General features: G+C 72.4%; 53 protein-coding genes (2 of these 53 running past the window's edge). 19 read left to right on the top strand and 34 right to left on the bottom strand.

What is annotated here, in order from left to right:
• Both HUT12_RS30205 and HUT12_RS30210 read right to left on the bottom strand, forming a co-directional pair.
• Window positions 1-985, bottom strand: the 5' portion of a protein-coding gene (locus HUT12_RS30205) for an acyl-CoA dehydrogenase family protein (RefSeq protein ID WP_176095405.1). The gene continues 179 nt to the left of window position 1, outside the view; only the first 985 of its 1,164 coding nucleotides appear in the window; the start codon lies at window positions 983-985; its stop codon lies beyond the left edge, outside the window.
• A gap of 201 nt (window positions 986-1,186) precedes the next feature.
• Window positions 1,187-1,924 (bottom strand): bifunctional 2-polyprenyl-6-hydroxyphenol methylase/3-demethylubiquinol 3-O-methyltransferase UbiG, encoded by a 738-nt coding sequence (locus HUT12_RS30210; protein WP_176095406.1) that lies wholly within the window; start codon window positions 1,922-1,924, stop codon window positions 1,187-1,189.
• A 45-nt stretch (window positions 1,925-1,969) separates the two neighbouring features.
• On the opposite strand from HUT12_RS30210, the gene HUT12_RS30215 reads away from it, so the two are divergent.
• The 4 genes from HUT12_RS30215 (at window position 1,970) to disA (ending at window position 6,518) form a co-directional block, all read left to right on the top strand.
• Entirely contained in the window at window positions 1,970-2,809 is an 840-nt protein-coding gene (locus tag HUT12_RS30215) for a UbiA family prenyltransferase (RefSeq protein WP_176095407.1), read from the top strand.
• Between the two features lie 142 nt (window positions 2,810-2,951).
• Window positions 2,952-3,695: a hypothetical protein gene (locus HUT12_RS30220; RefSeq protein WP_176095408.1), complete on the top strand. Its 744-nt coding sequence runs from the start codon at window positions 2,952-2,954 to the stop codon at window positions 3,693-3,695.
• Window positions 3,696-3,786: 91 nt separating this feature from the next.
• Complete coding sequence (radA, locus tag HUT12_RS30225; protein ID WP_176095409.1) at window positions 3,787-5,238, top strand: DNA repair protein RadA; 1,452 nt, start codon at window positions 3,787-3,789, stop codon at window positions 5,236-5,238.
• Between the two features lie 101 nt (window positions 5,239-5,339).
• Complete coding sequence (disA, locus tag HUT12_RS30230; RefSeq protein ID WP_131056261.1) at window positions 5,340-6,518, top strand: DNA integrity scanning diadenylate cyclase DisA; 1,179 nt, start codon at window positions 5,340-5,342, stop codon at window positions 6,516-6,518.
• A 39-nt stretch (window positions 6,519-6,557) separates the two neighbouring features.
• Here the strand turns inward: disA and HUT12_RS30235 are convergent, their stop codons facing one another.
• The 3 genes from HUT12_RS30235 to HUT12_RS30245 form a co-directional block, all read right to left on the bottom strand.
• Window positions 6,558-7,289 carry a hypothetical protein gene (locus HUT12_RS30235; protein WP_176096041.1) on the bottom strand — a complete coding sequence of 244 codons (732 nt, stop codon included), beginning with the start codon at window positions 7,287-7,289 and terminating at the stop codon, window positions 6,558-6,560.
• A gap of 147 nt (window positions 7,290-7,436) precedes the next feature.
• Entirely contained in the window at window positions 7,437-7,997 is a 561-nt protein-coding gene (locus HUT12_RS30240) for a peptide deformylase (RefSeq protein WP_131056263.1), read from the bottom strand.
• 23 nt (window positions 7,998-8,020) lie between these two features.
• Complete coding sequence (locus tag HUT12_RS30245) at window positions 8,021-8,533, bottom strand: glycine cleavage system protein R (RefSeq protein ID WP_176095410.1); 513 nt, start codon at window positions 8,531-8,533, stop codon at window positions 8,021-8,023.
• A gap of 97 nt (window positions 8,534-8,630) precedes the next feature.
• Between HUT12_RS30245 and HUT12_RS30250 the strand changes: the two genes are divergently transcribed.
• A complete protein-coding gene (locus HUT12_RS30250; protein ID WP_176096042.1) occupies window positions 8,631-9,533 on the top strand; it encodes an A/G-specific adenine glycosylase in 903 nt (300 codons plus the stop codon).
• Between the two features lie 104 nt (window positions 9,534-9,637).
• Here the strand turns inward: HUT12_RS30250 and HUT12_RS30255 are convergent, their stop codons facing one another.
• The 4 genes from HUT12_RS30255 to lysS form a co-directional block, all read right to left on the bottom strand.
• Window positions 9,638-10,294 carry a C39 family peptidase gene (locus HUT12_RS30255; RefSeq protein WP_131053722.1) on the bottom strand — a complete coding sequence of 219 codons (657 nt, stop codon included), beginning with the start codon at window positions 10,292-10,294 and terminating at the stop codon, window positions 9,638-9,640.
• Window positions 10,295-10,712: 418 nt separating this feature from the next.
• Window positions 10,713-13,247: an ATP-dependent Clp protease ATP-binding subunit gene (locus HUT12_RS30260; protein WP_131053723.1), complete on the bottom strand. Its 2,535-nt coding sequence runs from the start codon at window positions 13,245-13,247 to the stop codon at window positions 10,713-10,715.
• A gap of 428 nt (window positions 13,248-13,675) precedes the next feature.
• Window positions 13,676-14,026, bottom strand: coding sequence for an Lsr2 family protein (locus HUT12_RS30265; protein ID WP_162854363.1), 351 nt, complete (start codon window positions 14,024-14,026; stop codon window positions 13,676-13,678).
• Window positions 14,027-14,144: 118 nt separating this feature from the next.
• Window positions 14,145-15,653 (bottom strand): lysine--tRNA ligase, encoded by a 1,509-nt coding sequence (gene lysS, locus HUT12_RS30270; protein ID WP_131053720.1) that lies wholly within the window; start codon window positions 15,651-15,653, stop codon window positions 14,145-14,147.
• 90 nt (window positions 15,654-15,743) lie between these two features.
• Between lysS and HUT12_RS30275 the strand changes: the two genes are divergently transcribed.
• On the top strand, window positions 15,744-16,136 hold the full coding sequence (locus tag HUT12_RS30275; protein ID WP_176095411.1) for a hypothetical protein: 393 nt from the start codon (window positions 15,744-15,746) through the stop codon (window positions 16,134-16,136).
• 315 nt (window positions 16,137-16,451) lie between these two features.
• Here HUT12_RS30275 and HUT12_RS30280 read toward each other — a convergent pair whose 3' ends face one another.
• From HUT12_RS30280 to HUT12_RS30310, 7 genes are all read right to left on the bottom strand, one after another.
• Window positions 16,452-17,210, bottom strand: a complete 759-nt coding sequence (locus tag HUT12_RS30280; RefSeq protein ID WP_176095412.1) for a type III pantothenate kinase — start codon at window positions 17,208-17,210, stop codon at window positions 16,452-16,454.
• 19 nt (window positions 17,211-17,229) lie between these two features.
• A complete protein-coding gene (gene nadC, locus HUT12_RS30285; protein WP_176095413.1) occupies window positions 17,230-18,123 on the bottom strand; it encodes a carboxylating nicotinate-nucleotide diphosphorylase in 894 nt (297 codons plus the stop codon).
• A complete protein-coding gene (locus tag HUT12_RS30290; RefSeq protein ID WP_176095414.1) occupies window positions 18,123-19,814 on the bottom strand; it encodes an L-aspartate oxidase in 1,692 nt (563 codons plus the stop codon). Before HUT12_RS30290 ends, nadC begins: the two co-directional genes overlap by 1 nt.
• Window positions 19,815-19,875: 61 nt before the next feature.
• Window positions 19,876-20,772, bottom strand: a complete 897-nt coding sequence (locus HUT12_RS30295) for a septum formation family protein (RefSeq protein WP_176095415.1) — start codon at window positions 20,770-20,772, stop codon at window positions 19,876-19,878.
• A 147-nt stretch (window positions 20,773-20,919) separates the two neighbouring features.
• On the bottom strand, window positions 20,920-21,339 hold the full coding sequence (panD, locus tag HUT12_RS30300) for an aspartate 1-decarboxylase (RefSeq protein ID WP_131053714.1): 420 nt from the start codon (window positions 21,337-21,339) through the stop codon (window positions 20,920-20,922).
• A gap of 27 nt (window positions 21,340-21,366) precedes the next feature.
• Window positions 21,367-22,215, bottom strand: coding sequence for a pantoate--beta-alanine ligase (panC, locus tag HUT12_RS30305; RefSeq protein ID WP_176096043.1), 849 nt, complete (start codon window positions 22,213-22,215; stop codon window positions 21,367-21,369).
• Between the two features lie 47 nt (window positions 22,216-22,262).
• Window positions 22,263-23,225: a Rossmann-like and DUF2520 domain-containing protein gene (locus tag HUT12_RS30310; protein ID WP_176095416.1), complete on the bottom strand. Its 963-nt coding sequence runs from the start codon at window positions 23,223-23,225 to the stop codon at window positions 22,263-22,265.
• 111 nt (window positions 23,226-23,336) lie between these two features.
• Between HUT12_RS30310 and HUT12_RS30315 the strand changes: the two genes are divergently transcribed.
• Both HUT12_RS30315 and HUT12_RS30320 read left to right on the top strand, forming a co-directional pair.
• The gene (locus HUT12_RS30315; protein WP_254876996.1) at window positions 23,337-24,707 is read left to right on the top strand and encodes an SAM-dependent methyltransferase; all 1,371 of its coding nucleotides are present in this window, start codon (window positions 23,337-23,339) and stop codon (window positions 24,705-24,707) included.
• Between the two features lie 13 nt (window positions 24,708-24,720).
• Window positions 24,721-25,902, top strand: a complete 1,182-nt coding sequence (locus tag HUT12_RS30320) for an NADH-quinone oxidoreductase subunit D (protein ID WP_176095417.1) — start codon at window positions 24,721-24,723, stop codon at window positions 25,900-25,902.
• A 12-nt stretch (window positions 25,903-25,914) separates the two neighbouring features.
• On the opposite strand, the gene HUT12_RS30325 is transcribed toward HUT12_RS30320, so the two are convergent.
• The 4 genes from HUT12_RS30325 to HUT12_RS30340 form a co-directional block, all read right to left on the bottom strand.
• Complete coding sequence (locus tag HUT12_RS30325) at window positions 25,915-27,582, bottom strand: hypothetical protein (protein WP_176095418.1); 1,668 nt, start codon at window positions 27,580-27,582, stop codon at window positions 25,915-25,917.
• 154 nt (window positions 27,583-27,736) lie between these two features.
• On the bottom strand, window positions 27,737-28,735 hold the full coding sequence (locus HUT12_RS30330) for a glycine betaine ABC transporter substrate-binding protein (RefSeq protein WP_131054217.1): 999 nt from the start codon (window positions 28,733-28,735) through the stop codon (window positions 27,737-27,739).
• Between the two features lie 200 nt (window positions 28,736-28,935).
• Complete coding sequence (locus HUT12_RS30335; RefSeq protein ID WP_131054218.1) at window positions 28,936-29,658, bottom strand: ABC transporter permease; 723 nt, start codon at window positions 29,656-29,658, stop codon at window positions 28,936-28,938.
• A gap of 37 nt (window positions 29,659-29,695) precedes the next feature.
• Entirely contained in the window at window positions 29,696-30,382 is a 687-nt protein-coding gene (locus HUT12_RS30340; protein ID WP_131054219.1) for an ABC transporter permease, read from the bottom strand.
• A 2-nt stretch (window positions 30,383-30,384) separates the two neighbouring features.
• Here HUT12_RS30340 and HUT12_RS30345 point away from each other — a divergent pair, with 2 nt between their 5' ends.
• On the top strand, window positions 30,385-31,380 hold the full coding sequence (locus HUT12_RS30345; protein WP_131054220.1) for an ABC transporter ATP-binding protein: 996 nt from the start codon (window positions 30,385-30,387) through the stop codon (window positions 31,378-31,380).
• 73 nt (window positions 31,381-31,453) lie between these two features.
• On the opposite strand, the gene HUT12_RS30350 is transcribed toward HUT12_RS30345, so the two are convergent.
• The 7 genes from HUT12_RS30350 to folP form a co-directional block, all read right to left on the bottom strand.
• Window positions 31,454-31,945, bottom strand: a complete 492-nt coding sequence (locus HUT12_RS30350) for a hypothetical protein (protein ID WP_131054221.1) — start codon at window positions 31,943-31,945, stop codon at window positions 31,454-31,456.
• A 94-nt stretch (window positions 31,946-32,039) separates the two neighbouring features.
• A complete protein-coding gene (locus HUT12_RS30355) occupies window positions 32,040-32,345 on the bottom strand; it encodes a hypothetical protein (RefSeq protein ID WP_131054222.1) in 306 nt (101 codons plus the stop codon).
• Window positions 32,346-32,406: 61 nt separating this feature from the next.
• Window positions 32,407-33,618: an ABC transporter permease gene (locus HUT12_RS30360; RefSeq protein ID WP_176095419.1), complete on the bottom strand. Its 1,212-nt coding sequence runs from the start codon at window positions 33,616-33,618 to the stop codon at window positions 32,407-32,409.
• Window positions 33,619-33,728: 110 nt separating this feature from the next.
• Window positions 33,729-34,250 carry a DUF3180 domain-containing protein gene (locus tag HUT12_RS30365; protein ID WP_131054224.1) on the bottom strand — a complete coding sequence of 174 codons (522 nt, stop codon included), beginning with the start codon at window positions 34,248-34,250 and terminating at the stop codon, window positions 33,729-33,731.
• A 97-nt stretch (window positions 34,251-34,347) separates the two neighbouring features.
• The gene (gene folK / locus HUT12_RS30370; protein WP_131054225.1) at window positions 34,348-34,875 is read right to left on the bottom strand and encodes a 2-amino-4-hydroxy-6-hydroxymethyldihydropteridine diphosphokinase; all 528 of its coding nucleotides are present in this window, start codon (window positions 34,873-34,875) and stop codon (window positions 34,348-34,350) included.
• Window positions 34,872-35,237, bottom strand: a complete 366-nt coding sequence (gene folB, locus HUT12_RS30375) for a dihydroneopterin aldolase (RefSeq protein WP_131054226.1) — start codon at window positions 35,235-35,237, stop codon at window positions 34,872-34,874. The genes folK and folB overlap by 4 nt, the downstream gene beginning before the upstream one ends.
• A complete protein-coding gene (gene folP / locus HUT12_RS30380; RefSeq protein ID WP_131054227.1) occupies window positions 35,234-36,130 on the bottom strand; it encodes a dihydropteroate synthase in 897 nt (298 codons plus the stop codon). The genes folB and folP overlap by 4 nt, the downstream gene beginning before the upstream one ends.
• 345 nt (window positions 36,131-36,475) lie before the next feature.
• On the opposite strand from folP, the gene HUT12_RS30385 reads away from it, so the two are divergent.
• The 7 genes from HUT12_RS30385 (at window position 36,476) to HUT12_RS30415 (ending at window position 45,103) form a co-directional block, all read left to right on the top strand.
• Window positions 36,476-36,793 (top strand): hypothetical protein, encoded by a 318-nt coding sequence (locus tag HUT12_RS30385; RefSeq protein WP_131054228.1) that lies wholly within the window; start codon window positions 36,476-36,478, stop codon window positions 36,791-36,793.
• A 13-nt stretch (window positions 36,794-36,806) separates the two neighbouring features.
• Complete coding sequence (locus tag HUT12_RS30390; protein ID WP_093409867.1) at window positions 36,807-37,169, top strand: hypothetical protein; 363 nt, start codon at window positions 36,807-36,809, stop codon at window positions 37,167-37,169.
• A gap of 109 nt (window positions 37,170-37,278) precedes the next feature.
• A complete protein-coding gene (locus HUT12_RS30395) occupies window positions 37,279-40,662 on the top strand; it encodes an ATP-binding protein (RefSeq protein WP_176095420.1) in 3,384 nt (1,127 codons plus the stop codon).
• Window position 40,663: 1 nt separating this feature from the next.
• Window positions 40,664-42,619, top strand: coding sequence for an MFS transporter (locus HUT12_RS30400; RefSeq protein WP_176095421.1), 1,956 nt, complete (start codon window positions 40,664-40,666; stop codon window positions 42,617-42,619).
• Complete coding sequence (locus HUT12_RS30405) at window positions 42,616-43,167, top strand: hypothetical protein (protein WP_176095422.1); 552 nt, start codon at window positions 42,616-42,618, stop codon at window positions 43,165-43,167. Before HUT12_RS30400 ends, HUT12_RS30405 begins: the two co-directional genes overlap by 4 nt.
• A 156-nt stretch (window positions 43,168-43,323) precedes the next feature.
• Window positions 43,324-44,493 carry a M23 family metallopeptidase gene (locus HUT12_RS30410; RefSeq protein ID WP_131053131.1) on the top strand — a complete coding sequence of 390 codons (1,170 nt, stop codon included), beginning with the start codon at window positions 43,324-43,326 and terminating at the stop codon, window positions 44,491-44,493.
• 13 nt (window positions 44,494-44,506) lie between these two features.
• On the top strand, window positions 44,507-45,103 hold the full coding sequence (locus HUT12_RS30415) for a hypothetical protein (protein ID WP_176095423.1): 597 nt from the start codon (window positions 44,507-44,509) through the stop codon (window positions 45,101-45,103).
• A 4-nt stretch (window positions 45,104-45,107) separates the two neighbouring features.
• Here HUT12_RS30415 and HUT12_RS30420 read toward each other — a convergent pair whose 3' ends face one another.
• Window positions 45,108-45,677: a hypothetical protein gene (locus HUT12_RS30420; RefSeq protein ID WP_176095424.1), complete on the bottom strand. Its 570-nt coding sequence runs from the start codon at window positions 45,675-45,677 to the stop codon at window positions 45,108-45,110.
• Between the two features lie 188 nt (window positions 45,678-45,865).
• Between HUT12_RS30420 and HUT12_RS30425 the strand changes: the two genes are divergently transcribed.
• Both HUT12_RS30425 and HUT12_RS30430 read left to right on the top strand, forming a co-directional pair.
• Entirely contained in the window at window positions 45,866-48,430 is a 2,565-nt protein-coding gene (locus HUT12_RS30425) for an FtsK/SpoIIIE domain-containing protein (protein WP_176095425.1), read from the top strand.
• A gap of 35 nt (window positions 48,431-48,465) precedes the next feature.
• A complete protein-coding gene (locus tag HUT12_RS30430; RefSeq protein ID WP_254877091.1) occupies window positions 48,466-49,149 on the top strand; it encodes a hypothetical protein in 684 nt (227 codons plus the stop codon).
• Window positions 49,150-49,200: 51 nt separating this feature from the next.
• Here the strand turns inward: HUT12_RS30430 and folE are convergent, their stop codons facing one another.
• The 4 genes from folE to HUT12_RS30450 form a co-directional block, all read right to left on the bottom strand.
• Window positions 49,201-49,818 (bottom strand): GTP cyclohydrolase I FolE, encoded by a 618-nt coding sequence (folE, locus tag HUT12_RS30435; RefSeq protein WP_131053128.1) that lies wholly within the window; start codon window positions 49,816-49,818, stop codon window positions 49,201-49,203.
• A gap of 92 nt (window positions 49,819-49,910) precedes the next feature.
• Window positions 49,911-51,929 (bottom strand): ATP-dependent zinc metalloprotease FtsH, encoded by a 2,019-nt coding sequence (gene ftsH, locus HUT12_RS30440; protein ID WP_131053127.1) that lies wholly within the window; start codon window positions 51,927-51,929, stop codon window positions 49,911-49,913.
• Between the two features lie 341 nt (window positions 51,930-52,270).
• Window positions 52,271-52,846, bottom strand: a complete 576-nt coding sequence (gene hpt / locus HUT12_RS30445; RefSeq protein WP_013736289.1) for a hypoxanthine phosphoribosyltransferase — start codon at window positions 52,844-52,846, stop codon at window positions 52,271-52,273.
• Window positions 52,847-52,945: 99 nt separating this feature from the next.
• Window positions 52,946-53,083, bottom strand: coding sequence for a hypothetical protein (locus tag HUT12_RS30450; RefSeq protein WP_176095427.1), 138 nt, complete (start codon window positions 53,081-53,083; stop codon window positions 52,946-52,948).
• Between the two features lie 148 nt (window positions 53,084-53,231).
• On the opposite strand from HUT12_RS30450, the gene HUT12_RS30455 reads away from it, so the two are divergent.
• Complete coding sequence (locus tag HUT12_RS30455; RefSeq protein WP_176095428.1) at window positions 53,232-54,191, top strand: GlxA family transcriptional regulator; 960 nt, start codon at window positions 53,232-53,234, stop codon at window positions 54,189-54,191.
• Here the strand turns inward: HUT12_RS30455 and HUT12_RS30460 are convergent.
• Both HUT12_RS30460 and tilS read right to left on the bottom strand, forming a co-directional pair.
• Window positions 54,188-55,822, bottom strand: coding sequence for a gamma-glutamyltransferase family protein (locus HUT12_RS30460; RefSeq protein WP_176095429.1), 1,635 nt, complete (start codon window positions 55,820-55,822; stop codon window positions 54,188-54,190). The two genes, HUT12_RS30455 and HUT12_RS30460, sit on opposite strands and share 4 nt — an antisense overlap.
• A protein-coding gene (gene tilS, locus HUT12_RS30465) for a tRNA lysidine(34) synthetase TilS (RefSeq protein ID WP_176095430.1) crosses the window boundary here: on the bottom strand, window positions 55,819-56,677 show its 3' portion. Its footprint extends 167 nt past the window's final position; 859 of the gene's 1,026 nt are visible here — the last part of the coding sequence; its start codon lies beyond the right edge, outside the window — the gene reads right to left on this strand; its stop codon occupies window positions 55,819-55,821. The genes HUT12_RS30460 and tilS overlap by 4 nt, the downstream gene beginning before the upstream one ends.

Below are 56,677 nucleotides of genomic sequence, written 5' to 3' on the forward strand. Positions count from 1 at the left end.
ACGCGGCAACCTCCGCCGCAGTCGTACCGGCCAGCAGCTTGGCCCGCCACACCCAGCGGTTCGTCTCGGCGTCACCCGGCGCCTCGTCCACCCGACGGGCCGCCTCGGTGACCGCGAGCTGCGCCGCCGCCACCGCCGCGTCGGCCCGCCCCAACCGGGCACGGACCGCCGGCAGATGCGTCAGACCCCGGGCGTGCAGGTGTTCCGCCGCCGCGTCGATCGACGCCTGCGCCACCCCGACGTAGACGGCGGCGTAGCTGGCCACCAGCCAGTGCGGCATCAGCTGGGCGACCACCAGGGCCAGGCCCTCCACCCCGCCGAGCAGCCGGTCGGCGGGCACGGTGACGTCCAGGTGCAGGTCGTGCGAGGCGGTCGCGCGCATGCCGAGCGCGTCCCAGGTCGGCTCGACGGTCAGACCGTCACCGGCCGGGACCAGGAACTGCGAGACCACCGACGGGTCGGCCGCGCTCCGGGCCGCCACCAGGTAACCGTCGGCGTGACCGGCACCCGAGCAGAAGGTCTTGCTGCCCTTGATCCGCCAGCCGCCGTCGACCGGCTCGTAGACCGTGGTGAGCTGGGACAACCGGGCACCGGCGCCGCGCTCGCTCATCGCGACCGCGTACCACGCGCCCTCGGCCGCCGCCCGCAGCAACCGGTCGCGGGCGGCGAGCGCCTCCTCCGGTACGCCCAACGCCTCGGCCAGTTCCTCGGTGACCGCGCCCAGGGCGCCGGTGACCGAGGCGTGCATGTTGAACACCAGCGCCGTGGCGCCGTTGCCCCGCGCCAGTTCGGTGGCGACGGCCGCGTACCCGGCGAACGTCGCCCCGATGCCGCCCAGCTCGGCGGGGACCATCAGCCCGAACAGCCCGGCCGCACCGAGATCGGCGAAGTCGTCGACCGGGAACGAACCGTCCCGGTCGTGCTCCGCCGCCCGGGCGGCCAGCCGGGGCGACAGCCTCCGCGCGGCGTCCCACGCTTCACTCATGCCGGCACTCCGCTGCGCTGCGTGCCGCCATGAGACACCCACGCACCGAGCCGACGACTCGCTCGCTGACGCTCGCTCATGCCGGCACTCCGCTACGCTCCGCGCCGCCATGAGACACCCACGCACCGAGCCGACGACTCGCTCGCTGACGCTCGCTCATGGAACCCCCTTCTCGGCTTCCCTTACCCCCGCCCGGACCGGCTACCCGCCGTACACCCCGCGTCCCTGGTAGAGCACGGCCGGCGAACCGGTCGGCACGATCCGCGGCGTCTGGCCGGGTGGGGTCGCCGCGCCGCGTACCTGCCGGAGCAGCCAGCGCAGCAGGCCCGGCACCGCCGGACGGACACCCCGGACCCGCAGGTCCACACCGTGCAGGGCGCACTCGGCCACCAGCTCACGATGGTCCACGAACAACCGTGGGTCGTGGATGCCGCGCGGCACGGTCGGCAGCCGTTCGGCGATGCGGACCGCGACCAGCCGACACAGCGCGGTGTCGTTGAGCGTGTCCAGCACCAGCAGCCCGCCGGGACGCAGCAGGCGACACGCCTGCGCCACCACGGCCCGCCAGTCGGGTACGTGTTCCAGCAGCTCACCGGCGGCCACCACGTCGGCGCAGCCGTCGACGAGGGGCACCCGGGTGGCGTCGCCGTTGACCACCGTCACGCCGTGCGCGGCGGCCTGGTTCAGCGCGGAGCGGGTCAGGTCCACCCCCACGTGCCGGTAGCCCTTGCCGACCAGGTGCGGGGCGAGCAGACCGGCGCCGCACCCGAGGTCGACCAGGAGCGCGTCGGGCCGCGTCGCCGGTGGGACCATCGCCGCCCGCGCCTCGGCCAGCCAGTGCAGCATGGCGAACGCGCCGTCCGGTCGCCACCATTCGCCGGCCAGGTCGTCGTACTGACGCGGGTCGTTGCGGGGCAGGCTCAGGCCGGCGTCACGCATTCACCGAGCGTGGCACGACTAGCCGGTAACGACCAGACTTCCGTTATGTCGTCCACGGTGTTAGGGCTGGTCAGAGCGAGCCATCCGGAACCGACGGCGGCCGTCACCACAGTGGCCGGTCTGCTCGCGGCCGGCGTCGGGCATCCGCCCGGCGGGATCGCCGTGGTGGCGCTGACCGTGGCGGCGAGCCAGTTCGCGGTGGGGTGGACGAACGACGCGCTCGACGCCGACCGGGACGCCGCGGTGGGGCGTACCGACAAGCCGGTGGCCGCCGGTGCGGTCAGCCGGCGGGTCGTCGCGGTGGCCGCCGTGCTGGCCGCCGCCACCACCGTGGCGCTGGCCCTGACCACGAACCCGGCCGCAGCCCTCTGCGCCGTCGTCGCGCTGGTCTCGGCCCTGCTGTACGACTGGCCGCTCAAGTGGACCCCGGTCTCGGTGCTGCCGTACGCGATCTCCTTCGGCGCGCTGCCCGCCTTCGTGGTGCTGGCGCTGCCCGGCGCGCCGACGCCGCCGGGGTGGCTGGTCACCGCAGCGGCCCTGCTCGGCGCCGGTGCGCACTTCGCCAACGTGCTGCCCGATTTCGCCGACGATGCCCGGACCGGGGTGCGCGGTCTGCCGCACCGGGTGGGTCCGGCGGGCAGCCGGGCGGCCGCCGTCGGGCTGCTCGTCGCGGCGACCGTCACGCTGGTGCTGGGTCCGCCCGGTCCGCCGTCCGGCCTGGGCCTCGCGGCGGTCGTCGCCGCCGTGGTCATCCTGGTTCTCGCCTGGTACGCCGGACGCACCGCCGACCGACCCGGCGCCCGCTCGGCGGCGGCCTTCCGGGCGGTCATGCTGGTCGCCCTGATCGATGTCGTCCTGCTGGTCACGAGCGGTCGACTGGTCTGACCACGTCCCCCGGCAGGTGGCAGCACCGGGTCGCCGTGCGGGCCACGATCAGCTCCAACTACGCTGGGAAGCGGTCTGTGCGGGGGCATGGCCAGCGGTTCCGGCGACGGCGCCGGGTGTGATCGTGACGAGGAGGACCGACGTGACGCGCTCGATCAGGGGTTCCCGGCGGGCTGCCGTACTGCTGCCCGGGATCGCGGCGGCAGCCGGGATGCTGCTGCTGTCGGGATGCGGCACCGGTCAGATCTCCGAGACGGCGAACAAGGTCCCGTCGATCCAGGGCGTCGACCTCCAGGCCGAGGACGGCCGGTACGGCGTCCGCAGCGTGCTGATCTCGTACCCCGGTGTCGAGGGCTACCAGGCCGGCGACGACGCGATCCTGAACGCGCTCTTCTACAACGACTCGCCCGACCCGGTCACCGTGACCGTCACCTCGTCGGACGCCCGCGAGGTCGTGCTCACCACGGTCCAGGCCGCGACCAGCCCCTCGCCCAGCGCCTCGCCCTCGCCGACCGGCTCCCCGTCGCCGGACCCGTCCCCGGAGGGCACCCCCTCCCCGGGCAGTTCCCCGTCGCCGGACGAGACGCCCTCCCCCGACGAGACGCCCTCCCCGGACGAGACCGAGTCGTCGGCCGGCGGCCCGGCCCGGATCGAGATCCCGCCGCTGAGCTACGTGCAGCTCAACACCGAGGGCGAGCAGGTGCTCCAGCTCCTCGGGCTCAACTCGGCACTGCTCGCCGGTCAGAACGTCACGATCAGCTTCGACTTCGGCGACGGCAACACGATCACCAGCCCGGCCCCGGTGGCCGTGCCGCTCAGCCCGGCTCCGCCGCCGTCGCCGATCATCGAGCGGCACACCGAGTTCGAGGGCGAAGGCGGGCACTGACCCGTCCTGCCGGAATGTCCGACGGCACCGTCGGCGTGGTGAACCCATGCCGGCGGTGCCGTCGTCGTACCGGGGGGTTAGCGTCGCTCGGGTGAGCATCTCCCGATCGACCCCGGCCCGGGGAGCGGGTGGCGGGCGCGGCAGGGCCGCCGCTCGCGAGCCCCGCCCCGCGTACGAGTGCGACGCCTGCGGGCACCAGCCACCCAAGTGGGTGGGCCGCTGCCCCGAGTGCGGCGAATGGGGCTCGGTGGTCGAGTGCACCGTCACCGGCCCGACCGTCTCCGGCCGTGTGGTCAGCTCCCGGATGCCCGCCGAGCCGGCCCGCCCCATCGCCACCATCAGCGCCGCACCGGCCCGCGCCCGCCCCACCGGCGTCAGCGAGCTGGACCGGGTGCTCGGCGGCGGGCTGGTGCCCGGGGCGGTGGTGCTGCTCGCCGGTGAGCCCGGGGTCGGCAAGTCCACCCTGCTGCTCGACGTCGCCCAGCAGTGGGCCGTCGGCGCGGGCAGCCCCTCGCTGGTGGTCAGCGGCGAGGAGTCGGTCAGCCAGGTGCGCCTGCGGGCCGAACGCATGGGCACCCTGCACGACCAGCTCTACCTCGCCGCCGAGAGCGACCTCGCGGCGGTGCTCGGCCACCTCGACGCGGTCAAGCCGGGCCTGCTGGTGCTCGACTCGGTCCAGACCATCTCCACCACCGGCACCGAGGGCGTGCCGGGCGGGGTGACCCAGGTGCGGGCGGTCACCGCCGCACTGGTGGCGGTCGCCAAGGAGCGCGGCATCGCGACCGTGCTGGTGGGGCACGTGACCAAGGACGGGCAGGTGGCGGGTCCCCGGGTGTTGGAGCACCTGGTCGACGTGGTGCTGCACTTCGAGGGCGACAAGCACTCCTCGCTGCGGATGGTGCGCGGCGTCAAGAACCGGTTCGGCGCCGCCGACGAGGTGGGCTGCTTCGAGATGCACGAGGGCGGCATCAGCAGCCTCGCCGACCCGTCCGGGCTGTTCCTTACCCGCTACAGCGAGCCGGTGCCGGGCACCTGCGTGACGGTGGCGATGGAGGGACGCCGGGCACTGGTGACGGAGGTGCAGGCGTTGATCGGTGCCGCCGTGGCCGGTTCGCCCCGGCGTACCGTCTCCGGGCTGGACTCGGCCCGGCTGGCGATGGTGCTGGCGGTGCTCCAGCGCCGCACCGAGCGGCTCACCCTGCACGACCGGGAGGTCTTCGCGGCCACCGTCGGCGGCATCCGGGTGGTGGAGCCGGCGGCGGACCTGGCGGTCGCGCTCGCGGTCGCCTCCGGCGGCCTGAACCTGGCGATCGCGCCGCACCTGGTGGCGATCGGCGAGGTCGGCCTGACCGGCGAGGTACGCCGGGTGGGAGCGGTGCCGCGCCGGCTGTCCGAGGCGGCCCGGCTCGGGTTCCGGCTGGCCCTGGTGCCGCCCGGTTGCGGCCCGGCGAGCACCGGCGCCGGCCCGGAGCAGATGCGGGTGGTGGAGGTGGGCGACGTCCGGGCGGCGTTGCAGGCCGCAGCCCGGGCCTCGGCGGAGTGAGCCGCGTCTCCGACGGACGGGACGGACGGCACGGGCCGAATCGTGACACATCCCAGTAACCACGGGAGCACCCACCGCAGGGCAGTCCGTAGACTGTGCCCGTGCCGATCGACCGCGAAGCCACCAAGCCTGCCGGCGCGACACCCCACGCCCGCACCGGTGCCGTGGGCTCGCCCGCTCGTCCGATCAGCGTCAGCGTGACCGGAGGCGGCAGCGTCGGCGACCCGCTGCGCGCGAATCTGGCGCTGATGGCACCGGGCACCGCGCTTCGCGACGGCCTGGAGCGCATCCTGCGCGGTCGCACCGGCGCACTGATCGTCCTCGGGTACGACAAGGTGGTCGAGGGTCTGTGCACCGGCGGTTTCCCGCTGGACGTCGAGTTCTCCGCGACCCGGGTCCGTGAGCTGTGCAAGATGGACGGCGCGGTGGTGCTCTCCAGCGACGGCACCCGCATCGTCCGGGCCGCGGTGCACCTGATGCCCGACCCGACGATCCCGACCGAGGAGTCGGGCACCCGGCACCGCACCGCCGAGCGGGTCGCCCGGCAGACGGGCTACCCGGTGATCTCGGTCAGCCAGTCGATGCGGATCATCAGCCTCTACGTCAACGGCCAGCGGCACGTGCTGGACGACTCGGCGGCCATCCTGTCCCGGGCCAACCAGGCGCTGGCCACCCTGGAGCGCTACAAGCTCCGGCTGGACGAGGTCTCCGGCACCCTCTCCGCGCTGGAGATCGAGGACCTGGTCACCGTCCGGGACGCGGTCGCCGTGGTGCAGCGGCTGGAGATGGTCCGCCGGATCGCCGACGAGATCGCCGGCTACGTGGTCGAGCTGGGCACCGACGGCCGACTGCTCGCCCTGCAACTCGACGAGCTGATGGCCGGCGTGGACGCCGACCGCACCCTGGTCATCCGGGACTACCTGCCCACCGGCCGTAAGCCCCGCACCCTCGACGAGGCCCTGGTCGAGCTGGACCTGCTCAGCGCCACCGAGCTGATCGACCTGGTCTCCGTCGCCAAGGCGATCGGTTACCCGGCCGCGTCCGACGCGCTGGAGGCAGCGGTCAGCCCGCGCGGCTTCCGGCTGCTGGCCAAGGTGCCCCGACTGCCGGTGGCGGTGGTGGACCGGCTGGTGCTGCACTTCGGCAGCCTCCAGCGGCTGCTCGGCGCGACGGTCGAGGACCTCCAGGCCGTCGAGGGCGTCGGCGACGCGCGGGCCCGGGGCGTACGCGAGGGGCTCTCCCGGCTCGCCGAGGCGTCCATCCTGGAACGCTACGTCTGACCCGGGCCGCGATCACCGGCCCGGCCCGGTCCCGCCCGGTCAGCCCGTCAGACGGATCTTGGCCGGCTGGCTCAGCCGGGTCCCCACCCGCGCGAAGACCTCGTACGTCCCGGCCTGCACGACCGGGCCGTTCGCCACTCCCTCGGCGCACCGGCTGCTGTCCTTGCCGTTCCAGCCGACCTGGTAGGAGCGCTCGAAGCCCGGCGTGAAGGACTGCGTGTCCGACCCGGAGGCGGCACCGCAGGTGTCCGAGGACCAGACCACCTCGGCGCCGGACTTGATGAAGATCTCCTGCGCGTCCGCGCCGACGTCCCGGCTGCACGTCCGCTCCGACCGGTTGCGGATCTTCAGATGCAGATCGACGGCGGCGCCGCGCACCACCTCGCCGGGCAGGGCCTGGGCGGTCACCACGATCTCACTGTCGGTGCAGGTTCCGTCATCGGTCGAGGTGTTGTTGACCGGCGGGTCGTTACTGAGCGACGGCTCGGTCGACGGACTGGAGGCCGGGTCACCGGAGGGCGTCGTCGGACCGGTCCCGGCGTCGCCCGACGGAGGCGAGCCGGTCTCCGGGGTCAACACCGACCCGGTCGGCTCCGGCGTACCGGTCGACACCCCGGGATCGGGCTGACCGTCGCCGGTCGCACCGGGCTCGCTGCTCTGCCCGTTACAGGAGTAGAGCACGACAACCAGCAGGAGCAGGACCGCGCCGAGCACGACGGCACGACGCCGCCAGTACACCGCGGGAGACAGGGGGCCGACCGTCAGACGCATGATGCCCCCACCGTAGCGGTGTCGCACGCGACGGACGGTAGCGACGCGCCGGGGTCGACCGGACCCATCGGAACCCACCCTCCATTCACGACGGTGCGGGGCGTCGGCAGCGCCGATTCGTCACTCACCGTATCGACCCGCCCTCGGTCAGAGATACACCTTGCGTTGGTAGATCGCGTGCGCGCCGGCCACCCGGTCCAGGAACAACAGCCCGGCGCAGTGGTCGATCTCGTGTTGCAGGGCCCGCGCCTCGAAACCGTCGGTGACCAGGCGAACCAGCTCGCCGCTGCCCGGCAGCGTCCCCTCGACCACGAGCCGGCTGGCACGCTTGACGTCACCGGTCAGGTCCGGCACCGACATGCACCCCTCCCGGCCCGCCTTCCACCGGGTCGCCTCGACCACCCGGGCGTTGCAGAGCGCGAACGTGCCGTGCACCGTGACCGCCTTGGAATGGCCCGTCACGTTGACCGCGAACACGTGTGCCCCCACCCCCACCTGCGGTGCGGCCAGGCCGACGCAGCCGGGCGAGACCCTCATGGTGGCGATCAGGTCGGCCGCCAGCCGGACGGTCTCCTCGGCGGTGGGGTCGACCTCCGCGCCGGCCCGGCTGAGCACCGTGTGCGGGGCGGAGACCACCGGCAGCACCGCTCCGGTGCCCAGGGACTCGGGCGTCCACTCCCCCAGCCCGGCGTACGCCTCGGCGGTCAGGTCCGGCGTACCCGCGTCGCCGCTCACAGCAGATCCGGTTCGGCGGGACGGAGAGTGACGTCGACACCGAGATTCGTGGCGGCCCCGGCCAGCCGGGCGGCGAGCGGCTCGGCCGCGCCCGGGGGCACCTCGACCTCCGCCACCACCACGTAGAGCGACCCCACCAACCGGGTACTCAGGTCGGTGACGTTACCGCCGGCCTCGGTCAGCACCCGGGTCATCGCGGCCACGATGCCCATCCGGTCCGCCCCGTGCACCGCCACCACGTACGGCTCCCCGGCCGGAGCCGTCTCCCCGTCGGGCGTCACCTCGCGTACGGTGGCCAGCAGTTGACCGTCGGCGGTCAGCGTGACCAACGCGGCCTCCACCTCGGCGGCGGCCGGGCCCACACAGATGAGGGTCATCGCGAAGTGTCCGCGCAGCCGGGTCATGGTGCTGTCGGTGAGGTTCGCCCCGAGTCGGGCCAGCACCTCGGCGACGTCGGCCACGATGCCGGGTCGGTCCCGGCCGATGACGGTGATCGCGAGCTCGTTCATCCGGGCATTCTCCCCGATCCACGTCCGCCGACGGTGGCGGCCCGCCCGGACCGTCCAGTCGGCGGAATCCGGCACCCGTGGCATGATCGGCGACGCGATGACAGAAACCACCTTCGCCGGCCAGGTGAGCCGGTGGTACGAGCGCAACGCGCGGGACCTGCCGTGGCGCCATCCCGACGTCAGCCCGTGGGCCATCCTGGTCAGCGAGGTCATGCTCCAGCAGACCCCGGTGGTCCGGGTACTGCCCGCATGGGAGGCGTGGCTGGCACGCTGGCCCACGCCGGCGGCACTGGCGCAGGACACCCCGGCCGAGGCGATCCGGATGTGGGGGCGGCTCGGCTACCCCCGCCGGGCGGTCCGGCTGCGGGAGTGCGCGGTCGCCGTCGTGGAGCGGCACGGCGGCCAGGTCCCTGATCAACTGGAGCAGTTGCTCGCCCTGCCCGGGGTCGGCACGTACACGGCGCGGGCGGTGGCGGCCTTCGCGTACGGGCAGCGGCATCCGGTGGTCGACACCAACGTGCGGCGGGTGGTCTGCCGCGCGATCGCCGGGGAGCCGGACGCCGGCCCGGCGACCCGACCGGCGGACCTGGTCGCCACCGAGGAACTGCTGCCGATCGAACCGGCGGCCGCCGCCCTGGCCAGCGCCGCCTTCATGGAGCTGGGCGCGGTGGTCTGCACCGCCCGCTCGCCTCGCTGCGGTGTCTGCCCGGTCGAGGCGACCTGTGCGTGGCGGGCGTCCGGCCAGGTCGCCCCGGACGGCCCGACGCGCCGTCCGCAGCGGTACGCCGGCACCGACCGCCAGGTACGCGGCCTCCTGCTCGGGGTGCTGCGCGAGGCGACCGGCCCGGTGCCGCACCAACGCCTGGACCAGGTCTGGTCGGACGACGTGCAGCGGGCGCGGGCACTGGCCGGTCTGGTGACCGACGGTCTGGTCGAGCCGGTCGGCGAAAGCGCGTTCCGCCTGGTCGGCGACGGTCCACCGGCCCCGGTCCCGACCTGATCGCAGTAGCGGGCCGGCTCCCGGGTAAGGAGCCGGCCCGCAGAGTTCTGCCTGGTGTGGCAACCGATCCGTCCCGGTATGCCGGCCCGGTCGGTGTCGCTCGGTCAGGCGGAGTAGCCGCGGCTGGCGATCCAGTCCGCCAGCACCTCGGTGTCCATCCAGTACTCGGCCTTGGCGGGATCCGCCGAGTCGGCGATCTTCACCTGGCTGCCGCCGTCCCGATAACCGGTCACCGAGATGTAGTGGCCGGACTCGAACGAGTGGCTGCCTCCGCCGAGGTCGACTGCGGTGCCGAAGACGTTGGCCACCACGCTCCGGTCGTCGTCGACGGTACGGACGATGTCCTCGCGCAACCGCTCGGTCTCGGCCTCGTCGGCGACCTGGCCGGGGATCTCCACGGTGCGGTAGACGTCCTTACCGGCCTTGTTGTTCAACGCCTTGGTGATCACGAACGCCGAGTCGGTGCCCCGCTCGGTGGTGCCCATCTCGCGGGCCAGGTCGTCCTGCGAGACGTCCTTGTCCATCACGCTGAGGGCGTTCCGCACCGCGGCCGGACCGCAGTAGTAGAAGTTCGGCTGGGCCTGGTAGCGGACCTTCAGCTGCCGCTCGCCCTTGCCGTGGCCGCGCTCCGTCACGGTGGCCAGGGCGTCGGTGCTGTTCGTCGCCCCCACCGCGGCCATCGGACCGCTGATCATCCCACCGGCACAGACGGCACCGGCGGCGGTCAGCGCGGCCTTACGCATCAATGTCGTCATGGTCATTCCTCCAGCTCGGGGGATCGACACGACACCCGGGACTGCGGAGAGGGTGGATGCCGCGTCGGAGGGAAGAAGCAGGTGACACCACGAACGGTGGGGTGCCCCGCCATGGGTGCAACGGCTCGGATAGGCCACACATTCCGGGCTTACCGGGCGTACGCCGATCCCGCTCTGCGGTGCGCCGCGACTACCTGGCCACCAGAGCCACCACGGCCACCCCCGGTGCAACCGCTCGGGGTGCCGACCCATGCCCGGCGGCCGGGTGACAGGGTCCTTCCGGCGCCCTCGTTGAGCGGAATGTAACCAGGTGCGCTGAAGCATCCGACTGTCCGGTTCGAGGATCCGCACCGAAGCGGCGACACACGACGGCGGCCCGGTGGCAGGTGCCACCGGGCCGCCGCTGGTCGAACCAGCCGACTACCTACTCGTCTGCGCCTGCCGCGGCGGTGCTGCCGCCGAGGTCGGCCGGGACCGCGTCCGGCACGGTAACCGGCCGGTCGGAGCCCTTGAAGACGAGCTTGGACTTGTCGATGTCGTTCGGGTCGCCCTCGCAGTCGACCACCACGATCTGACCGGGGGTCAGCTCGTTGAACAGGATCCGCTCGGACAGGTTGTCCTCGATGTCGCGCTGGATCGTGCGACGCAGCGGCCGAGCGCCGAGGACCGGGTCGAAGCCCTTCAGCGCCAGGTACTTCTTGGCGTTGTCGGTCAACTCGAGACCCATGTCCTTGTTGCGCAGCTGGGTCTCGATCCGGGCGATCATGATGTCCACGATCTGGAGGATCTCGTTCTGACGCAGCTGGTGGAAGACGATGGTGTCGTCGATGCGGTTGAGGAACTCGGGCCGGAAGTGCTGCTTGAGTTCGTCGTTGACCTTCTGCTTCATGCGGTCGTAGTTGGACTCGGAGTCCTCCGACTGCTGGAAGCCGAGCGAGACCGCCTTGGCCACGTCCCTCGTGCCGAGGTTGGTGGTCAGGATGATGACCGTGTTCTTGAAGTCCACGATCCGGCCCTGACCGTCGGTGAGCCGACCGTCCTCCAGGATCTGGAGCAGCGTGTTGAACACGTCCGGGTGGGCCTTCTCGATCTCGTCGAAGAGGACCACCGAGAACGGCCGACGCCGCACCTTCTCGGTCAGCTGCCCGCCCTCGTCGTAGCCGACGTAGCCGGGAGGCGCACCCACGAGCCGCGACACGGTGTACCGGTCGTGGAACTCGGACATGTCCAGCTGGATCAGGGCGTCCTCGCTGCCGAACAGGAACTCGGCGAGCGCCTTGGACAGCTCGGTCTTACCGACGCCCGACGGGCCGGCGAAGATGAACGAGCCCGACGGACGCTTCGGGTCCTTCAGGCCGGCGCGGGTACGCCGGATCGCCTTCGAGACCGCCTTGACCGCGTCCTCCTGCCCGATGACGCGCTTGTGAAGCTCGTCCTCCATGCGCAGCAGGCGCGAGGTCTCCTCCTCGGTCAGCTTGTAGACCGGGATGCCCGTCCAGTTGCCCAGCACCTCGGCGATCTGCTCGTCGTCGACCTCACTGACGACGTCGAGGTCGCCGGCCTTCCACTCCTTCTCCCGCTGCGCCTTCTGGCCCAGCAGCTGCTTCTCCTTGTCGCGCAGCTGAGCGGCGCGCTCGAAGTCCTGCGCGTCGATCGCGGACTCCTTGTCCCGGCGCACCTGGGCGATCCGCTCGTCGAAGTCACGCAGGTCCGGCGGCGCGGTCATCCGGCGGATCCGCATCCGGGCCCCGGCCTCGTCGATCAGGTCGATCGCCTTGTCCGGCAGGAACCGGTCGGAGATGTACCGGTCGGCCAGCGTCGCCGCCGCCACCAGCGCCGCGTCCGTGATGCTCACCCGGTGGTGCGCCTCGTACCGGTCCCGCAGGCCCTTGAGAATCTCGATGGTGTGGGCCAGCGAGGGCTCACCCACCTGGATCGGCTGGAAACGACGCTCCAACGCGGCGTCCTTCTCCAGGTGCTTGCGGTACTCGTCCAGCGTCGTCGCGCCGATGGTCTGCAGCTCACCACGGGCCAGCATCGGCTTGAGGATGCTCGCCGCGTCGATCGCGCCCTCGGCGGCGCCCGCACCGACCAGGGTGTGGATCTCGTCGATGAACAGGATGATGTCGCCCCGGGTGCGGATCTCCTTGAGCACCTTCTTCAGGCGCTCCTCGAAGTCACCCCTGTAGCGGGAGCCCGCCACCAGCGCACCCAGGTCGAGCGTGTAGAGCTGCTTGTCCTTCAGCGTCTCGGGCACCTCGCCCTTGATGATCTTCTGGGACAGGCCCTCCACCACGGCGGTCTTGCCGACGCCGGGCTCACCGATCAGGACCGGGTTGTTCTTGGTCCGGCGGGAGAGCACCTGCATCACCCGCTCGATCTCCTTCTCGCGCCCGATCACCGGGTCGAGCTTGCCCTCCCGGGCCGCCTGGGTCAGGTTCCGCCCGAACTGGTCGAGCACCAGGCTGGTCGACGGGGCCGCCTCGCCCGGGGCGGTGCCGGCGGCGGCCGGCTCCTTGCCCTGGTAGCCGGAGAGCAGCTGGATCACCTGCTGGCGGACCCGGTTCAGGTCGGCGCCCAGCTTCACCAGCACCTGCGCGGCCACGCCCTCGCCCTCGCGGATGAGACCGAGCAGGATGTGCTCCGTGCCGATGTAGTTGTGGCCGAGTTGCAGAGCCTCGCGCAGCGACAGCTCCAACACCTTCTTGGCCCGCGGCGTGAACGGGATGTGCCCGCTCGGCGCCTGCTGGCCCTGGCCGATGATCTCCTCCACCTGCTGGCGGACGCCCTCCAGCGAGATCCCCAGGCTCTCCAGGGCCTTCGCCGCGACGCCCTCGCCCTCGTGGATCAGGCCCAACAGGATGTGTTCCGTACCGATGTAGTTGTGGTTGAGCATCCGGGCCTCTTCTTGGGCCAGGACGACAACCCGTCGCGCTCGGTCGGTGAACCGCTCGAACATGCCCTCGTGCTCCTCACGTGCCGTGCGCACTCGATCTTGGTGGTCAAGACTCTCGGCGGGGCCGGATACGCAAGCGCCCGGGACGGGCGTCCGCGCCTCTTTACTCTATCGCCGCGGACCGACTCGGCTGACCTCGTGTGTCTCCGACGATGGCCCGGTACGCGTCGTTTTGCACAACCCTCCACGCTCAACGGGTGTTCCGGGCATGGTGCGTGTACGCGCAGAGCGAAATTCGAGCACGAGCCGGGGGCCGCCGGAAGCACCGCACGGAGCCCTCCCGACACCGGACGGTCACCCCTCGCCCGTTGTCCACAGGCTGTGGACAACCCGTCCACCGGCTGTGGACAACGGGCGGCGCGACCCGTACGGCCGGACGACCGCGCCGGCCCGGAGAGGCGCTCCGAACCGGCGTGGCGGACGGCCTGGTCTCAGTGACCGGCCTTGGAGTGGTACTCGTCGACGATCTCCTGGGGGATCCGGCCCCGGTCCGAGATCTCCTTGCCGGCCTTGCGGGCCCAGGCGCGGATGGCCTTGTTCTGCTCGCGGTCCGCCGTGGCGCCGCCCCGGCCCCGGGCGGCACGCCCACCGACGACCACACCGCCGCGTCCCACCTTCGACCCACCGGCGATGTACGGCGCGAATGCCTCACGCAATTTCTCGGCGTTCGAACCCGACAGGTCGATCTCGTACTGAACGCCGTCGAGCGCGAACTTGACAGTCTCGTCCGCGTCCCCGCCGTCCAGGTCATCGACCAGCCTCTGAATGATCTGCTTGGCCACGTCCCACATTCCTTTCGCGCAGGGTTCGGTGCACCTGCCAGTTACCAGAGCACAATAGCTCGTCAGATGCTTGTTACGTCAATGGGATCCGGTAACGCGGCGGAAAGTTCCGTGTCGACTACTCGGGGCGAACCAAGGGGAACAGGATGGTTTCCCGAATTCCAAGACCGGTCAGCGCCATCAGGAGCCGGTCGATTCCCATTCCCATGCCACCCGCCGGCGGCATTCCGTACTCCATCGCCCGGAGAAAGTCCTCGTCGAGCCGCATCGCCTCGTCGTCGCCACGGGCACCCAGCTGCGCCTGCGCGACCAGCCGTTCCCGCTGCACCACCGGGTCGACCAGCTCCGAGTACGCGGTGGCCAGTTCAACCCCGCGCACGTACAGGTCCCACTTCTCGGCCAGCCCCGGCTCCTCGCGGTGCCCACGCGTCAGCGGGCTGGTCTCCTCCGGGTAGTCCCGCACGAAGGTGGGTGCCACCAGGCCGGGCACGACCAACTCCTCGAACAGTTCCTCGACCAGCTTGCCCGACCCCCACCTGGGGTCGACGGTGAGGCCCACCTTGTCCGCGTACTCGACCAGGCGGCGGTGCTCGGTGCGGACCGTGACCTCGTCACCGAGTGCCTCGGAAAGCACGCCGAACAAGCTCACCGAACGCCACTCACCGCCGAGGTCGAACTCCTGACCGTCGGCGTGAGTGACCACCGTCGACCCGGCGACCGCCATCGCCGCCTGTTGCACGAGATTGCGGGTCAGTTCGGCCATCGTGTTGTAGTCGCCGTACGCCTCGTAGACCTCCAGCATCGCGAACTCCGGCGAGTGCGAAGAGTCGATGCCCTCATTACGGAAGTTACGGTTGATCTCGAAGACTCGCTCGACACCGCCGACCACGGCGCGCTTGAGAAACAGTTCCGGTGCGATTCGCAGATACAGGTCGGTGTCGAGTGCATTGCTGTGGGTCACGAAAGGACGGGCCGTCGCGCCACCGTGCAGCAACTGCAACATCGGGGTCTCCACCTCGAGGAAACCCGTGTCGTGCAGGGAATCGCGAAGACTACGGACCGCCGTTGCCCGCGTGCGTACCATCTGGCGGGCCTGCGGGCGCACGATCAGGTCGACGTAGCGCTGCCGGACCCGGGCCTCCTCGCTCAGCGGCTTGTGCGCCACCGGCAGCGGGCGCAGCGCCTTCGCGGTGGTCACCCACTCCTGCGCCAGCACCGACAACTCGCCCCGGCGGCTGCTGATCACCTCGCCGGTGACCCCGACGAGGTCACCGAGGTCGACCAGCCGCTTCCAGTCCTCCAGCCGCTCGGGGCCGACCCGGTCCAGCGAGAGCATCGCCTGGAGCTCGGTGCCGTCGCCGTCGCGCAGCGTGGCGAAACAGAGCTTGCCGGTGTTCCGTACGAAGATCACCCGGCCGGTCACCGACACCTGGTCGCCCGTCGCGGTGTCCGTCGGCAGGTCGGCGTAGCGTTCCCGCACCTGGGCCAGGGTGCTGGTCCGCAGGAAGCTGACCGGGTACGGCTCGACGCCGTCGGCGAGCATCCGGTCCCGCTTCTCCCGGCGGACCTTCATCTGCTCGGGAAGGTCGTCGGCGGGGTCGACTGGCACGGGGCTCTGCTGGGTCACGGCACGCTTCCTCAGTGGGAGATTTCGGGCGAGGTCAGGCCCGAGCGTACTCAAGCCCTCCGGCGGCCGTCGGCGGATAGCCTGCCGGTCATGACGCATCCCACCGAGGCCCGCTCGTTCGGTCCGGCGGCGGCCGACTACGACCGCTACCGGCCCCGCTACCCGGAGGCGGCACTGCGCTGGGCGCTGGACGGACTGGCCCGGCCCGCCCGGGTGGTCCGCCTGCGCCAGACCGTCACCGACTTCGGCGACGCCTTCGGCCCACCCGAGTGGGCCGAGTTCCCCCACACCACCACGCTGACCCGCGACGACCTACGGGGCCTGGTCCGGACCCGCTCCCACTACCTGACCGCCACCCCTGCCCGCCAGGCCGAGGTCGACCGCCAGGTCCGCCACCTCCTCGACACCCACCCCGCCCTGACCACCCGAGGCCCTATGACCCTTCCCTACCGCACCCTCACCGCCCGCACCCACAAACCCTGACCCACCACCACGAACTCACCGCCAAACCGCTCCACGCAGCACCAGGCGGTCGATGCCCGCGACCTCCATCTGTCCCCGACCCGCAGACCCGCCCCACCCCAACCGCCGCACGCACCCAACCGTCAGACGCACCGTCCCCACCCCACCGACCGCCTCACCGGAACGGACGACGCAGGCCCCCCGAGGGTTTCCGGGCCGCCCGACCGGCGCAGGGATCAAGCCTGACCGCCCGGAGCCGGTCGGGCGGCCCGGAAACCCCACCGCAACCAGGCCCACCGCAACCCCGCCCACCGCAACAACCAAGAACAAAAAGCGTCAGACGTTCCGCTCATACACCATGCGCAACCCGATCAACGTGATCATCGGCTCGTGATGAGTGATCGTCCGGCACTCGTTGAGCACCAGCGACGCCAGTCCACCGGTGGCGATGACCGCCTTGAGCTCGCCCAGCTCGGCGGCCATCCGCTCGACGATCCGGTCCACCTGGCCGGCGAAGCCGAAGTACAGCCCGGCCTGGAGGCACTCGACGGTGTTCTTGCCGATCACCGACCGGGGTCTGGTCGCCTCGACCTTGCGCAACTGGGCGGCGCGGGCGGCGAGCGCGTCGAAGGAGATCTCGATGCCGGGCGCGAACGCGCCACCGAGGAACTCTCCTCGACCACTGATAACGTCGAAGTTGGTGGTGGTGCCGAAGTCGACCACGATCGACGGTCCGCCGTAGAGGCTGTGGGCCGCCAGCGTGTTCACCACCCGGTCGGCCCCGACCTCCTTGGGGTTGTCGATGGCGAGCTGTACGCCGGTGCGGACACCCGGCTCGACGATGACGCTCGGCAGGTCGGCGTAGTAGCGGGTCAGCATGGTCCGCAGCGAGCGCAGGGCGGCCGGGACGGTCGAACAGGCGGCCACCCCGGTGATCTCGACCGCGTCCCCGGCGAGCAGACCCCGGAACATCAGGCCCAGCTCGTCGGCGGTGGATCGGGCGTCGGTCTTGATCCGCCAGTTGTGCACCAGCTTGTCACCGTCGAAGGTCGCCAGGACGGTGTTGGTGTTCCCGATGTCGATGCAGAGCAGCACGCACGAAGCCTAGACGGGTTCAGTCCGTACGCAGGTCCAGGGCGATGTCCAGGATCGGCGAGGAGTGGGTGAGCGCACCGACGGAGAGGAAGTCGACGCCGGTGGCGCCCACCTCGGCGGCGTCGGCGAGGGTGAGTCCGCCGGTCGCCTCCAACTCGGCCCGGTCGCCCACCGCCGCCACCACCGTGCGCAGTGTCGCCGGAGGCATGTTGTCCAGGAGCAGGAAGACCGCGCCGGCCTCCACCGCCTCCACCGCCTCGTCGAGGGTGTCCACCTCCACCTGCACCGGTACGTCCGGAAACGCCTCCCGGACCCGGCGGTAGGCGGCGGCGACACCACCGGCGGCGAACTTGTGGTTGTCCTTGACCATGGCGACGTCGTGCAGGCCCATCCGCTTGTTCGTGCCGCCACCGGCGCGGACCGCGTACTTCTCCAGGGCGCGTAGGCCGGGCGTGGTCTTGCGGGTGTCCAGGACCATCGCCTTGCTGCCGGCCAGGGCGTCCGCCCAGGCCCGGGTGTGGGTGGCGACGCCGGACATCCGGCAGAGCAGGTTCAGCGCGGTCCGCTCGGCCGTGAGCAGCACCCGGGTGGGGCCGGTGACCGTGGCGAGCACGTCGCCCCGCGCCACCCGCTCGCCGTCGCGGGCCACCAGCGACACCTCGACGGTACGTCCCGTCCCGGTCACCTCGCCGGCCAGCTCGAACACGGCGGCGGCGACGGCCAGCCCGGCGACCACCCCGTCGGCCCGGGCCACCAGGTCGGCGGTGTCGGTCTGGGTGGCCGGGATGGTGGCGACGCTGGTGACGTCGAGCAGGTCCGGACCGAGGTCCTCGACCAGCGCCGCCTCCACGATCCGGCGCACCTCCGCCGGGTCGAGCCCGTTCTCGTGCAGCATCCGTGCCGTGTCCGCCATCAGCTCTCCTCCCACCGGGTCGTCAACCGGCCCTGCGCGCCTATCGCGCCGACCAGGTGCCCCTGCCATCGCTCGTCGGCCGCCCCGTGGTCCTCCCGCCAGTGGCAGCCACGGGTCTCCTGCCGCGCGTACGCGGCGGCGACCAGCGTGGCGGCCACCGTGAGCAGGTTGGTCGCCTCCCAGTCGGCGGTACGCGGGGTGCCCCGGCCGGCGCCCAGGTCGACCAGTTCGGCGGCGGTCGCGGCGAGCGTGCCGGCGGAGCGGAGCACACCGGCGCCCCGGGTCATCGCCTGTTGCAGCCTCGGGGTCGCCGCTGCCGGCGCCACCCAGCCGGTGCCGCCGCGCCACGCTCCGGTCTCCGCCGGGCGGGCCTGCTCGGGCAGGCCGGACGCGATGTCGTCGGCGATCCGCCGGGAGAAGACCAGCCCCTCCAGCAGCGAGTTGCTGGCCAGCCGGTTGGCGCCGTGCACGCCGGTGCAGGCGACCTCGCCGCAGGCGTACAGGCCGGGGATGGAGGTCCGGCCGCGCAGGTCGGTGCGTACGCCGCCGGAGGCGTAGTGGGCGGCCGGCGCGACCGGGATCAGGTCGGCTCCCGGGTCGACGCCGATGGCCAGGCACGAGGCGACGATGGTGGGGAAGCGTCGGGCCAGGAAGTCGCCGCCGAGGTGCCGGGCGTCGAGGTGGACGTGGTCCGCGCCGGTGTCCAGCAGGACCCGGTGGATGCCCTTGGCCACCACGTCCCGGGGCGCCAGCTCGGCGAGTTCGTGCTGGCCGAGCATGAACCGCTTGCCGTCGGCGTCCACCAGGTACGCACCCTCACCCCGCAGCGCCTCGGAGACCAACGGCTGCTGGGCGTGCCCGGCACCGGGTACCCGGGCGGCCGGCGGCACGATCAGCGCGGTCGGGTGGAACTGCACGAACTCCACGTCGGTGACCGCCGCGCCGGCCCGCATCGCGAGCGCCACGCCGTCGCCGGTGGAGACGGCGGGATTGGTGGTCGCCGCGAAGATCTGCCCCATCCCGCCGGTGGCCAGCACCACGGCGCGTCCGAGGATGGCGCCGACCCCGTCCTCGCTGCCCTCGCCGAGCACGTGCAGGGTGATGCCGCACGCCCGGCCCAGCCCGTCCGGGCCGTCGCCGGGGGCGCGGAGCAGGTCCAGCACCAGTGCGTGCTCGACGAGCCGGATCCACGGGTCGCGGCGTACCGACTCGTGCAGGGCGCGTTGGACCTCGGCGCCGGTCGCGTCGCCGCCGGCGTGCACGATGCGGTCGGCGCGGTGTCCGCCCTCGCGGGTGAGCATCAGCGAGCCGTCCGGGTGGCGGTCGAACTCGGCACCGATCCGCATCAGCTCGCGCAGTCGGGTCGGTCCCTCCTCGACCAGTACCCGCACCGCCGCCGGGTCGCAGAGGCCGACGCCGGCGATCTCGGTGTCCGAGGCGTGCATCGCCGGGGTGTCCGCCGGGTCGAGGACCGCCGCGATGCCGCCCTGGGCCCAGCGGGTCGACCCCTCGTCGATGTTGACCTTGGTGACCACCGTGACGTGCAGTCCGGCCCGGCGCAGGTGCAGCGCGGCGGTCAGCCCGGCCACCCCGGAGCCGACCACGATCACGTCGGTGGTCTCCACCCAGCCGGGCGCCGGGGCGGCCAGCAGGCTCGGCAACGTGGGCAGGCCGACGGTCGGGAGCTCCATGCCACCAGTCAACCCGAATGCGTCTCGGCTCGGACGGCGGGGGCCGGACGAGTGGTTCTTGCTACTTCGTCCGGACCGGCAGGCCGGCCGGACCGGCACCCTTGAGCGAGCCGGTCACCTTGCGGTCACCGAGCCACAGGTAGCAGCGGACCCCCCGGTCCCCGGCCCGCCACCGGCCGGCCCCCGGCGGCCGGACCACCAGGTCGCTGCGGAAGACCAGGTCCGTGTCGTTCGGTACGCCCGCGTAGCGCGCGATCACCGCACGGCAACCCTCGTAGAACGGCGCCCACTGGGCGCTGCGCGTCGGGTACGCCCGCTCGGGCGACTGCCACACCCCGACGAACTCGGCGTCGTGGCGCGTGGCGCAGTCCACCGCGACCAGGGTCTGCACCATCCTGTTCCGGTCGGTACGCGTCTGCTGGCAACCCAACCGCACCGGCGACGGTGCCCGGAGCGCGTCCCGCAGCGAACCGGTACGCAGCACCACCGTGGCCGCCGCCTCGGCCGTGGTCACCTCCATCAGGTCGCAGCGGTACCACCGCGAACCGGCGGCCCAGCCCAGCTCGGAGGGCACCGCCACGGCCAGCCGCAGCCGGCCGGCCCGCCAGTTGTCACCGACGAAGCCACTGGCCCGGTTGTCGCACTCGGCGAAGGCGGTCCGCAGTTCGGCGGAGCCCACGGCGGGCGGTGCGGCACGGTCGGCCGGCAACGCACCGACGTGCACCGTCTCCACCCGGTGCGGCTGCGCGCAGTCCACCGGCGCGTACGCGGCCAGCGAGACGGTGGGGGTGAACTCGGGCTCGTGGCAGACCTGGGCGGCCGGGGTGAACGGACCGGGTGGCGGCAGAGCCCCCCAGTCGTCGATCAGGTCACCGTCGAGCCCACCGGACCCGCTGCAGCCCACCAGCAGGGCCGCCACGGCGAAGGCCGCGACCAGGCTTCTCGTCGCACGCTGCATGACGCCGCCTCCCCCAGCCAGCGACCGTCTCCCGACGGCGCCCCCAGGGTAACCAAAAATGACCTTCCGGTGACAGACCGGATTCCCGGGCCTGTGTGTAAGGAGGGGACCCTTCCTATACACGAGGCGTTAGCAGGGGGCCCTTCCTTACACCGTGAGCGGGTTGGGGATGGGGGCGCCGGCGGTGCCGGGCGCGGCGGTCGCCGGGTCGGCGTCCAGCTCGACGATCCGGTTCTCGGCGTCGACGTGCACGACCCGAGGGTGGTACGACCGCGCCTCGGCGTCGTCCATCTGCCCGTACGAGATCAGGATCACCAGGTCGCCCGGGTGCACCAGGTGGGCGGCGGCGCCGTTGATGCCGATCACGCCGCTGCCCCGCCGCCCCGGGATCACGTACGTCTCCAGCCGGGCGCCGTTGGTGATGTCCACGATCGCCACCTGCTCGCCGGGTAGCAGGTCGGCGGCGTCGAGCAGATCCTCGTCGACGGTCACCGAACCGACGTAGTGCAGGTCCGCCTGGGTGACGGTGGCCCGGTGGATCTTCGACTTGAGCATGGTGCGGTACATCGGGAACGCCTTTCGCGAGCTGCGGGGTCAGGAGGTCGGGGCGAGCCGGACCGGAGCGTTGTCGATCAGCCGGGTCTCGCCCACCCAGGCCGCGACGAGCAGCCGGGCCGGACCTTCGACCGGGCCGGGCGCCAGATCGGGATCGGCGAGCACCAGGTAGTCCAGCCGGGCACCGGCGGCTGCGGCGCCGAAGGCCGCGTGCGCGGCGGTCAGCACCGCCCCGGCGTCCCCGCCGGCCTCGGCGGCGTCGGCACCGGCGCGCAGCGCCCGCGACAGGCTCAGCGCCGCCGTCCGCTCCGGGGCGGAGAGATACCGGTTGCGGCTGGACAGCGCCAACCCGTCCGGTTCCCGGACCGTCGGTACGCCGACCACCTCGACCGGTACGTCCAGGTCCCGGCACATCCGCCGGACCAGGGTCAACTGCTGGTAGTCCTTCTCACCGAAGAACGTCAGATCCGGCCGGGTGAGCTGGAGCAGCTTCATCACCACGGTCAGCACGCCGTGGAAGAACCCGGGTCGGCTGAGCCCCTCCAGGTCCTCGCCGAGCGGCCCCGGGTTGACCCGGACCGCCGGCTGGCCGCCGGGGTACATGTCCGCCACCGAGGGCGCGAAGACCAGGTCGGCCCCGGCCCGCCGGCACACCTCAAGATCAGTTTCCAGGGTACGCGGATAGCGGTCGAAATCCTCGTTCGGCCCGAACTGCAACGGGTTCACGAAGATCGTCACGATCACGTGGTCGACGCGGTCCCGGGCGGCCCGGATCAGCGTCTCGTGCCCGGGGTGCAGTGCCCCCATGGTCATCACCACCCCCACCGTGCCGGTGCGGGCGGACCGCGCCCGGGCCAGATCGGCCCGGCTGTGCACCAGTTCCGTCATCTCGTCCGCCTCCCTGGGCATCGGCCGGACCGCCCCGTCACCCGGTGTCACGCCGCCACTCCGGTCTGGTCCCGGCCGAGCACGCCGAGCAACGACTCGGCGTCCACCGGTCGCAGCCGGCCGGCGGCCACCGCCCGGTCGGCGGTACGCCGAGCCAGAGCCAGGTACGCGCCGACCGCCTCGGGCGCGGTGGCGGCGAGCGCGGCCAGGTGACGCTCGACGGTGCCCGCGTCACCCCGGGACACCGGGCCGGTCAACGCGTCGTCGCCCAGCCGTAGCGCGTTCTCCAGCGCGGCTCGCAGCAGCGGGGCCAGCACCTTCTCGGGTCGACCCACCCCGGCGTCCCGTAGCCGGTCGGCCGCCTCGTTGACCAGGGTCACCAGGTGGTTCGCACCGTGCGCCAGCGCCGCGTGGTACAGCGGCCGGTCGGCCTCCCCGATCCACTCGGGCACCCCGCCCAGATCCGTCACCAGCCGGGCGGCCAACGGCCGAAGCTCGGCCGGGGCGGTCACCCCGTACGAGATGCCGGGCAGCCGGCCGAGGTCGTCCGGCGTACCGGTGAACGTCATCGCGGGATGCAACGCCAGCGGTCGGGCACCGACCCGGACGGCCGGTGCCAGCACGGACAGGCCGTGCGCGCCGGAGGTGTGCGCGACCACCTGGCCCGGGTGCAACGCGCCGTCGGCGGCCAACGCGGCGACCACCCCGGCGAGCGCGTCGTCGGGTACGGCGATCAGCAGCAGGTCGGCGGCGGACCGGGCGACCGCCTCGGCGGGACGGCAGGCGGTGGCCGGCAGCAGCAACGCCAGCCGGGCCTGGGAGGCTCCGGAACGCCCGGTGGCGGCGACCACCCGGTGCCCGGCGGCGGCGAGCGCGGCGCCCAGCGTGGCACCGACCCGGCCGGCGCCGATGACGCCCACGGTGAGTACGGCACGGTTCACGACCTGGGCCGACGGGCCGGTCGCAGGCCGCCGAAGGGCGGCCGGATGGTGGCGCAGCGGTGCGCTCATGTCACGATCCAGTCCTCGAGATGGGTACCGGTCGGGGCAAGTATGCGTCGCTGACACGGATCTCAAACAAGGATGTGTGAAATCGTTCACCGACGCCGAGGAGGTACCCCGATGTCGATGCCTTGGCGGGCCGCCATGCAGCAGGCGCTCTACGGACCCTCGGGGTTCTTCGTCGCCGGTGCCGGGCCGGCGGCACACTTCCGCACCAGCGTGCACGCCTCCCCGGTCTTCGCCTCGGCGCTGCTGCGGTTGATCCACCACCTCGACGCGGCTCTCGGCTTTCCCGACCGGTTCGACGTGGTGGATGTGGGGGCGGGTCGGGGTGAGCTGCTCTGTTCGTTGGCTGTTGCGGTGGGGGTTTCCGGGGAGCCCACCCGCTCCGGGCGGTCAGGCTTGATCCCTGCGCGGGTGGGCTCCCCGGAAACCCTGACTTCCACGGCCGCCGTCCGTGCCGGAGGCTTCACCCCGGGGGTTGGGGGTACGGCGGGACGCGGGGAGGGTGGGACCGTCACGTCGGGGGGCGGGGGTCCGGGGGTTTCGTTGGTGGAGCGGGTGCGGTTCACTGCGGTCGAGGTGGCACCGCGACCGGATGATCTGCCCGAACAGATCGCCTGGACGGATGAGATCCCCGACGGCGTCACCGGGCTGCTGCTGGCCACCGAATGGCTGGACAACGTGCCGCTGGATCTGGCCGTCCACACCGAGGACGGCTGGCGCTACCTCCTCGTCGACCCGACGTCGGGCGAGGAGACGATAGGTGACCCGGTCAGCCCTACAGACGCCACCTGGCTCACCACCTGGTGGCCCCCACAAAACCAGCCCCACCCCACAGACCCACCGGACGGATCACCGGAGCTCGCCCTTGACCTCCCACCGGACGCGAACGCCGCCCCCCTCAGCCCACACAGCCCGACCGGGACGGGTTTCCGGGCAGCCCGACCGGCGCAGGGATCAAGCCTGACCGCCCGGAGCCGGTCGGGCTGCCCGGAAACCCCAACGGACCGCACCCTCACCGTCGAGCGCGCCGAGATCGGGCGGAGCCGGGACGAGGCGTGGGCCGCTGCGGTAGGCCACGTCGAGCGTGGGCTGGCCGTCGCGGTGGACTACGGGCACCTGCGTACGAGCCGGCCCTTCGAGGGGTCGTTGACCGGGTACCGGGGTGGGCGACAGGTGCCACCGGTGCCGGACGGGTCGTGTGACGTGACGGCGCACGTTGCCATGGACTCGGTCGCCTCTGCCGGTGAGCGGGTCGCGCGGTGTGCGTACTCCCTGGGGACTCAGCGGGAGGGGCTTCGGGCGCTCGGGGCCGACGGCGGGCGACCACCGTTGAGCCTGGCCTACCAGGATCCGGCCGGGTACGTGCGGGCGCTGGCCGAGGCGACGGCGGCGGCCGAACTGACCGATCCGGCCGGGCTCGGCGGGCATCTGTGGCTCTGGCAGCCGGTCGGGCTGGCCGTGGACCGGCTGCCACTGTGGTCCTGACGTTCATGGCACGATGGCGGGCATGACCACGGGCGACCTGCGCGAGCTGACCGTCGGCACCGGTGCCGGGCTGGTGGCGGGCACCGGTGGGGAGCAGCTCGGCACGGACATGGTGCTCAACATCGGGCCGCAGCACCCCTCCACCCACGGTGTGCTGCGGCTCAAGCTCGTCCTCGACGGCGAACGGGTGATCGCCGCCGAGCCCATCGTGGGCTACATGCACCGGGGCGCGGAGAAGCTGTTCGAGGTACGCGACTACCGGCAGATCATCGTGCTGGCCAACCGGCACGACTGGCTCTCCGCCTTCGCCAACGAGTTGGGCGTGGTGCTCGCGGTCGAACGGCTGATGGGTATGGAGGTGCCGGAGCGGGCCACTTGGCTGCGGATGGCGCTGGCCGAGCTGAACCGGGTGCTCAACCACCTGATGTTCCTCGGCTCGTACCCGCTGGAGATCGGCGCGATCACGCCGATGTTCTATGCCTTCCGGGAACGGGAGACGCTCCAGACGGTGATGGAGGAGGTCTCCGGCGGGCGGATCCACTACATGTTCAACCGGGTGGGCGGCCTGAAGGAGGAGGTGCCGTCCGGTTGGACCGGGCGGGCCCGCGCCGCCGTCGGCGAGGTACGCCGTCGAATGCCCGACCTGGACAATCTGATCCGGCGCAACGACATCTTCCTGGCCCGGACCGTCGGGGTGGGGGTGCTCTCCGCCGCCGACGCCGCCGCGTTCGGCGCCTCCGGGCCGGTCGCCCGGGCCTCCGGGCTGGACCTGGACCTACGCCGCGACGAGCCGTACCTCGCCTACGACCAGCTCGACGTGCCGGTGGTCACCCGCACCACCGGCGACTGCCACGCCCGCTTCGAGGTCCTCCTCGACCAGGTGTACGCCTCGTTGGACCTGGCCGAACAGTGCCTCGACCGGGTGGACCGGCTCACCGGGCCGATCAACACCCGGCTGCCGAAGGTGCTCAAGGCGCCCGAGGGCCACACCTATGCCTGGACGGAGAACCCGCTCGGCATCAACGGCTACTACCTGGTGTCGCGGGGTGAGAAGACGCCGTGGCGGCTCAAGTTGCGCACCGCGTCGTACGCGAACGTGCAGGCACTCGCCACGCTGCTGCCGGGCTGCCTGGTGCCGGACCTGATCGCCATTCTCGGCTCGATGTTCTTCGTGGTCGGCGACATCGACAAGTAGGCCGGCGACCGGTCAGCGCCAGCGACCCCGGTCGGGTTCGTAGCCCTGCCGGTCGTAGCCGGGCTCCTCGGCCTGGTGCCGCCGCCCGTACGGCTCCGGTTCCGGGCGCCCCCGGACCGGTTCGGGCTGTGGAGCACGCTGACGGGGCGGCCGCCACTCCTGCGGCACCGGGACCCCGCCGGGCGGCAGCGCCGGCTGGCCCTCCGGCTCGCCCCGGCCCTCCCGCCACGCCTCGTCTCGGGCCCGCCGTGGCTCGTCCTGTCGCACACTGGCCCAGCGGTCCTGCATCCGGTACTCGGTGCCGGTCTGGTCGGCGTGCACCTCGGCGCGCCGCTCACCGACCCGCAGTTCCCGGCCCTGGTCGTCGTCGCGTACGGCGGCCCAGCGGTCACCGGCGCGCATCTGCGCCCAGTACTCCCCGGTGTCGTCCGGCCGGGCCGTCCGGTTCTCGGCCGGGGCCTCGGGAGCCGCCTCCCACCGCGCGGCACCGCCGTCCCACCCCCGGTCGTCCCGGCCGGTCGGTCGGTCGTCTCGATATCCGGCGTACTCGTCCCGGTAGGCCGGGCGGTCGTCGCGGTGGCCGGCACGGTCGTCGTACGCGCCGCTCCAGGACCGTTCCTGGGGCGGTTCCCCCCAGGAGGTGTCCTCCTCGCGGGCCCGGCCGGACCGGGGACGGTCGTCGGCCCGGGCCGCACCGGACGACCAGGACCGCTCCTCCTCGCGGCCGGGCGGGGCCGACCAGGAACGGCTCTCGCCCCGGCGGGAACGCTCGTCCGCGTCGGACCACGACCGGTCGTCCCGGTCGGCGGCGTGGCCGCCCCGCTGCCGCTCGTCCGGCCAGGACGTCCCGTAGCCGCCGTAGCGGCCACCGGACTCCCCGCCTCCACCGTCCACGACGGTGTGCCGGGTGGTGACGTGCACGGTCTCGGTGTGCCGGACCACCCCGTGCGGGCGGTGCGCGTGGTCACCCGAGCGGCTCTCCGGCTCCTGGCGGTTGGCCGCGCCGTAGACCCCGGCGGTCGCCGCCGGACGGTCGGCGCCGTACCCGGACGACCGGTCCTCACCGCCTCGCGATGCCGGACGGTCCTCGGCGAAACCGCCGGGCGCGGCAGCGTCGGGTCCGGCCGTCGCGGCCGCTCCGTACACGCCGGAAGCGGGCTCCGCGACCTGGGCCGCACCGTAGGTGCCGGTCGTGCCGGCGGGCCGCTCGGCGTACCGGGGCGGTGCCTCCGCAGCGGGCGCCGGGACCCGGGCCCGACCCGGGCCGGGTGCCTCCTCGGCACCGGCCACCTGGGCGGCACCAGCCAACTGGGCGGCGCCCGCGTCGAGCCGACGCCGCAGCCCCGCCAACGCCTCGTGGGCCCGTTGGGCCTCGGTGAGCGCCTGGTTGCCGCGCTGGGCGGCGGCCACGATCTCGCCCCGCAGTTCGCGGCGGAGCTCGTCGAGGTCCGCGCGCAGCTCCTCGCTGCGCGCCGACCCGTCCCCCTCGGTCCGCAAGGCGATGGAGAGGCCGATGAACACCACGGCCATGATGGCCAGCACCGCGGCGAAGCGGAGCGGGCCGTTGCCGTCGGCGACCAGCAGGATCAGCGCCGCGACGGGGGCCAGCGCCACACCGCCCCAGAAGAGCGCTTTCAGCATTTTCTTGTTGCGCGCGTCGACGGGTACCGGGGCAGGCATGGGTCCTGACCCTACCGAGAGTTGCGGTGGGTGGGAACGGCTCGACCGAAGACCTTTCGGTGGGCGATGCGCCGATTTCGCGGCACTTGCCGGGGACCAGCGACGACGCGGCGCCCCCGGCCGGATTCGACCGAGGGCGCCGGGAGTCGACGGGTCAGTTCTGCGCGTACGCCGCGTCGGTGGAGAAGACCAGGCCGACACTGATCGTGCCGTTACGCAGACCGGTCTTGGTCAGCGGGCCACCACCGTCGAGGGACGAGAACGAACCGACCGTGAGGCCGTACTTCTCCTCCAGGCCGGGCTTGCAGAACGGGCGCTCCTGGCACTCCGGCGGGCCGCCCAGCACGGTGGCCGTACCCGAGCACTTCTCGGCCAGCTCGGAGAGGGTCCGCACGCCGTACTTGTCGGCGAACTCCTGGGTCACCGCGAACGCGTTCTGGCTCTGGGCGGCGGCCGGGGCACCGAAGGTGAGGCCGGCCTTCTCGCCGAGGCCGCGCAGGGCGGTCACGGTGGCTTCCACGTCCGGCGAGGAGACCGGCTGACCGCCGCCCGCCTTGCCGTTGAGGAACTCGGCCATGGTGGCCGCGTACTCGGGGACGACCTGGATCTCGCCCTTCTCCAGCGCCGGCTCGTACAGCTCCCGGTTGCCGATCTGCTGGACGGTGACCTGGTAGCCGGCCGCCGTCAGCTGGATCTTGTAGAGCTCGGCGATGATCTCACTCTCGGTGAAGTTGCCGGCGCCCACGGTCAGGCGCCCGCCCGGTCCCCGCTCGACCCCGTCGGCAAGCGAGTTGGCCGTGGCGAACTCCTGCGCGGCCACCTGGGCGCTCTTGCGGTCCACGTCGACCGCCTTGTTGAGCTGCACCAGCTTGGGGGTGTCGAGCACCGACGAGACCTTGTCCAGCGCCGCGACGAGCTGCGGCGTGGACACCTCGCTGTTGATCGCCGGAATGATGTTGTCCGCGTTCTGCAGGGACTTGTCGTCGTCGAGCGCGATGAGCTGCTCGCCGGCCACCGGTGCGCAGCCCTCCCCCGAGGCCCCCTGCTGCGGCGCCTCGGTGCCGGACGAGCCGGCCTCACCGCATCCGGCCAGCACGCCCGCGGCGGCGATCGCGCCGACGAACGCGATGGACAGTCTTCTACCTGCGCGCATGTGCCCGCCTTCCGTGTCCCGGCGCGACCCCTCGGGCCGGCCGCGTGTCCGACGGGCGATCCGCATCAGCCGCCCGCAGTCCCACCCAACATCCTGGTGGCGGGCACCGACAACTCGGAGAGAACTTCGTCACCGGAACGTCACCATCCGTCCACGACGGCGGCGCGACGGGCCACCCGGACCGGTGACTCCAGGGCGACTCAGGTGCCGGTGACCGCGTCCGCCGCACGTCGTGCGGCCCGACGCCGGACGCGACGCAGCGGGCGGGGCGTGACCATCCGCTCGACCCCGGCGAAGATCAGTTCGACGCTGACCGCGAGCGCGGCCACCAGCAGGCCACCGGCGAGGATCTGTCCCCCGCCGACCGCGATGCTCAGCCCGAAGCCGAATCGGATGATCTCCCCCAGGCCACCACCGTTGACGAAGGTCGCCAGGGCCGCCGTGGCGACCACCTGAACGGCGGCGGTCCGGAACCCGGCAGCCAGATAGGGCACCGCGAGCGGCAACTCGACCCGACGCAGCACCTGCCTGCCGGTCATCCCCATCCCCCGGGCCGCCTCCCGGATCTGCGGGTCGACCTGCCGCACCCCGGTGTACGCGTTGGCCAGCAGCGGCGGCACCGCGAACACCGCCAGGGCGACCACCACGGCCGGGCGGCCGAAGCCGAGGAAGGTCAACGGCAGGATGGTCAACAGCGCCAGCGTGGGCACCGCCAGGGTGACGTTGGAGACCAGCACCACCACGCCGCCGCCCCGGCCGGTGTGTCCCAGCCACAGCCCGAGCGGCCAGGCCACCAGGCAGCCCAGCAGCACGGCCGTGGCCGACATGCTGACGTGCTCGCCGAGCCGGTCCAGTGCCCCGCCCGGGTTGGTCCAGTTCAACGGGTCGTTGAGCCAGACCACCGCCTGCTCCACGGGATTCATGGCGTCCTCCCGCCGGTCCGCCGGCCGCCCGCCGCGCTCATCCGACCCGCCCGCGCAGCCACGGGGTGAGCAGCCGGCCGACGCCGACCAGGAACAGGTCGAGCACCAGCGCCAGCAGCACGCAGAGCAGCGTCCCGGTCATGATCTGGGCCTTGTAGAAGTTGTTCTGGAAACCCGCGAAGATGATCTGCCCGAGGCCGCCGCGCCCGATCACCACACCGACGGTGACCAGCGCGACGGTGGAGACCGTGGCCAGCCGCAGGCCGGTGAGGATGCCGGGCAGGGCCAGCGGCAGTTCCACCCGTAGCAGTCGGCCCCAGCGGCCGTAACCCATGCCCTCGGCCGCCTCGCGTACCTCGACCGGCACCTGGTTGAGCCCGGCAACGGCGTTCCGGACGATCACCAGCAGCGCGTAGAGCACCACCACGCTGAGCACCGTCGTCACCCCGATGCCCAGGTACGGCGCGATGAACGCGAACAGCGCCAGGGACGGGACGGTGTAGAGCACCCCGGTGAGTGCGAGAATCGGACCGGTCAACGGCCGGAACCAGTACGCCACGACGGCCAGCGGGACGGCGATCAGCGCCGCGATCAGCACCGCCCGTAGGGTCAGCGTGGTGTGGTCCCGCAGGGCGGCCAGCACCGTGTCAGAGTTGTCCCGCACGTACTGCCAGGAGAACCACGGGTTACCCGGGTCGGCCCGGTAGCTCAGGCGGAAGGACATACGTGGACGTTACCCCGGCCACCGACGACGGTCGGCGCGCGGCGTCGATCACTCTCGACGGTATCGGCAAGCGGTATCCGGACGGTACCGAGGCCGTCCGCGACCTCAGCCTGCACATCGACGCGGGTGAGCTGGTCGTGCTGATCGGGCCCTCCGGGTGCGGCAAGTCGACCGTGTTGCGGATGGTCAACCGCCTGATCGAGCCGACCGCCGGCCGGATTGTGCTCGGCGAGTCCGACGTGACCCGGGTCGACCCGGTGAAACTGCGGCGACAGATCGGGTACGTCATCCAGAACGTCGGCCTGTTCCCGCACCAGACGGTGGCCGCCAACGTGGCCACCGTGCCCCGCCTGCTCGGCTGGCCCCGGGACCGTGCCCGGCGCCGCGTCGACGAACTGCTGGAGCTGGTCGGCCTCGATCCGGCGCAGTTCGGCCGGCGCTACCCGCACGAACTCTCCGGCGGTCAACGGCAGCGGGTCGGCGTGGCCCGGGCACTCGCGGCCGACCCGGTGGTGCTGCTGATGGACGAGCCGTTCTCCGCCGTGGACCCGATCGTGCGGACCCGGTTGCAGGAGGAGTTCCTGCGGCTCCAGGCCGAGGTCCGCAAGACCATCGTCCTGGTCACCCACGACCTGGACGAGGCGGTACGGCTCGGCGACCGCATCGCGGTGCTCTCCGAGGGCGGCCACCTGGAGCAGTACGACACCCCGGCGGCCCTGCTCGGCAGCCCCGCCACCCCGTTCGTCCGCGAGTTCGTCGGCGCCGACCGGGGCATCCGGCGGCTGGCGGTGACCCCGCTGACCCGGGAGGTGCTCGAACCGCTGCCCGCCGACGGCACGGCGGAACTGCCCTCGGTGCCGCTGGGCGGTTCGGCGTACGACGCGTTGGCGGTGCTGCTCACCTCGACGCAGGGTCGGGCCCTCGTCACCGAGGACGGTCGCCCGGTCGGGTTGCTCAGCCGGGAACGCGTCCTCACCCTGGCCGAACCGACCGGCTGAGCCGCGCCGCACCTCGGTCGACGCGAAACCGGGCCCGCCGATGCGGCAGGCCCGGTCGCGGTCGTCGAGCAGGTCAGCGGCGTCCCCGGTAGCCACCGAGGGTGGCGATGCCGATGATCCAGCCGGTGAACAACCCGTACTCGGCACCGTCGCCGGCGGCCTGGAAGGCGCCGAGCAGCGACGGGTTGGTGCGGATCAGCGCGGTGAGCAGGGCCGCGAAGGCGCCCGCGAAGACGAATGCCGCCCAGCCGGCGAAGAACTGGCTGAGCGTGCCCCGGGCCCGGGCGAGCTGCGAGCCCGGCAGGAGGTAGAGGAAGACGAAGGTCATCACGACCACGAGAATCGCCTTCAGGTCGGCGGCGAAGATCTCCTGGATCGAGTCGGAGGAGTCGAACCGCCAGGCCGGCCAGGCGAGAAGTCTCAGGAACCAGCCGCCGGCGCTGTCCGGGTCGGTGTTGTCCCGTGCCCAGTCGGCGTACCAGGGGCTGCCGAAGACCAGGACCATGATGAGCGCGGCGAGCGTGCCGGCGCCCGGTGCGGACTTGTATCGATTGGTGAGAGCCATGGCCCCGCTAGTTCCCAGCACATCGACACGGGCAAACGCGAGGCGCGTTTTATGGGGGTACGCCCCGTTCGGCGATGGGTACCGACCTGGCCGGTCAGTGCTTCATCAGGTAGTCGATGAAGGCGGCACGCAGCAGCGGAGCGGACTCCTCATAGCCGTGACCGGTCATCTCCCGCCACAGCGCGGCGGCCTCGTCGATCGTCGGCCCCACCGAGTTCGGCGCGCCGTCCAGGGCGGCGGCCTCGTCCGCGTTCGGCAGGCGGCGCAGCACCGACCAGAAGAACTTCACGTCCCGGTTCTCCCGGGCGAGCGCGAACGCCTGCTCGCGCAGCTCCTCGGTGGAGAGGGCGTCCAACTCCTCGAACGACCGGCCGCCGGAGATCGATGATGTGTCGGTCATGAACCGAGCCTAACCGCCGAGATCACATTCGGCGCGTCGACGGCGCGGGACCGACGGTCCGTCACCGGTCCTCGGCGTCCCAGGGGCGCGGGCCGGTCTCCCAGCGGCGGGGCCCCCACGGGTCGGTCGTGCTCGTCGGCGACTGCGCCGGAGGCATGGGCGGCCAGTCACCGACCGGCTCCGGTCGTGGCAACGTCCAGCCGCCGCCGTTGGTGGCGTCCAGCGGCGGGGGCGGCGGTGCGGCCGTGAACAGCGGCGCGGGCCGCCCGTACGCCTCGACCAGCCGGGTGACCACCAGACCGACGGCCAACACCACTCCGCCGACCGCCCACCGGCTGACCGTCCAGCCACGGGTCTGGGCGTACGCGAGGAACAGGCCGATCGCACCGGCCGTCAGCAGCGTGCCGAACACCCCGCCGCGCAGCCCGAAGGCGCTGGTGCCGGCGAGCACGGCCGCGCCCACCGCCAGCACCGTCCAGTCCAGCCCGGTCGCCGGGGTCACCGCCCCCTCGGCGGAGGCGACGAGCGCACCCGCGAGCATCGCCAGGACGGTGGAGAAGACGTACCCCAGGGTGGTGACGACGGCGGCGGCCGTCCCCCGCCGCCGGGCCGGGTCGGCGACCGGGCGGAACCGGCCGACCAGCCGGCGGACCGGTCCCAGCGCTCCGAACAACGCGCCGAACACCGCGATCGCGGCGAAGCCGACGAAGAGCTGGCCGGCGACGCCACGCGGGTCGAAGTCCCCCTGCACCAGCACCGGTGCGGAGCGCTGTTCGATGTAGACGATCACACCGGCCGCACCCGCCAGGCTGGCCGCCCAGCCGGGCACGTGCAGCACCACCACGAGCAGTCCCAGCAGCAGTCCACCGAGGGCGGCCACGCCACAGGCCAGCCCGACGGCCTCGACCAGGCCCCGGTCCGACTGCTCGGCGAAGTGCAGCCCGGCCGCGACCGCCACCGGCCCGATCGCCAGGTTCACCGCGGCCGTCCGCAGGCTCAGCCCGGCGGCCAGCGCCAACAGGCCGAGGGCCACCACCTCGACGATGAGTACGCGCAGCCCACCGCCCCGCAGGATCGCCGGGTCCTCCCGCCAGACCAGGTAGACCAGCGCACCGAAGCCGAACAGCAGGAGCGTCTCCCAGACGATGTGCACACCGAAGCGGTCCGGGCCGGTCTCGCACTGCGGATCGTCGGGACCGGGCTCCGTCACCGCGACGGGGGCGGCGGAGGTCGGTTCCGGGAGTTGACTGCGGCCCGGTTCGTCGTACGCCATGATCGTTGCCTCCCAGCAGCCGCCGGGAACCCATCGACGCACCGGCGGTGACCGTCACTTCTGGTCGCTGGCACCGTACCCGCGTGGCGGAGCCGGGCGTAACCCCGCGTTCACCGTCGAGGAGGGCGACTCTCCCAGTCGTCGGGCTCCTGCTCGTCCTCCGGCCGCTCCGGGACCCGGCAGGACCGCTCCAGCCAGAGCGCGGCGGCCACCAGCGCGACCGAGGCCACCAGCCCGGCGATCGCCGCCGGCCGATCCGATCCCGCAGCCCGGGTGCTCTGCACCAGCAACCAACCCACCAGCCCGGCGTACGCCCCGGCGAAGATCGCCCCGACCAGGGCGGACGCCTTGGCCAGCACCACGAAGCGGGCGACCAGCAACGGGTTGACCGGGTCACGGCCGGGTCGGCGGTCGATGCGACCACGGGTGTTGACCGCCGCGTACGCCTCCAGCACGGCGAGCCCGGCCAGGGTCACCACCGGCAGCCAGGGCAGCGGCGGCAACCCGCTGTAGTAGAAGCTGCTGATCAGCAGCCAGGTGGCCGCAGCCGCGGCCAGGGCGGCGACCACCAGGGTCGAGATCCGGGTGGGACCCATCCGCGACTCGTCGTCGGGGGGCGTGGACCGCGTCATGCCGGCCCGCCGTCACGCCGCGCGCCGACCAGGGCTGCGGCGCCGCGCCTGACGGCCGACCCGCCGTACTCGCCCGTGTCGACTCCGCTGCGCTCTCTCATGGCGTCGACTCTAACGTCAGATCCGGCCGTGGGCTCAGTTCCGCGACCTCGGCGTCGAGTGGCCCGGCGGTGAGCAGATCGGTCAGCCAGCCGTGTCCGGGCAACCGGCCGTAGGGCTGGATGTCGATCCACGGCCGCAGCACGAAGGCACGCAGATGGGCCCGGGGATGCGGCAGCGTCAGCTCGGGGTCGTCGCGGAGCACCGGCTCACCGTCGTCGCCCCAGACCGCGATCACGTCGACGTCGAGCGTGCGGGGACCGAACCGCCGTTGCGGGTCACGGACCCGCCCGGCGGCCCGCTCGGCGCTCCGGGCCCGCGCCAGCCAGTCGTCAGGCCCGGCGGCCGGGTCACCGACCAGCGCCACCGCGTTCAGGTACGCCGGCTGCGCGGTGTCGCCCCAGGGCGGCGTCTCGTACACCCCGGAGACCATCAGCACGCTCTCGCCGAGCGTGGCCACGGCGGTACGCAGGTGGTCGAGGCGGTCACCCAGGTTGCTGCCCAGGGAGAGCACCGCCCGCGTCATCGGGTACGCGTCCGGCGCATCGTCACGGCCACGTCGCCGAAGGCGTGCGGGATCGGCGCCTCGGGTTTGTGCACGGTCACCGTCGCGGCGGACACCCGTGGATCGGTCAGGCAGACCTCGATCAGGCGGTCGGCCAGCGACTCGATCAGGTCGACCGGCTCGCCGGTGATCACCGCGACGAGGCCGTCGGCCAGCTCGCCGTAGTGCACAGTGTCGGCGACGTCGTCGGAGCGCGCGGCGGGGCCGAGGTCCAGCTCCAGGACGACGTCGACGACGAACTCCTGCCCCCGGGCGCGCTCGAAGTCGTACACGCCGTGCCGGCCGTGGGCCCGCAGGCCGGTCAGCGCGATCCGGTCGGTCATCGCCGGACCTGCCGGTCGCTGCCCGCCCTGACGGACGGTCGACTCTCCGGCGTGCCGCCGAGCCGGGGAGCGCCGGTGGCCTGCCAGACCGCGAGCGCGTCCACGGTGGCGCGGACGTCGTGCACGCGTACCCCCCAGGCACCGGCGGCGATCGCGAGCAGGCTGGTGGCGACGGTGGCCGCCTCCCGACCGCCGGTGGGTCGCGGGGTGCCGTCCGGTCCGGCCAGCAACTGGCCGAGGTAGGACTTGCGGCTCGCGGCGAACAACAGCGGACAGCCGAGGTCGAGCAGTTCCGGCAGCCGGGTGCTGAGCTGCCAGTTGTGCGCCGCCGTCTTGGCGAAGCCCAGGCCCGGGTCGATGATCAGTCGGTTCTCGGACACCCCGACGGCGAGCGCCGCCGCCACCCGCTCGCCCAGTTCGGCGCGGACCTCGGCGACCACGTCCCGGTAACTGGCCAGTTCGCTCATCCGTCGGGAGTGACCGCGCCAGTGCATCAGCACCCAGGGGCAGTCGGCGTCCCGGACCACGCGGGCCATGTCCGGATCGGCCAGGCCGCCGGAGACGTCGTTGACCACCACCGCCCCGGCGGCCAGTGCCGCCTCGGCGACCCGGGCCCGGGTGGTGTCGATGCTGACCGGTACGCCGGCCGCGGTCAGCTCCCGGACCACCGGCAGCACCCGGGCGCTCTCCGTCTCGGCGTCCACCCGGTCGGCGCCGGGCCGTGTCGACTCTCCACCGACATCCACCAACGCCGCTCCGTCGGCACGCAGCCGGACGCCGTGTGCGACGGCCGCGGCGACGTCGGCGTAGCGTCCGCCGTCGGAGAACGAGTCGGGCGTGACGTTCAGAACGCCCATCACCACCGGGGCCGAGGCCCGTACCAGATCGGTCACGACTAGACGGTACCGGTCCGTTCCACCGCCCTGAGCAGGCCCGCGATCCGGGCACTGACAAGGCGATTAGAACGCGTGTACGATCGGTCGTCCGGGCAGCTTCGGGCAGACTCTTCGCGGCTTGTCGCAAAGGGGGGCGGCCCGTACGCTGTGGAATTGCCCAGCATCGAGATGGCGAGGCGTGAAGAGGAGGGCCGAAGCGGGGTAATTCGCCCAAAAATCGCCACTTTCCGTGGCGAGTGACACACACAGGGTCTCGGGCGCTGTGCCGACCGAGCGCCCATCCCGCAAGGCTTGCCTACTGCACCACCGCGGCACCGCCGGCCGCGACTTGGGGAGGTTCCAGTGATCGCCATCGAGCTGATGGAAGCGGCGTCGAGCAACGCCGCCCACCTGCTCTCCACTGTGGCGTCGTCGATCCCGCTCGCTGCCGACGAGCCGACCGGGATCAACACCGAAGGCGTCGTCACCTTCTTCGCCAGCAAGATCGCGCCGATCCTGCTCGCCGTCCTGGGTGTCATCTTCATCGGCCGTGCCAGCCGGGGCGAGATCTCCAAGGTGTTGACCAGCTCCGCCATCGCGATCGTCGGGCTGGCCTTCATCGCCGGAGCCGCCACCCTCTTCTTCATCGGCGACTTCCTGATCAACCTGATCTTCGAATAGGCGCGGGCTCGACATGCGGCTGCGCACCGACGACGACATCTACCGGGCCCGCCTGGTCTACCTCGGGCCGCCCGGCTACACCCTTCCGGTCCACCTGCCGTACGCCCAGTACGGGCTGTTCATGCTGCTCGTTCCCCTCTACATGTTCATCCACTGGTTGTTCACGTTGCAGGTCGAGCTCTTCCCCGCCTGGGAGATCGCCCTCGCCATCGTGACCACCTCGTTCGTCTTCCGGTACGTCGACCCGGATCGGCCGGCGCGCATGGTGATCCGTACCGCGCTGACCGACTGGCGACGCACCCGGGAGCCGGCCGCCGAGCAGCGCGATCCGCGCCTGGTCGGCAGCAGGATCAGGATCCGGGAGGAACTCGCATGACCGGCTGCACGCCGTACCGGCCGTCCCACAGGTTGCCGGGCCGTCCCGGTGCCGCCGAGACGACACACGGCCTCCCGACGGCCACCACGGACGCGGGCAGGGCGGTCGCATGAGCCCCTCCCCCACGCCGGGTTCCCCGGCCGGGCGCCCGGCCGCACCACACGGTAACCGTGCGCGATCATTCGACTACCCGCACGCCGGTGAGCTCGACGAGGCCGACCTCGATCCGGCGCTCGCCACCACCCCCGGCCACGGTGGCGTCGGCGTCTTCCAGGCTCCCCGCCCACCGCAGCGCCTGTCGGTGGCGGCGGAACCCGCGCCGCCACCCCCGGCACCCCGCGACGGGGCCGACATCGACTCGCCCTTCCTGGACCTGTTCGGCGGCACCTACGCCCGGCCGGGTTCCGCCCAGCGCGGCAACGCCCTTTCCGGGCGGAGCGTGCCGCAACAGGCACTGCCCCCGCCACCCCCACCGGTCGTACCGCCGACGCCGGTGACCCAGCGGCCGGCCACACCGCACCTGCCCGCGCAGGCCACCGGCCCGGCCCCCGCCGTAGCCCGACCGGCCGTCGAGCCCCCCGTGGTCACCGCACCCGCCGTGCCGCCGCCTCCACCTCCGGCACGGCCGCCGGCACCGGCCCCCGACCGGCTCCCGAACGCCCGCCCGCCCGTCGACGACCAGCCGACCCGGGCCGAGCGGTCCGCGCGACCCGGCGTCGACGAGCGCCCGCCCCGCGACGATCGTCCGCAGCGCGATCCCCGGCCGGACCGCGACGACCGTCGGCCGGCCGACGAGGCCCCCCCGGCCGAGCCCGCCCCGCCGTCGCGCCGGACGCCGGCACCCGCCGCCCGGACGACCGCCGCACCCCGGCAACGCTCCGTGGAGCGGCGGGACCGTCCGGTGAAACCGGCCCGCGTCCGCGCGCCGAAGATCAAGTTCGGCGACCGGGACCCGGCGGTCGAACTGGCCATCACCGAGATCGCCGGTCACCTGACCTTCACCCCCAACACGGTCACCGCCTGGTACTGGCTACCCGAGGTGCGCTGGGCGTTCCGGCCGGACGCGGAGCGGGAAGCGCTGCTCTCGGCCATCTCCGAGCAGTACGCCGGCCTGGCCGGATTCCGGCTGCACCTGCGGCGCACCAGCCGGCCCTTCCCGGCCGACGAATGGGCCCGCACCATCGACGGAAACACCGCCTCCCCGTTGCCGGACGTCCCCGGCACCCCCGGCTGGGCCGATCACCTGGTCGCGGCGCAGCGGCACCTGCTCTCGGTCAACCACGCCGAGGGGCAGACCTACCTCGGCGTCACCTTCGCGCGTCGCTCGCTCGGCGACTCGCTCACCGAACGGGTGCTGCGCACCTTCGGTCGAGGCGTGGCCGAAGGCGAACGCCGCAAGCTCGGACGCACCGTCGAACAGTTCGACGAGGTCCTGGGGGCGTTCGGCATGCGTGGCCGCCGGGTCACCTCACAGGAGATGGAATGGCTGCTGTACCGCTCGGTGGCGCTCTGCATGGCGCCGCCCGGTGCGCTCTCGCCCATCACCGACGGGCGCTGGGAACGCGGTGACCTGCTGGCCCTCACCGAGCAGGTCGAGCGCTACCGCACGCCGTACGGTTCGACGGTAAAGCTGGTCAACCGGATGACCGGCGAGGAACGGCACGTGGCGGTGCTCGCCGTCGGCCGGATGGAGCCGCTGGAGATCCCCGAGCGGCACGAGCCCTGGCTGCACTTCCACGAGCGGCTGCCGTGGCCCATGGAGCTCTCCACCCGGGTCGACATCCTCGGTTCTGGCGACTCCTTCCGGAACCTGGAGCACCGGCTCCGGATGATCCGGTCGCAGCAGCTCGACTACGCCGAGCACGGCATCGACGCCCCGCCCGAGCTGGAACGCCTGGCCAAGCGCGCCCTGGTGATCGGTGACGAGATGACCACCGGGCTGCCGGTCGACTCCGCCCGGGCGCACGGCTGGCACCGACTCGCCGTCGGTGGGCGTACCCGGGAGGAGTGCCTGGAGCGGGCCCGGCGGCTGATCCAGCTCTACTCGCGCGAGTTGCGCGTCTCCCTCCAGCACCCGAAGAACCAGGACTGGCTGGCCCGCGAGTTCATCCCCGGCGAGCCGATCGCCAACACCGGCTACGTCCGACGGATGCCGGTCCACCTCCTGGCGGCGGCGCTGCCCCAGGCCGCGTCGACGGTCGGCGACCGCCGGGGCGACCTGATCGGGCGTACCGCGGGCACCTGCCGCCGGCCGGTCTTCCTCGACCTGCACTTCCCGATGGAGGTCCGCGAACGCTCCGGGCTCGCGGTCTTCGTGGCCGAGCCGGGCGGTGGCAAGTCGACCCTGCTCGGTGCCCTGGGCTACCTCGCCGCACGACGCGGTGTGCAGGTCACGCTGCTCGACCCGTCCGGCCCGCTGGCCCGGCTCTGCGCGATGCCGGAGCTGCGCCCGTACTCTCGGGTGCTCAACCTGACCGGCTCCGAGCACGGCACCCTCGCGCCCTACTCGCTGATCCCGACGCCGCTGCGCAGCGAGTTCAGCAGCGGTGCGTCCGGCGACCGCGAGTTCGAGATCGCGGTCTCCAACGCCCGGGCCGAGCGTCGGATGCTGGTGCAGGACATCTGCATGATGCTGGTGCCGCCGCAGGTGGCCCGCGAGGCGTCCACCGCCACCCTGTTCCGGCACGCCGTACGCCAGGTGCCCGCCGAGGAGACCTCGACGCTGGACGACGTGGTCACCTGCCTCGGGCAGCTCGACGACGACGCCGGCCGGGAACTGGCCAACCTGCTGCTGGACACCGCCGAGATGCCGCTGGCCATGCTCTTCTTCGGCCGGCCGCCGGAGGGGCTGCTCGGGGCGGACGCGGCACTCACCGTGATCACCATGGCCGGCCTGCGGCTGCCCGATCTCAAGATCGAACGCGAGTACTGGTCGGCCGAGGAGGCGTTGGCGCTGCCGATGCTGCACACCGCGCACCGACTGGCGGTACGCCGCTGCTACGGCGGCTCGATGTCGTCCCGCAAGCTCGTGGGCCTGGACGAGGCACACTTCATGGAAGGGTGGCGCTCCGGCCGATCCTTCCTGGTCCGGCTCGCCCGCGACTCCCGCAAGTGGAACCTCGCCGCGCTGGTCGCCTCTCAGAATCCAAAGGACATCCTCGGCCTCGACGTGCAGAACCTCGTCTCCACCGTCTTCGTCGGCCGGATCGCCGAGGACGCCGAGATCGCCTCCGAGGCGCTCCGGCTGCTGCGCGTCCCGGTGGACGACGGGTACGAGGCGACCCTCGCCTCACTCTCCACCGCCGACGCGACCTCCGCCCACCGGCTCGGCTTCCGTGAGTTCGTCATGCGCGACGTGGACGGCCGGGTGCAGAAGGTCCGCGTCGACGTCTCCTACGTGGACGGACTGCTGAGTCACCTCGACACCACCCCCGCCGCCATCGCCGCCGCCGCAGGGGTGTTACCTACCGTCCTGCCTGACATGGAGGCGTGACATGGCGAGGGCCCGGGCAAGGATCACGGCGTTCCTCCTGGCACTCGGCGTCCTCGCCGTGGCCACGATCAGTTGGCCCGGGCTCACCGCCACACCCGCGTACGCCGCCCCGGTCGCGTACCAGGCACCCACCGACCTCTGCACGGTGCAGGAGTGGCAGGTCGACTTCCGGGCCTGCGTCGCCAAGCTCCAGCAGGTCGCGGAGTCGGAGGCCACCTGCCTGAACCCCCCGACCCCGACCGCACCGGACTCCGGCATGGCCGGCTGGTTCGCCTCCCGCCCCGATGCCTCCAAGCTCCCCGGCCCCAAGGGGTATTACACCGACTACGGCTACGCCGGTTACAGCTACAGCACCTACAAGGTCGAGTCCGGCTGCGCCACCACACTGCTTCACCCGGACTACAAGTTCACCAACACCGTCGCCAACGGCGAGTTCATGATGGCAACGGCGATCATCGGCGCCTCGAACGCCCTGCGCGAGCGCGCCTGGGAACCAGGGACGATGTGGGGCTGGGCCGACCCCCTGGTGGACCAGGCGACCAAGGCGATCTACCAGAAGGTGTTCAGCGTCTTCGGCATCGTCACGCTCTGTGTCGTGGGGCTCTACCTGCTCTGGCGGTCCCGCCAGTCCGACATGAGCACCGCCATGACCACGGCGGGGTGGGCACTGGTGGTAATGATCGCGGTGACCGCGTTGGCCGCCTGGCCGGTCAAGTCCGCCAACCTCGCCGACGGTGCCCTCGTCTCCACACTCGGTGTCGTACACGACGCCGTCGGCCCGGCGTCCAAGGACGTGCCGGCCGACCGGTGTGTAATGCCCAACCCGGATGCCTGCACGGACAAGCGTCCACCCGCGGTACGGGCGAGTGACACCGCCGCCGAGGCGATGCTCTACCGCAACTGGTTACGTGGCGTGCTGGGTTCGGCCGACAGCGAGACCGCGCGCAAGTACGGTGCCGCTCTCTACGACGCCAAGTCGCTGACCTGGGGCGAGGCTGAGAAGATCCGCACGAGTCCTGAGACCCGCGATGCCACCATCGCTGCCAAGAAGCAGCAGTGGATGACCGTCGCGGCGCAGATCGAGCGGGAGGACCCGGAGGCGTTCGAGTACCTACAGGGCGTCCGGGACATGGACCGGGTCGGTGCGGGTTTCATCGCCGTACTGGCCGCCCTGCTCTTCGCGATGTTCGACCTGACCGCGTCGCTGCTCGTCCTGCTCGGCTTCCTGATCTTCCGGTGGGCGGTCATCGCCGCGCCGATCCTGGGCACGATCGGTCTGCTCCGACCGGCCAGCGCCGGGCTACGACGGCTCGGCAACGCGGTGGTGGCGGCCCTCTTCAACATCGCGATCTTCGGCACCGGTGCCGCCATCTATCTCTTCGCCGTCGACCTCATCATGAGCACCGCCACGCTGCCGGGCTGGCTGCAGGTGGTCCTGGTCTGGCTGTGCGGAGTGGTCGGCTGGCTGCTGCTGCGCCCCTACCGGCGGATCACCCAACTGGGCGGCAAGGACAGCAGTGCGGCGGTCAGTTCCGCCGGCTCCTGGCACCGACGGTTCTTCCGGGACATGCGTACCGCCGCCCGGCTCGATGTGGCGGAGCCCGGTGGGACCACGGAACCCGGCATGGGACGGCGCCGAGGCCTGGTGCCGGAACAGCCGAAGGTACGTCCGGAGGCCCGGCCGGATCCGGTTCCCACCGGAGGTTCGGCGGCACCCCAGCGTCCGGATGCTCCGCAACGCCCGGACGGTCGTGAGCCGAAGGGCACGCCTCCCCCGGCAGACGAACCGCGCCCCGAGGGCCGGCCCTCCGCGCCGCGACCGCGCCGTCGTCAGCCCGCCTCCTGGACGGCGCCGGACGTACCCGAGGAGAACCCGTCCTTCGCCATCTACCGTCCGGGCTCAACCGAGCGCGCGCCCGAGAAGGTGACGCCGCGGGTTCGCTCCGAGGCCCGGTGAGTGTCGTGCGACGTGCCATCGAGTTCGTCTTCACCCGGTTGTTGCGGTCCCGGCTCGGCGTCGCGCTCGGCATCGCCGTCCTAGTGCTCGGCGTGGTCGGGGCGGCCCGGGTGATCTCCGGTCCGGACGACTCCACCGGGTTGAGCAATCGCCCTCCGGCACCGATCACCACGGTGCACCCGACCACCGGCGACGACGGTGCGATCTCGACGACCACGACGCCGTCGCCGGTCACCCGCCCCGGCGAGCCCCCACCGGAGCGGATCGCGGAACGCTTCACGACTGCCTGGCTGGGGCAACCGGGCCAATCTGCGGAGCAGTGGCGTCAGGAGTTGCGCCCGTTCGCCACTCCGGCTCTTCTCGACAAGCTCGCCGGCGCGGATCCCGCCGGCGTGCCCACGGGAAAGCCGACCGAGGTGACCGTGCGCGCTCGAGGGGAGACCTTCGTGGAGGCGCTGGTCACACTCGACACGGGGCGACTCCGACTCGAGTTGGTAGCGCCGGACGGACGATGGTTGGTGGACGCCGTGGACTGGGAGCGGTCATGAGCGAGCGGCAGCGAGCGAATCATCATCGCAGTGCGGTAGTGCCTCATGACGGCACGAAGCGAAGCGGAGTGCAGTCATGAGCGAGCGGCAGCAAGCGAATCATCATCGCAGTGCGGTGGTGCCTCATGACGGCACGAAGCGAAGCGGAGTGCGGTCATGAGCAGCGAGAGCAGTCCTCGTCGGCAGCCGGTGCGGGTGGGCGCACTCGCTGCGGCGCTCACCGCCGCGCTCGCCTTACTGTGCTGCACTGGTGGGGCCGGTGCCTTCTTCCTCACCGAGTTGGGTGGCGAGTCCGCCGAGCAGATCGACCCCGTCAGCATGGAGTGCACCGGGGACTTCACGGTCGACGTCACGGGCAAGATGCCCCGGTTCTCCGATTACGGGGAACGGCAGATGCGCAACGCCGCAGCAATCATCAAGGTCGGCCAGGACATGAAGGTGCCGGCGCGGGGCTGGGTGGTCGCCGTGGCGACCGCGATGCAGGAGTCGCGGCTGCTCAACCTGGCCAACCGCACCGTCGCCGAGTCGAACGACATCCCCAACGAGGGCGTCGGCGCCGACCATGACTCGGTCGGCCTGTTCCAGCAGCGCGCCTCGTGGGGGTCGGTCCGGCAGCGGATGAATCCGGCGTACGCGTCCCGCAAGTTCTACGAGAAGCTCGTGGACGTACCCGACTGGGAGAAGCTGCCGCTGACCGTGGCCGCCCAGCGGGTCCAGATCAGCGCCTTTCCCGACGCGTACGCGAAGCACGAGGAACTCGCCTCACGCATCGTCGACGCGCTCGCCGGTGGTGCCGCCCGGACGGCGCTGATCGCCGGCCAACAGGTGTGCGACGCGGCCGCGTCGGGTGACATCGCCGCCTCCGGCTGGACCGCGCCCATCCCCGGCGGCGTGGGCTCCGGCTTCCAGACGGCCAGCCGCCCCGGGCACAACGGGGTCGACATCGCCGCGCCGAAGGGCACCCTGATCAGAGTCGCGGCCACCGGCCGGGTCATCGTCTCCCGCTGCGACCCGGACTCGCGCGGGCGACTCAGCTGCAACGTGGACGGTTGGCCGAACAAGGGCGGCTGCGGCTGGTTCGTGGACGTGCTGCACGCCCAGGATGTCATCACCCGATACTGTCACCTGGTCAGTCGTCCCCGCGTCCAGGTGGGTGACACCGTGCAGGCCGGTGAGGTGATCGGCGAGGTGGGCAGCAGCGGCAACTCCTCCGGGCCGCACCTGCACTTCGAGGTGCACGTCGACGGAGACCGCAGCAGCCGGGGCGCCATCGACCCGGTGCCCTTCATGCGCGCCAAGGGCGCACCGCTCAAGGGCGCGGGGTGAGACACCCGCCGTCATGACAGGACCCCTTCCCGACCCCTTCGCCGACCAGCCGGACTGGGCGCCACGACCACCCCGCCCGATCGAGATCGTGCCCGCCACCAGCCGCGTCGACCTGCGCGGCCAGCGGGTCCTGGTCGGGCTCCCCGGCCTCGGGTGGCGCACCGACCTGCGGGCCGACGAGCGGGTGGTGCAGAACAGCCGCACCTTCGTGCCGGTCATTCCCGAACACGAGTGGTACCGCGCCGAGTCCGAACAGGTGGAGGTCTTCGCACCACTGGTGCCGGTCGAGCGGGTCTGGGTCGAGACGGTGAGCTCACCACGGACCACCCCCGTCGAGGAGAGCGGGCTGCGGCTCGTCTCACTGGACGCACCCGCCCACCGGGCACCCACCCCGGTCTTCGAGGCGGATGCGGTCACCGGCCGGCGCGTCGTGCACATGGTCGACGGCGTCGAGCACCGCGACCTGCGCGCGGTCACCGAGACCTACTCCGGTGCCGAGGGCGACATCTGCGTACGGGTCACACCCGAGTTGGAGTGGTATCGCTGGGCCTGGCGCGGTCAGTCACCGACCACACTGGAGGTTCCCGTACACCTGCTGTGGGTCGAGTAAGGTCTCAGCCTTCCGTCACACCAGAGCAAACACGCCAATCATCGCGTAGTTGTGTCGTGAATTTCCACGACTGGCGATCAGTTTGCCGAAGGCCATCAACCTGTGCGGAGAAGGTGACATCAACACGAACCTCGGCGTTGTTGCCGTCCCTATTGACCTGAAGCCCTTCCCAGCTGACCAACAACGTGATCCCGAACCGCTCCTCACGAGCACTCAGGTCGCTTCTAAGGTCGCGAACCTGCTCCAGATTCGTAGCACCTTGGCAAGTGAAGAGATCAGCACGAATATCGTTCTCATCGACCAGAAACGCACGAAGATAGTTATCTACTACCGCCGCAGGTGTACTGCGGTCGGGGGCGGTGGCGCGGTCGTACAGGACGAAGCCGGTGATCCCGCCCGCCAGGCAGAGCGCCGCCACCGCTCCGGTGATCACCATCAAGACCTTCCGCAGCCGCCGCCGAGGCTGGGGTGGCGCCGGCGCGGTCGAGGGCGGCGCCAGATCCTCCTGCGGCGGGGTCCGTTGCGCCGGTACGCGGGAGACCTGGGAACCGGCGGGGGGCGGCACTGATTCCACCCCCTGAGGCTATCGGCTGGACGCTGTGGACCCAATGCCCCAGATTCAGCAGATCGTGACGGACCACTGGCGACCGGTGAGATCCACGACAACACCGGCGCTGTGGCGCCACGCATCCCCGAGAAGGAGCCGCGACTGGGATACCGTCGTCTCTGCCCGGGACGTGGTGCCGACCTCGGGCGGAGGAGGTGGACGCGGTGGGCGGTCCGAAGGCACGGACGCTCCGCGCCGCCGCGCTGCACCGCCGAGCCGCCGCGACGGTCACGGCGGCGGCTGCCGTCCTCGACGAGACCCGTCCCGCTCCCGCTGATCAGCGTCGGCAGTACGCGCTCGCCGAGCGACTACGGGGCGCCGCGCAGGTTCTCGCGCCCGGCTGGGCCGGTACCGCGCTGGACGCGGTCGCGCCGACCTGTCCCGCCGGGGAGGGGCCACCGCCCTTCGTCCGGGTGGGTACCGCCGCGCCGCTGGACGACGCCCGTTTCCCCGCGCTGGTCCCGCTCGTCGGCACCGGGCATCTGGCCGTCGACGTCGACGCGCACGATCCCCGGGTGGCCGGGCTGCTGCGGGCCGTACTCCTGCGGTTGGTGGCGGCGACACCGGCGGGGGCGCTGCTGGTCCGGGCGGTGGACGCGACGGGTGGGGTACTCGGGCCGTTCGGGGCGCTCGGCGACGCCGGGGTGCTCTCGCCCCCGGCCACGGACACCGACGGCCTGCGGACGGTGTTGACCGAGGCGGAGCGGTGGGTGGCGCCGGGGGCCTCGGGTACCCGCCGGCACGACCGCTCAATGGTGCTGGTGGTCGCCACTCTCCCGGACGAGATCGAGGCGACCGACCTGACGCGGATCGAGGCGCTTGCCGAGCAGGGACCTGCCGCCGGGCTGCACCTGGTGGTGGCCGGGTGGCCGGCGGCCGGGCGGGATCCGCTGCCCCGGGCCACGGCACTCTCGGTCCGCACCGCGTACGCGCTGCTGGGCGATCCTCCCGGGGCGCCTTTCGCCAGCGCGGGCACGGGCTCGCCGGGTGGCTTGAACTCGCCGGTGTTCGTCGAGCCGGATCCACCGGCCGAGCTGGTCGACTCCGTCTGCCGTCGAATCGCCGCCCAGATCGAGGCCGGCACCCGACTCTCCCTGTCGGGCCTGCTGCCGCCGGACACCGACGAGTGGTGGCAGGCGGACGCCACCGACGGGCTGAGCACCACGGTCGGGGACGCGGGTGGGCGTCCGGTGCTCCTCGGCTTCACCGAGTTGACGCCACACTGGCTGGTCAGCGGCCGGTCCCGGGTCTGCCGGGCCACGTTCCTGACCACGGCGTTGCTGGGTCTCGCCGCCCGGTACGGCCCGGAGGAGCTGGAGCTGTACCTGGTCGACCTCGGTGCCGGCGAGTCCTTCGCGGAGTTCCTGCAGACCGAGCGGGACCGGTCCTGGATTCCCCAGGTTCGCGCTGCGGCGATGGCCGCCGACCGCGAGTACGTGCTGGACCTGCTGGAGCAGTTGGCGGCGGAGGTGCAGCGGCGGTCCGAGGCGGCGGCCCGCGCGGGCGGTCAACGCTTCGCCGAGCTGCGGCGACACCGCCGGCTGCCCCGGGTGGTCTGCGTGGTGGAGAACCTGCCGCTGCTCTTCGCCGAGCGGGACCGGTTGGCCGCCGACGTGGTGGCCCGGTTGGACTCGTTGACCAGGGCGGGCCGGGCGTACGGGGTGCATCTGGTGTTGTCCGGTGAGGGTGACCTGGGGTTGGGCGTACGCGACGGTGGACAGCGGGATTCGCTGCTCGGTCAGTTCCCGGTGCGGGTGGCGCTGCCGGGGGGTGGGCCGGTGCTGGAGCCGACCAACGACTCGGCGGCCGGGCTGCCGGTGGGCAGTGCCGTGGTGAACACCGCCGGGGGTCTCGGTGGCCCGCGTGGCGCGATCCGGGGTCACGAGCGGATGGTCCGGTTCCCCGATCCGCAGGACGAACCGGCCGTCGTGGAAGGCCTACGGCACCGTCTCTGGCAGGCGCGTCCGGAGGGGAGCGTCCCGCCGGTGGTCTTCGCCGGGTACGCGTACCCCTCGTTGCGCAACGATCCACGACACCGGTCCGCCGAGTCCGGGCAGGCGCTGGCGCCGGCGGCGCTGCTCGGGCGGGCGGTGGACGTGGCACGGAGCACGGTGGCCGTGTCGCTCGGTCCGGTCGCCGGGCGCAACCTCGCCGTTCTCGGGCCGCGACCGGAGGCGACCCGGCTGCTGGCCACGGCCGCTCGGAGCACGGCGGCGCACCACCCGCCGGGGACGGCACGCTTCGTGATCGCCGTACCGGACTCCGAGTCGCGGTCGTCGGCGGAGGATCTGGCGCGGGAGTTGGCGCAGCGGCATCCGGTGGAGACGGTGGACCTGGCCGGGCTGCTCGCGGTCGTCGACGCCGGGCAGCCCGCCTACCTGGTGGTGTTCGGGCTGGACGTGGCGCCGCCGGAGCAGTTACCCCCGGAGCGGCTGCGGATGCTGCTGCGGGACGGCCCGCCGGCGGGGCAGCATCTGCTCGGCTGGTGGCGCACGGTGCCGTCGTTCGCGGCGCTGCTGGGCCCGGAGGAGACGGTCGACAAGCTGAGCGCGGTGGCGGTGGCGGGTGTGCCGGGGGCGCAGCTCACGCCGGTGTTCGGTCGGCCGGTGGAGTGGCGGCCCCGGCCCGGGCGGGTGGTCCTCTGGGACGGCCCGGTCGAGCGCGGACTGGTGCTGGTGCCGTACGACGTGCCGGATGACGTGGACGGGGAGGCGGCGTGACGGGAAGCGGATCGTCGGTCACGGCCGCCGGGCCGGTGCGGCAGCGGACCGGTGGCACGTCGCCGTCCGGTTCCTCGGACCCGGTGGCTGTGGCGTGGGCCGACTATCTGGCCGCGACCCGTCAGCTCGACGGGGTACGCCGGGACGCGGCGACCGCCGCGAGCGAGCAGGCGCGGACGGTCCAGGCGGCCCGCGAGGAGTTGGCGGCGGTGCGTACCCGGTTGGCGCCGCAGGAGGCCCAACTGCGGGAGGCGGGCGTACCGCCGATGTCGCTGGTGCCCGCGCCGCCGGAGCTGACCGAGGCGACCCGCACGATGACCGGTGGGTCGGGCGCGGTGCTGGCCGCGTTGCGGGAGGCGAACCGCTGGGCGCACGGTGCGGACGACGTGCTCGCGGCCCGGGGCCTGCCGGGCGCGGCCCACTGGCCGGCCCGACCGCGCAACCTGCTGGTGTACGGGCCGTTGGCATTGTTGGTGCCGCTGCTCCAGATCGTGGCGTACCTGGTCGCCGGGAGCGACGCGGTGACGGTGTTGACGCTGGTGGTCGGCCTGCCGGCACCGGCGGTGGCGTTCGGGGTGGGGTGGCTGGCGGTGGGGCGGCTCTTCCCGTCCCGGCCGGGCGAACGGGTGGACCGGACGTTCCGGTTCGGTGCGTTGACCTGCCTGGTCCCGGCGGTGCTGACCACCGCCGGGATCGTCCTGGCGATGCTGGCCGCCTGAGCGGCCCGGGCCGGGCGCGGTCCCCGTGGTGGGGCGTCCCGGTCGAGCCGCTCAGCGCGGGATGATCAGCGCCATCGCCTCGGCGCGGGACTTGGCGTCCCGTTGCAGGGTGCCACGCACCGCCGAGGTGATCGTCTTGGCGCCCGACTTCTGGATGCCGCGCATGGCCATGCACATGTGTTCGCACTCCAGCACGACCACCACGCCCCGTGGCGCCAGCCGCTCCATCAGCAGGTCGGCGATCTGGGAGGTGAGTCGCTCCTGCACCTGCGGGCGTCGTGCGAAGACCTCGACCAGCCGGGCCAGTTTGGACAGGCCGGTGATCCGACCGTCGGGCCCGGGGATGTAGCCGATGTGCGCGCTGCCCCGGAACGGCAGCAGGTGGTGCTCACAGAGGCTCATCACGTCGATGTCCCGGACCAGCACGAGTTCCTCGTGGTTGGCCTCGAAGGTGGTGGTGAGCACCGTGGCCGGGTCCACCCGCAGGCCGGCGAAGAGTTCGGCGTACGCCCGGGCGACCCGCGCCGGGGTCTGCTGGAGGCCGTCGCGGTCCGGGTCCTCGCCGACCGCGATCAGGATCTCGCGGACCGCCTTCTCGATCCGGCCGAGGTCCATGGTGTCCTCGACCGGGCGGCCGGTGAGCCGGCCGTTGACCAGCCGGGCGGCGATGTAGTCGAGGTCGTCGAGATCGTCGATGTCGGGCTCGGTTGCGGAGGCGGCCGATCCCCGTTGCTGGGGACCGGCCGCCGTGTCGTCGGTGCTCAGTGCGGGCCGTCCGAGTTGTTCGAGCTGACGCCACCGACCGTGGTGGCCTGGGCGCCGTCGGCCTCGGCCTGCACCTTGAGCGCGTCCTTCTCGGCCGGGGTGAGCACGGGCGGCTCGGTGGAGGGCTGCCGTTTGCCGAAGCCGTTGTACGGCGCCATCGGCGGACGCTTCACCACCCGGGAACAGATCCGGGCCATGTCGGCGGTGGAGAGGGTTTCCTTCTCCATCAGCTCGAGCACGATGTTGTCCAGGACGTCCCGGTACTCGACCAGGATCTCCCAGGCCTCGTCGTGGGCCAGTTCGATCAGCGCCCGCATCTCGCCGTCGATCTCGGCGGCGACGGAGTCGGAGTAGTCCCGCTCGTGGCCCATGTTGCGACCGAGGAACGGCTCGTCCCCGCTGGTGCCGTACTTGATCGCACCGAGCTTAGAGCTCATGCCATACTGCGTGATCATCGCCCGGGCCAGTGCGGTGGCCTTCTCGATGTCGTTGCCGGCACCGGTGGTGGGCTCGTGGAAGACGAGTTCCTCGGCGGCCCGGCCGCCCAGCGCGTACGCCAGGGTGTCGATCATCTCGGCACGGGTCTGGGTGTACTTGTCCTCGGTGGGCAGCACCAGCGTGTGCCCCAGCGAGCGACCGCGCGACAGGATCGTCACCTTGTGCACCGGCGCGGCGTGCGGCAGGGCCCAGGCGACCAGTGCGTGACCACCCTCGTGGTACGCGGTGATCTTCTTCTCCTGGTCGCCCATCACCCGGGTCCGGCGCTGCGGGCCGGCGATCACCCGGTCGATCGACTCCTCCAGCGACTCGTTGCTAATCGCCCGCTGGTCCTTGCGGGCGGTCAGCAGGGCCGCCTCGTTGATCACGTTGGCCAGGTCGGCGCCGCTGAAGCCCGGCGTCCTCTTGGCCACCGAGTCGAGGTCGACGTCGGGCGTGAAGGGCTTGCCCTTGGCGTGCACCCGCAGGATGGCCTTGCGGCCCTCCATGTCGGGGGCGTCGACCGGGATCTGCCGGTCGAACCGGCCCGGACGCAGCAGCGCGGGGTCGAGGATGTCCGGCCGGTTGGTGGCGGCGATCAGGATGACGCCGCCCTTGACGTCGAAGCCGTCCATCTCGACGAGGAGCTGGTTCAGGGTCTGCTCACGCTCGTCGTGCCCGCCGCCCATGCCGGCGCCACGGTGGCGACCGACGGCGTCGATCTCGTCGACGAAGACGATCGCGGGGGCGTTGGCCTTGGCCTGCTCGAACAGGTCGCGGACCCGGCTGGCGCCGACGCCGACGAACATCTCCACGAAGTCGGAGCCGGAGATCGAGTAGAACGGCACCCCCGCCTCACCGGCGACCGCCCGGGCGAGCAGCGTCTTACCGGTTCCGGGCGGCCCGAAGAGGAGTACGCCCTTCGGGATCTTGGCGCCGAGCGCCTGGTATTTCGCCGGGTTCTGCAGGAAGTCCTTGATTTCGTGCAGTTCCTCGACGGCCTCCTCGGAGCCCGCGACGTCCGCGAAGGTCGTCTTCGGGGTGTCCTTGGTGATCATCTTCGCCTTGGACTTGCCGAAGTTGAGCACCCGGGAGCCGCCGCCCTGCATCTGCGACATGAAGAACAGCAGCAGCAACACGAGCAGCACGATGGGGAGCAGGTTGACCAGCAGGCTGACCCAGATGCTGTCGGACGACACCTCGGTGTCGGCCGGCCCGGTGACCCGGTTGTTGGCCTTGGCGTCGAGGACCTGGTTCCAGACCTCGTTGCCGACCTCGTACGGGAACTGGGCCTCGATCAGCTTGGTCTTCGTCTCGCCGAACTCGGCCTCTTCGGCCAGGTCCAGCTGGATCGTCTGTTCCTTGTCCTGGAAGACGACCTTCTCGATACCGCCCTTGTTGAGCTGGTCGAGCGCGACTGAGGTGTCCACGCGGTGGTAGCTGGGTCCACCGGTGAACAGCTGACTGAGCACGACGGCGCCGAGGATGACCAGGATGACCCAGAACACCGGTCGGCGGAAGAAACGCGTACGTTCCATGCTGTATGTCGAGCGCCGAGACGCCCGCATCCTCCTGATCGACGTCCTGACCGACTGTGGGTGTCGCCGCTTGGGCGGCTGCCGGAGCCGCCGTGCGGGCCGGCCTCGACCCCGGGGCGCGAATTGTCGCACCACGGTCATTCGACGGTACACCGTACGCGACCGATCTGAGCTGGCGAGCCCAGCACTTACGCGTACGGCGAACCGGATGTCGACCGGCGTGACGGAGAGCGGATTCCACCGTCACCGGAGTCCACGGTAGCCCGACCAGCTGAAAGTCGGCTGAACGTCGACCGGACCGGCGGCATCGGACCTCGGTGCCGTATCGGCCGGAACCGAGGTCAGGAGCGGGCGTACACCTCCGGCTTGAGCACGCCGACGTACGGCAGCTCGCGGTATCGCTCACCGAAGTCCAGGCCGTACCCGACGACGAACTCGGTCGGGATGTCGAAGCCGACGTACTTCACCGGCACCGTCACCTTGACCGCGTCCGGCTTGCGGAACAGCGCGACCACCTCGACGCTCGCCGCCGACCGGGACTCCAGGTAGCGCAGCAGCCAGGACAGGGTCAGGCCGGAGTCGACGATGTCCTCCACGACGACGACGTGCCGGCCGGCGATGTCCCGGTCGAGGTCCTTGAGGATCCGGACCACCCCGGAGGAGGTGGTGCCCTGGCCGTAGGAGGAGATGGCCATGAAGTCCAGCTCGGCGGGGGGGCCCTGGCGGCCCAGCGCCCGGGCGAAGTCGGCCATGAACATGACCGCGCCCTTGAGTACGCAGACGAGCAGCAGCCCGTCGGTGACGTGGGCGTAGTCCGCGGAGACCTGCTTGGCCAGTTCCGCGGTCTTCTCGCGGATCTGCGCCTCCGAAATGATCACGTGGTCGATGTCGGCGTCGTACCAGGAGCCGTCAGCCATGGTCCTAGCCTGCCGTACGCCCCGGGTTCGCCGTCGGCGGGGCCGCCTCTTTCGGGGCGACCCCGGCCCGGATCTTTCCGACGAAGGGCACGAACCGCATCAGTACGGGTGGGACCGCCAGCGGTGGCCACCGTCGGACGGCTTCCAGTCGGCCGAGTCGCGGCTGTCCGCGGTCAGCCCGACGGCCGAGAGCAGAGCGAGGAGCAGGAAGAACACGAGGAAGAAGAGAAGTCCCATGGCGGCGCTCGCTTTCATCTGGTTTCTGGTGATCTCGCCGCCGGTGCACCGGGCTGACACCAGTCTGCGGGTCCCGCCGATCGCCGGACAGTGGCAGGAAAGCCACTCACCCTCGATTTTCTGCCACCCCCCGGGTTACCCTCGTCACATGCTCCGCTCGGTCGCGGTACTCACCCTGGACGGCGTCGCCCCGTTCGAAGTCGGCGTGCTCGCCGAGGTCTTCGGCACCGACCGCACCGCCGACGGCCTGCCCGGCTACCGGTTCGACCTGTGCAGCCCGCAGGGCGCACCGGTGCGTACCACCGCGGGTTTCGGCCTGGTGCCCACCGCCGACCTCGACGCGATCGACCGGGCCGACCTGGTGGCCGTGCCGGCGCACCACGGCACCGGAGCGCCCGCCGAGGTGCGCGAGGCGCTGCGGCGGGCCGCCGACCGGGGGGCACACCTGTTCAGCGTCTGCACCGGGGCGTACCTGCTGGGTGAGGCCGGGCTGCTCGACGGCCGGGAGTGCACCACGCACTGGCGGCACGTCGACGAGTTGCAGCGCCGCAATCCGAGTGCGCGGGTCCGCTGCAACTCGCTCTACGTGCAGGACGGCCGGCTGCTCACCAGCGCCGGCACCGCCGCCGGCATCGACGCCTGCCTGCACCTGGTACGCCAGGAGCACGGCTCGGCCGTCGCCACCCGGCTGGCCCGACGGATGGTGGTGCCGCCGCACCGCGACGGCGGCCAGGCGCAGTACATCGAGGCGCCGATCCCGAAGGCACCGGAGGCACCCACCCTGGAACCGGTGCTGGAGTGGCTGATGGAACGGCTCGACCAGCAGTTCACCGTCGACGAGTTGGCCGCCCGCGCGGGCATGGCGCCCCGGACCTTCGCCCGCCGGTTCCGCGCGGAGACCGGCACGACCCCGCACGACTGGCTGACCGGCCAGCGGGTGCTGCTGGCCCGTCGACTGCTGGAGGACACCGGGCTGTCGGTGGAGGCAGTCGCCGAGCAGGCCGGCTTCGGGGACGCCGCCGCCCTGCGGCACCACTTCACCCGCCGGGTCGGCGCCACCCCGCACACCTACCGCACCACGTTCCGCGACCGCGCCCCGGCGGGCTAGAAACCGCCGGCGGCGCCGTCGACCCGGGACTCCGAGCCGGCGACGTAGCCGCCGTCGGGGCGACGCCAGATCGCCTGGCCGTACCCGAAGACGCCCGGATCGTCCGCGACGGTGACCCGGTGACCCCGGGCGCGCAGGTCGGCGACGAGTTCCGGCCCTCCCGGCCCGGCCGCCAGGTGCTCCTCCACCAGCAGGGACCGGCCGGCGTGCCAGTACCAACGTGGGGCGTCCAGCGCCGCCTGCGGGTCGAGACCGGCGTCCACGGTCGACGAGATCAGCTGCACGTGTCCCTGGGGCTGCATGTGCCCACCCATCACCCCGAACGGCCCGACCGGCGCACCGTCGCGGGTCAGAAATCCGGGGATGATGGTGTGGTACGGCCGCTTCGCCGGGCCCACCACGTTCGGGTGGTCGGGGTCGAGGCGGAAGCCGAGACCTCGGTTCTGCAGGGCGAAGCCGTGTCCGGGCAGCACCACGTGCGAGCCGAAGGCCAGGTAGGTGGACTGGATCAGGCTCACCATCATGCCGTCGGCGTCGGCCGCGCAGAGGTACACCGTTCCGCCGCGCTCCGGGACCCCGGCGGCCGGATCGGCGGCGTGTCCGCTGATCGAGGACCGGCGGGCCGCCAGGTGCTCGGGAGTGAGCAGCGCCTGGACCGGCAGCCGCATCCGGTCCGCGTCGGTGACGTGGGCGTGCGCGTCGGCGAAGCCGAGCTTGACCGCCTCGATCTGCCGGTGCCGCCACGCCGGGTCGGCCGGGTCGAGCCCGTCGAGGACGCCCAGGGCGATCAGGGCGGCCACGCCCTGCCCGTTCGGCGGCAGCTCCCACACCTCGTGGTCCCGGTAGCCGACCGACACCGGGTCGACCCAGGTGGAGGCGTGCGCCGCCAGGTCGTCGCCGGTGAGCAGCCCGCCGGTCCGGGCCGCGTGGTCGGCCAGGGCCGCCGCGATCCGCCCCCGGTAGAACTCCTCGGCCCCGCTGCGGGCGATCAGCCGCAGGGTCCGGGCGGCGCCCGGGTTGCGCCACCGTTCGCCGGGGCGGGGTGCCCGCCCGTCCGGGGCGAAGACCCGGGCGAACTCGGCGTACTCCGGGCCGGTGGAACCGGCGTGTCCGGCCACCGCCCGGGCCCAGGCCGTGGCGGTGCCGGTGGAGACCGGGTGACCGTGCTCGGCGTACCCGACGGCGTCGGTGAACAGGTCGGCGAAGGGCAGCGAGCCGAACCGGTCGTGCAGGTCACGCCAGCCGGCCGGTACGCCCGGCACGGTCACCGGCAGCCAGCCACGGGCCGGCATCGCCGGTCCCCTGGCCTGTGCCCCGCCCAGCGCGTCGGTGGGCTCGGCACCCCGGCCGTCGGTGGCGGCCAGCACCACGTCCCGGGTCAGCGCGGCCGGTGACCGACCGGAGGCGTTCAGCCCGTGCAGCCGCTGACCGTCCCAGACGATGGCGAACAGGTCACCGCCGATGTCGTTCGACGGCGGCTGCACCACGGTCAGGGTGATCGCGGTGGCCAGGGCGGCGTCGACCGCGTTGCCGCCTCGGCGCAGCACCGCCAACCCGGCCGTGGTGGCCAGCGGATGGCTGGTGGCCACCGCGCCGTGCGGGGCGTACAGCGGGCTGCGGGGGTACGTCACGTGTCGACCTCGCCGTCGTCCGTCGGGAGCGCGGCGGTCGGGTCTGCGGGCAGCAGGCGGTCACGATGCCGACGGACCCGCAATCCGCCGGGCAGGTACGCCGCGCCCTGCCCCCGCCAGGCGGTGATCAACGTGTCCAGCGCGGCGACATGCCGGTGCGACAGGGCGGCCGGCGACGCGCCCAGCTCGTGCGCCCAGGCGCGGAGTACCCGGCCCCGCAGCGCGGGAGCGAGGTCGGCCAGCGCCTTGACGGTCAGCCCGCCGTCCGGGTGCCGGGCGGCGGTCAGCGCCTCGACGGCCAACCCGTCCAGCACCGCGTTGTCCGCCGCGACCAGCCGCGCGGTCCGGGCGAGGTTGTCCACCACCGCCGGGCCGAGCACCCCGACCAGCGCGGGCAGCACGTCGGCCCGTACCCGGGACCGGGCGTAGGCGGGGTCGGTGTTGTGCGGGTCCTCCCACGGGGTCAGGCCCAGCGCCGCGCACGCCGCCCGGGTCTGTTCCCGACCGGTCTCCAGCAGCGGCCGGAGCAGCGGCACCCCGGACATTTCCCGGTACGCCGGCATCCCGGCCAGCCCACGCGGCCCGGCACCCCGGGCCAGCGCGAGCAGGACCGTCTCCGCCTGGTCGTCCCGGGTGTGTCCGGTGAGCACCGCCGCCGCCCGGTACCGACCGGCGACCTCGACCAGCGCCTGGTAGCGCGCCTGGCGGGCGGCGGCCTCGGGGCCACCGAGCCGGCCGGCGACCTCCACCCGGACCACATCCACCGGCGCCAGCCCGTTCTGCCGTGCCCAGTCCGCGACCGACTCGGCCCGCTCGGCGGATCCGGGCTGCAACCCGTGGTCGACGGTGACCAGT

Source organism: Verrucosispora sp. NA02020 (genome assembly GCF_013364215.1).
Taxonomy (GTDB): domain Bacteria; phylum Actinomycetota; class Actinomycetes; order Mycobacteriales; family Micromonosporaceae; genus Micromonospora.

Excerpts from the sequence above, each read along its gene's own strand:
- HUT12_RS30210 (WP_176095406.1), bottom strand. The coding sequence starts at position 1,924 with ATGCGTGACGCCGGCCTGAGCCTGCCCCGCAACGACCCGCGTCAGTAC.
- HUT12_RS30215 (WP_176095407.1), top strand. The coding sequence starts at position 1,970 with ATGTCGTCCACGGTGTTAGGGCTGGTCAGAGCGAGCCATCCGGAACCG.
- HUT12_RS30235 (WP_176096041.1), bottom strand. The coding sequence starts at position 7,289 with ATGCGTCTGACGGTCGGCCCCCTGTCTCCCGCGGTGTACTGGCGGCGT.
- HUT12_RS30245 (WP_176095410.1), bottom strand. The coding sequence starts at position 8,533 with ATGAACGAGCTCGCGATCACCGTCATCGGCCGGGACCGACCCGGCATC.
- HUT12_RS30250 (WP_176096042.1), top strand. The coding sequence starts at position 8,631 with ATGACAGAAACCACCTTCGCCGGCCAGGTGAGCCGGTGGTACGAGCGC.
- HUT12_RS30255 (WP_131053722.1), bottom strand. The coding sequence starts at position 10,294 with ATGACCATGACGACATTGATGCGTAAGGCCGCGCTGACCGCCGCCGGT.
- HUT12_RS30260 (WP_131053723.1), bottom strand. The coding sequence starts at position 13,247 with ATGTTCGAGCGGTTCACCGACCGAGCGCGACGGGTTGTCGTCCTGGCC.
- HUT12_RS30275 (WP_176095411.1), top strand. The coding sequence starts at position 15,744 with ATGACGCATCCCACCGAGGCCCGCTCGTTCGGTCCGGCGGCGGCCGAC.
- nadC (WP_176095413.1), bottom strand. The coding sequence starts at position 18,123 with ATGGCGGACACGGCACGGATGCTGCACGAGAACGGGCTCGACCCGGCG.
- HUT12_RS30290 (WP_176095414.1), bottom strand. The coding sequence starts at position 19,814 with ATGGAGCTCCCGACCGTCGGCCTGCCCACGTTGCCGAGCCTGCTGGCC.
- HUT12_RS30295 (WP_176095415.1), bottom strand. The coding sequence starts at position 20,772 with ATGCAGCGTGCGACGAGAAGCCTGGTCGCGGCCTTCGCCGTGGCGGCC.
- panD (WP_131053714.1), bottom strand. The coding sequence starts at position 21,339 with ATGTACCGCACCATGCTCAAGTCGAAGATCCACCGGGCCACCGTCACC.
- panC (WP_176096043.1), bottom strand. The coding sequence starts at position 22,215 with ATGACGGAACTGGTGCACAGCCGGGCCGATCTGGCCCGGGCGCGGTCC.
- HUT12_RS30310 (WP_176095416.1), bottom strand. The coding sequence starts at position 23,225 with ATGAGCGCACCGCTGCGCCACCATCCGGCCGCCCTTCGGCGGCCTGCG.
- HUT12_RS30315 (WP_254876996.1), top strand. The coding sequence starts at position 23,337 with ATGTCGATGCCTTGGCGGGCCGCCATGCAGCAGGCGCTCTACGGACCC.
- HUT12_RS30320 (WP_176095417.1), top strand. The coding sequence starts at position 24,721 with ATGGCGGGCATGACCACGGGCGACCTGCGCGAGCTGACCGTCGGCACC.
- HUT12_RS30325 (WP_176095418.1), bottom strand. The coding sequence starts at position 27,582 with ATGCCTGCCCCGGTACCCGTCGACGCGCGCAACAAGAAAATGCTGAAA.
- HUT12_RS30330 (WP_131054217.1), bottom strand. The coding sequence starts at position 28,735 with ATGCGCGCAGGTAGAAGACTGTCCATCGCGTTCGTCGGCGCGATCGCC.
- HUT12_RS30335 (WP_131054218.1), bottom strand. The coding sequence starts at position 29,658 with ATGAATCCCGTGGAGCAGGCGGTGGTCTGGCTCAACGACCCGTTGAAC.
- HUT12_RS30340 (WP_131054219.1), bottom strand. The coding sequence starts at position 30,382 with ATGTCCTTCCGCCTGAGCTACCGGGCCGACCCGGGTAACCCGTGGTTC.
- HUT12_RS30350 (WP_131054221.1), bottom strand. The coding sequence starts at position 31,945 with ATGGCTCTCACCAATCGATACAAGTCCGCACCGGGCGCCGGCACGCTC.
- HUT12_RS30355 (WP_131054222.1), bottom strand. The coding sequence starts at position 32,345 with ATGACCGACACATCATCGATCTCCGGCGGCCGGTCGTTCGAGGAGTTG.
- HUT12_RS30360 (WP_176095419.1), bottom strand. The coding sequence starts at position 33,618 with ATGGCGTACGACGAACCGGGCCGCAGTCAACTCCCGGAACCGACCTCC.
- HUT12_RS30365 (WP_131054224.1), bottom strand. The coding sequence starts at position 34,250 with ATGACGCGGTCCACGCCCCCCGACGACGAGTCGCGGATGGGTCCCACC.
- folK (WP_131054225.1), bottom strand. The coding sequence starts at position 34,875 with ATGACGCGGGCGGTGCTCTCCCTGGGCAGCAACCTGGGTGACCGCCTC.
- folB (WP_131054226.1), bottom strand. The coding sequence starts at position 35,237 with ATGACCGACCGGATCGCGCTGACCGGCCTGCGGGCCCACGGCCGGCAC.
- HUT12_RS30390 (WP_093409867.1), top strand. The coding sequence starts at position 36,807 with ATGCGGCTGCGCACCGACGACGACATCTACCGGGCCCGCCTGGTCTAC.
- HUT12_RS30395 (WP_176095420.1), top strand. The coding sequence starts at position 37,279 with ATGAGCCCCTCCCCCACGCCGGGTTCCCCGGCCGGGCGCCCGGCCGCA.
- HUT12_RS30400 (WP_176095421.1), top strand. The coding sequence starts at position 40,664 with ATGGCGAGGGCCCGGGCAAGGATCACGGCGTTCCTCCTGGCACTCGGC.
- HUT12_RS30410 (WP_131053131.1), top strand. The coding sequence starts at position 43,324 with ATGAGCAGCGAGAGCAGTCCTCGTCGGCAGCCGGTGCGGGTGGGCGCA.
- HUT12_RS30415 (WP_176095423.1), top strand. The coding sequence starts at position 44,507 with ATGACAGGACCCCTTCCCGACCCCTTCGCCGACCAGCCGGACTGGGCG.
- ftsH (WP_131053127.1), bottom strand. The coding sequence starts at position 51,929 with ATGGAACGTACGCGTTTCTTCCGCCGACCGGTGTTCTGGGTCATCCTG.
- hpt (WP_013736289.1), bottom strand. The coding sequence starts at position 52,846 with ATGGCTGACGGCTCCTGGTACGACGCCGACATCGACCACGTGATCATT.
- HUT12_RS30450 (WP_176095427.1), bottom strand. The coding sequence starts at position 53,083 with ATGGGACTTCTCTTCTTCCTCGTGTTCTTCCTGCTCCTCGCTCTGCTC.
- HUT12_RS30455 (WP_176095428.1), top strand. The coding sequence starts at position 53,232 with ATGCTCCGCTCGGTCGCGGTACTCACCCTGGACGGCGTCGCCCCGTTC.